Source organism: Corynebacterium sp. ACRPZ (assembly GCF_022346205.1).
Lineage (GTDB): Bacteria > Actinomycetota > Actinomycetes > Mycobacteriales > Mycobacteriaceae > Corynebacterium > Corynebacterium lehmanniae.
Genome location: NZ_JAKRMR010000009.1, coordinates 57071 through 114741, shown reverse-complemented (window position 1 = coordinate 114741; position 57671 = coordinate 57071). Strand labels below are relative to the sequence as shown.

Genomic DNA, 57671 nt, shown 5'->3' with positions numbered 1-57671 from the left:
GGGGAGCGACCGCCGTGAGCGCGGTCAGGGAGAACGGGGCGCCGCCCTGCATGACAAGGCCCAGGCCGAACGCAGCGACGCCGCCGATGAGCGCGCCGATGCCCAAAATCACCGCGGCCTGGCCGAGGGCGTCCTTGAGCAGATACTTATTGGACGCGCCGATGGCCTTCAGGATGGCCAGGTCGCGGGTGCGCTGCATCGTCCACACGGTGAGGAAGGCGATGATCACCAGCGCGGCGATGGCGTAGAGGAAGCCCTGGATGAGCTTCAGCGAGCCCTGCTCCGAGGAGTACGCCGGCAGGCCGTCAAAGGCCTCCTTCAGGCTCACTCGGCCGTCGACGTCGTGGTCCGCCAGCAGCACCGAGCCGTCAGCGTCGGTGTGCATCGCCGCCTGCCAGAACTCCGTGGGCACCCACAGGACGGGGGAGTGGGAGAACGCGAGGTCCTCGCCAATCGCGCCGACGGTGATGTCGTTGCCGGCGACGGTCACGGTCTCGCCCTCGCCGACGTCGAGGGAGGGTGCGGCCACGGCTTCGTCGGAAAGCGTCTGGCCCCCTGGAAGTTCGGTGCCCTTAGGCAGCGACAGGATGGCCACGGCCGCGTCCTCGCCGTTGCCCTTGGTCATGAGCATCTGGCTGGCGCCGAGCGGGGTGAGCCCGTCGCGCGCCTCGACGCGGGAGGTGGTGAACGAGATGTCCTCCGGGTCCTGGAAGACCACAGACTTCGGGTCCAGCGCCTCCAGCGCGGACGTGTTCTGCTTGCCCAAGCCGGCGGTCAGGCCAGTGAGCACGACCACCAGCAGCGTAATCAGCGCCACGGTGCCTGCGATCAGCCCGAAGCGCCCCTTGGCTGACGTGATTTCTCTGATTCCTACGAACATGGTGTAAATCCTGCCGTTGACCTGCACCTTGATACATCGCGCTGGCGGTTGAAATCCCGCTCAACCGATCGGTTGATCTACGCTCAGACGCATGTTGTCCACCACCCGCCTGCTCGATTTTCTGCGCGTGAGCCTGCACGTGCTCGTCGCCGTGCTGCTCGCGGTGGGGCTCGTGGGGCAATTGCGTAGCGACGCCCCCGTGACCGCCCTCGCCCTGCCCCTGGCGTTCGCCTGCGTGTACATGGCCGGCACCGTCTGGCACTTCCACGGCAAGGACTACCCGGCGTGGGCGCCCTACGCGTGGCTCGCGGTCGTGGCGGCGCTGTGGGTGGGGCTGGTGCAGATGTCCGAAGAGTTCGTCTGGCTGGAGTTCCCGCTGGTCATGCTGGCCTGCGTGCTGCTGCCCGCGTGGTGGGAGCTCGCGGCCGCGGCGGCGTTTCTGGCCGTGGCGCTTTCCGCCACCGCCCCCGGCGGCGGGCCCGGCGCGGTCATCGGCCCCACCATCGGCACCGTGCTGGCGGTGATCATCGTGCACGCCTACCAGGCGCTGCGCGCGGAGGCGGACCACTACCGGCAGATGGCCGAGGACCTCAAGGCCGCCCAGCGCGAGGCCGCGAAGGCCGAGCACGCGGCGGGCGTGGCGGAGGAGCGGGCGCGTCTGGCGCGCGAGGTGCACGACACCATGGCGCAGGGCTTGAGCTCCATCGTGTTGCTGGGCCGGGCGATGGACAAGCAGCTCGATGAGGGCGACCCGGCGCGCGAGACGCTGGACGTGATCCGCTCCACCGCCTCCGACAACCTGGCGGAGGCGCGCCGTTTCGTCGCGGAGAACTCCGCGAACACGCAGGCCCCGGCGCGCGAGACACTGCCGGTGCGCTTGGAGCGCCTGGCGCGTCACGCCCAGGACCGCCAGCGCGCGCTCGGCGAGCAGCTCGGGGTCCGCGTCCAGGCCGTTGACCTGCCGGAACCGTGCGCGTCGGTGGCGGAGCGCGTTGTGCGGGAGGGCCTGAGCAACATCGTGCGCCACGCGGGTGCCTCGTCGGCGGTGGTGACCGTCGATAGGCTTGGTGCGACCGCAACCATCGACGTCTTCGACAACGGCCGCGGCATCACCGGCCCCGAGGGCTACGGCCTGCAGGGCCTGCGGGCGCGTGTGGAGGAGGCCGGCGGCGAGCTCACGGTGGAGGGCAACGTCCTCGCCGCAACCCTGCCTGTGGAGGAGAAATGACGCTGAACGTCATGCTTATCGACGACCATCCGGTTGTCCGCGCCGGCCTGCGCGCCGTGCTCAATTCCTTCGACGGCGTGGAAGTCGTCGCCGAGGCCGCCGACGGCGACGCCGAGGTGCCCGAGGGGGTGGACGTGGTGGTCTCCGACATCCAGATGCCCGGCGCGGACGGCATCGCGCTGACGCGCCGCCTGGTCGCCGCCGGCGGGCCGCCGGTGTTGATCCTGACCACCTACGACACCCAGGCGGACGTGGTCGCCGCGGTGGAGGCAGGCGCCATGGGCTACCTGCTCAAGGACGCGCCGGAAGATGAGCTGTACGAGGCGGTACGGAGCGCGTCGCAAGGCAAAAGGGTGCTCTCCCCGCAGGTGGCCAACGTGCTGGCGGACCGGCTGGTCAACCCGGCCGAGGCGCTCTCGGCGCGCGAGATTGAGCTGCTGCGCGCGGTGCAGACCGGCGCCTCCAACAAGGAAATCGCCCAGCAACTGTTCATCTCGCAGGCGACCGTGAAGACGCACCTGATCCACATTTATTCCAAACTCGGGGTGGACAACCGCACCGCCGCCGTGGAGGAAGCCCGGCAGCGCCGGATCATATAAGCTTGCCGCCATGAGCTTCATTGAGCTGAACGCGGGCCCCTGGCGCGGGGTCGCATTCCTCAGGGGCCTCGGCGGCCCCGACGACACCCCCGCAGGCTGCAAATCCTTCGCATGGCGGCACGACGGCACCGCGCGCCTCGGCGGCGTGCTCGAGCGCGCGCAGGTGCAAGTGCTTATCGACGCTGAAGCGGTCCCCGACAAGATCCAACGCGCCCAGCCGGACGCGTTCGGCCTGCGCAGCGTGACCACCGAGTCCGCTGGCGAGGCCTTCGTATTCGCCGGGCGCATGTTCGGCCGCTCCGGTGCGGTGGAAACCGACGAGCCCTGCGTGGCAGCGCAGCTGACCATCGCGCCGGAGACCGAACTGGCGGTCACGGTCTACGAGGAGTTCGAGTACGCCGTGGTCGCCCCCGACGGGGACATCACCGTGAACAACACCCCGGTGCCGCCGCACTCCGCCGGCATGCTGGACGCCGGCCACCGCACCCTGGGGCTGAAGAACCGCTCCGAGAACATCGCTCACGTGCTCATCCTGGGCGGGCAGCCGGCTTAGCGTTTGCGGCGGGTTTTCGCCGAGAGATTTGCCACACCTTACGCATTCGCCCAGCGGGGTGTGGTTTCGCACTGCATAATCGCAGCGTGCTTTGTATTTTCTTTGCCATTCTCGCCGTCATTGCCGTCGGCTACTTCATTGCCAAGAAGGTCCACGCGGCCTCCTCCATTTTCGCTGTCGGCGTGCTGCTGCTGATGATCGCCGCAGCCACCGGGCGCATTGACCACTCCACCGCGGACATCGAGTCCTCCGGCAACGCGTTCTACGACGAGCTGCTGATCATCGAGTCCCTGTTCAAGTCCCGCTTCGCCGGCACCGGCATGGCGATCATGGTGCTGTTCGGCTTCGTCGGCTACATGCGCCACATCGGCGCCGACGCCAAGACGGTGGTGGCGCTGTCCAGCCCGCTGCGCCGCTTCCACGGCTCCTACTGGCTCGTGCCCATCGGGTTTGCCGTCGCTACGCTGTTGTCCTTCGTCGTGCCTTCTGCCAGTGCGTTGTCGCTGCTGCTCGTGGCCACGCTGATGCCGGCGCTGATCGCCGCGGGGCTGACGCCGCTGACCGTCGGCGCGATCGTGGCCACCGCCTCCACCATCGCGCCGTCGCCGCTGGAGGCCGGCCTGATCCAGGGCGCGGAGCTGACCGGCATGACCGTCACCGAGTTCACCTTCGGCAACGTGGCCAAAGCCACCATCCCCGCGCTGGTGGTCATCGCGTTTGTGCACATGTGGTGGCAGCGCCACTGCGACAAGAAAGACCTGGTCAAGTCCGGTGCCGGCGCGTCGGACGCCGAGCTTGAGGCGGCCAAGGACAGCGAGTCCGAGCGCCGCATCCGCGAAGCCGTCGAGCGCGCCGAGGGCCTGCCCGGCTTCTACGCCATCCTGCCGCTTCTGCCGCTGCTGTTGATCATCGTCTCCGCCGCCCTGAACCGCCTGGGCGTGGTTTCCTTCGAGGCCGGCATCCTGCCGGTGACCGTGGTCTCGCTGATGGTGACCATGATCATCGAGGCCATCCGCCTGCGCGACGTCAACTACGCCACCGACTCCCTGCAGGAGTTCTTCAAGGGCCTGGGCGAGGGTGCCGCCGGCGTGGTCTCCCTGATCGTCGCCGCCGCCATCCTGGTGGAGGGCATCACGCAGATGGGCGTGATCGAGGCCCTGACCAACCTGGCCCAGGCCTCCTCCGGCGCCGCCGTGCTGATGGTGCTGGTGTTCGTGCTCGCCACCGCCGCGATGGCGCTGCTCACCGGCTCCGGCGTGGCGCCCTACTTCGCGTTCTCCGAGATGGTGCCCGGCATCGCCGCCGATTCCGCCGTGTCCGCCCCGCAGATGCTCACCTCCATATGGGCCGCCTCCAACACCATGCGCCAGGCCTCCCCGGTTAACGCGGCGGTGCTCATCGTCGCCGGTGCGCTGCAGGTCAACCCGATCGATGTGGTCCGCCGCACCGCCGTGCCGCTGACCGCGGGCGCGGTGACTGCCGTCGTGTGTGCCTTCCTGTTCGTGGTTTAGGCCGTAAGGTTGCCGGTATGACCGTTTCAGTGCTCATGATCGTGGAAGGCACCTCGCCCGAAATTTCCCGCTGCGTCAACGTCGAGGAAACGATGACGCTCGGCGAACTCTCCCAGATCATCGACGCATCCCTCGGTTTCACCGGCGCCGCCACCCACCTCTACGTCAGCCAGGAGGGCACGCAGCGCTCCGTCTTTACTGCCGTGCCCGGCCCCGGCGAGCACCAGGAAAACGAGCTCACAGTCGCCGAGATGCGGCCCATGACCTACGTCTACGACCCAGCCGCCAACTGGAACATCCACGTCGAGGTCCTCGGCCCCTCCAACATCGAGGGGCCTACGCCCATGCTTATCGACGCCGCCGGGCCCGACGTCGTCGAAGCCTGCTCGGGACCAGAGCTGATGACCACCTTCCGCAACCAAGCCCGCCTGCTGGCCGCCGGCATCGAGCCGGACTTAGAGACCATCACCCTGATGTTCTCCTACCTGCCCGTCATGCCGCCGGAGCGGATGCTCGACCGCATGACGCAGGCCGACCCGGTGTCCGTGGCCACCCGCATCGGCAACGTCGCCGAGGAGATGTTCTTCGACGAGGTCGCCGCCGCCGACGAGCACGGCGACGGCCCCGGCCTGGCCCAGCACTTCGACGACTTCCTCCAGTCCCGCCCCGACCTGCTCCAGATCATCGACATGGACCCGCACCCGGAGCGCAACCCCACCATGATCAACGCCGTGACCGAGTTCTTCGGCGACATGCTTGGCGGGCCGGACGGGGTAGAGGTGCCGGGCTCCTTCGACGATTTGCCCCCGCTCACCCTCACCGGTGTAGTCGAGCAGCTCGTGGAGCTGTTCGCCGACGGCGTCACGCTGAAAAGGGGACTCCTGCCGCTTGAGACTGCGCGCGGGATCGTCGCGATCACCGAGCTACGGGACCCCGACGAGGTCTCGGACGTGCTCGTGGAATCCGGGCTGCTGAAAAAGCGCAAGGGCGTCATCACCCTCACCAAGGCGGGCGAACAGTTCCTGGCTGACGATTCCACCCACAGGTTCTACGTCGAGCACTCGCTCCGCCTGTTCGAAGCACTGGTGGGGTGGGAGCTTTGGGAAGCCACCATCGAATGGTTCATCGGCGACGGCGGCGCCACGCCACCCGAGTCAATGGACTTCCTCATCCCCTGGCTCTACGCCTTCAACGTCGTGGAGGAAACCTCCCCCGGACACTCCCACCTTTCCGACCAGGGCCGCGCGATGATGCGCGTCCACCGCAATAACTACCAGCAGACAAAACGCTTCCGTAACGGCTAACCGCGCGGCCCGCCCCTCACCCCACCACCAGGTACAGCCCCAGCCCGCCGGTGCCGAGCATCATCGCGGTCAGCAAAAACACGGCGGCGGCGTTGGGGGCGCTGCGCTCGTCGGCAAGCGCGGAGGCTTCGAAGCGGTACGCGCGCCGGTTCAGCGCCACGATCACCAGCGCGCCCGCCGCCAGCACCACCGACGCCACCACGATCAGCGCCGGGTAAGCACCGGCCCACCGCAGCAGCGTGGCCGCGCAGACGAGCATGGCCAGCGCGGTGCGCGTCCAGCTCATGGCGGTGCGCTCCGGCTGCAGGCCGGGGTCGGCGACGGCGATCATGCGAGCAGGCTCACCGCCACAACCATCGCCGCGACGAACACCACCACGCACAAGACGGGGATGATGGCGGGGGCGGGCAGCGGCTCGTCGTGACGCAAGGCCCGCTCGATGCGCACCCACCGCACCGCCGCACCTGCGGAAATGGCCATGGCGATCAGAATGACCGCAGCGGCCGCGACCTTGCGCACGCCGGGTTCGATGCCGGGCAGCTCAAACGCCTCGAGCGCGATCCCGCCCGCGAGAAACGCCAGCGCGGTGCGGGTCCAGGCGAGGAAGGTGCGCTCGTTGGCCAGGGTGAAGCGCGGGTCGGGCTCCCCGCCGTCGGGGAAGACCCGCCTGGTAAACCATCCGCGCTCACTCATGCGCTCAACCCTAGCGCCGCCCACACAACCAGCACGACCGCACCGGCCGCGGCGATGCACCACAGCACCGTTGCGCGATTGCCTCTCGACGTCCCTCCGGCCGCCCCCGCCCCCAGCCACGCACCCACGACGTTGCAGAGCACGTCGTCAGTGTCGCTGTAGCCCCACGAGAACACGTACTGGGCAACCTCGATGCCGAGGCTGCACACCAGGCCGAACAGTACCGCCCGCCCCACCGACCCCCGGTACGCGACGAAGCCGACCGGCAGAAACAGCGCAATGTTGCCGAACAGGTTCAACCACGGGCCCCACCACACGCGCGCGTACTCGAAGGTCTCCAGCGGGTTCAGGCGGATCTGGCTGACCTGGTGCGACTCCGCCGACCACAACCCTGGGATGGACACGAACGCCTTGCCCACCGTGAACGCGAGCACGACCAGCGCGGTCACCACCGCCGCGACGTGGGTAGCGGCGTCGTTGGTTTTGCTCGTTGATTTCACCCGGCCCACCGTAGGCGCAGATTCTGCTTGCGGCTTGGATGGTGCATATGAAGTGGATAACCGTGGGGTCGCACTTCCCGCCGGCCCGCAGTTACAGTTATTACAGATGAACGATGGAAGGAGGACCCCATGTCCAACGCACTGCTTGGTCAGTTGGAGGGGAATTCGCTCGGCGAGGCGGAACTTGAGCGTCTGCGCGAATTCATACGCAAGGAACAAGATTCCCCGCTGGGTGTCCTTCTTCAGCGGGTCGCGGAGGCAAACGAAGACGGCATCACCGTGAACTTGCTTGCCGACGATGCGGAGCTCTCCCCGAACCAGGCTGCAAAGCTCATGAAAATGAGCCGCCCGCACCTGCTAAAGTTTATGAGGGACGGTGACCTTCCCTTCCACCTCGTGGGCAGCCACCAGCGCCTAAAGATGTCCGATCTCCGCGATTTCATGGCGACTCGTGAGGCTGGGGCGGAGTTCGTCGCCAACGCGTTGCACGACACCCATGATTCTGCGCATTCCAAATACTCGGGCGATGCCCTGTCGGAGCTGGAGGACCTCTAGGTGTACTGACCGAAGACGTTGGTCGAAAACTGGCGGCCTTGGGTGCGTTGGGTCTCAGGTCTAGTCTTCTAGCAGTGCCACCGGAGCGGGAACACCGCTGCGCCTGTCAACCAGTCAAGGCAGTCTTCGCGTTTGCAGCAGTTCGAAGACGGTTCGGGCGAAGTGTCAGACGGAGCTGATAAGCATGGCTCGTCCGGGACGCTCTGGCCGCAGGGAAAGGAAGGCGCTCGGGAATCATGGCTAAGTCCGTCTTCTACTCGTTCCACTATCTCCGCGACGTTCACCGCGTCCAGTTGGTGCGCAACATCAACGCCTTGGAGGGGCAGCCACTGCTGAACGCTCAGGGATGGGAATCAGTTCGCCGTCAGGGCGATCAGGCGATCAAGAACTGGATCCAGAAGGAGATGGCATACAAGAAGGCAGTGATCGTGCTCATCGGTCAAGAGACAGCCAGTCGCCCCTGGGTCAAGTACGAGATCAAGAAGGCATGGGCCGACAGGAAACCCCTTCTTGGCGTCCATATCCACGGACTGTCCTCGATGGGAAGCGTGGATTCCCTGGGGCGGAGTCCCTTCAATCCCGCTGCTGGCATCCCGGTCTTCGATCCGACCGTCCTGAGTTGGACCGGTGGCATCGATTCGAAGGCCACGTACGGCAAGTTGGTCGACAACTTGGAACGGTGGTCTGCGCAGGGGGTTGTGCGGCCATGATCGACGTTCAAGAGTGTCCCTTCTGCGAGATCGTGCAGCGGGAGGATCCGGATGCGCGGGAGGTGTATCGAGACGAACACGTAGTTGCCTTCTTCCCGCTGGAGCCTGCCACACTGGGGCACACCTTGGTGGTTCCCCGGCACCATATCTCGGACATCTGGAGTCTCGACGACGAGCTCGCGCGGCACCTAGGCGTTGCGACCACCCGATTGTCTCAAGTGGTCAAGCACGTGCTGCGTCCTGAGGGCCTCAACGTCATCCAGTCGAATGGGAGAGCTGCCACGCAAACTGTGTTCCACCTCCACGTTCACATCGTCCCTCGATGGAGCAACGACTCCGTTGGTCGCATCTGGCCGCCAATAACGAACTACACCGAGGAGCAGAAGGACGCTGCATGGGAGAAGCTGCGAATCGCTTGTCGACAGGTGCCGCCCTCATGACGGCCGCCGAAGGTGGTTCTGCGAAGGCCGAGGACGTGCGCAAGCACCTCGACTTCATCCAGGCGGTGGTCACCAGGATGTCAGCCGCCTCCGCGAATGCCAAGGCGTGGCTTCTCCCTATTGTGACTGCGACATATGGCTACGCGTTGACTCAACATGCAGGAACTGTCGCGCTCTTGGGGGTATTGGCGGCTGGACTATTCGGCTTCCTCGACGCGAACTACCTCCGGCAGGAGCAGGCGTATCGCGCGCTCTACGACGCGGTGGCAAATGGAACTCGCGATGTACCGCTCTTCTCCTTGGATGTTGCGCACGCTTCCGATCCGACTCCTGAGCCCGTTACCCGATGGGAACGCACCTTGGCGCGGCTCCACTGCTGGATCCCTCGCGGGCGCGTGTGGGCTTCATGGTCGATTGCACCCTTCTACGGGGTCCTTCTCCTGGTCGGCATGGCGATCTTCATGGCTGCCTAGCAGTTGACTTGGCCTCAATGCCCGTCAATCGTGAGAAGGGTGGCTGGTTGCCGCAGGCGGTGTGGGGGCGGTGGTGGTTGTAGTAGTGGAGCCAGCCGTCGAGCTCTCCGCGGCGCTCGGCCTCGGAGGTGTAGCAGCGTGCGTAGGCCCAGCCATCGGCCAGGGTGCGGTGGAAGCGTTCGATCTTCCCGTTGGTCTGGGGTCTGTAGGGCCGGGTCCGCTTGTGTTTGATGTTCTTCACCAGCCCAACCCGGTCAGCGTGTCGCAACCCGGCTACCACACTTGGTGAGGAAGAGCTGCTAAAGTGGTTCGGCGATGGCCCGAGCACGTCCTTGTTCCTAACCGTCGTGCGCTGGGGTCCGCGTGGACCGAGGGTGTCAGGAAGTTTGTGTGTGAGGCTCTGATCTAGAAGGAGTTTCACCGATAATGACTACGGTGTCACCGAAGAAAAACCATGACCCGGCAAAGGTCAATGAGATCAGCGAGAAGCTGATGGAAAATCCTGAGCTCGCCAGCTTGATCAGCGAGCTGTCGACCTCCGCTGATGATGCAAGCGAGCTGGTCAAAGGCCTGCTGCAGGCATCGATCAACGCTGGTCTGCAGGCGGAGATGGATGCGCATTTGGGCTATAGCCATTCTGACCGCAAGACGAAAGCCCAAGTCGAATCCGCACAGGGCAACAATCACCGCAATGGGTCGTACACCAAGACCGTCAATTCTGGCTACGGCGCGGTGGACGTGACCGTGCCCAGGGATCGTGCCGGCACGTTTGCGCCAAAGATGGTGCCCAAGGGTGCACGCCGACTGACTGAGCTCGATGACATGATCGTCTCGCTGTACGCCGGCGGGATGACGGTGCGTGATATTCAGCACCATCTGGCAACCACGCTCGGGGTGGATATGAGCCCGGATACGATCAGCACCATTACCGATGCGGTGTTAGACGAGGTCATGATCTGGCAAAACCGCCAGCTCGACGAGTTTTACCCGGTGATCTTCCTCGACGCGCTACGCGTCAAGATCCGTGACGGCCACCGCGTGGTCAACAAGTCCTGCTACATGGCGGTTGGTGTCGACATGGACGGCATCAAGCACATCCTGGGATTGTGGATCGCTGAAAATGAAGGTGCCGCATTCTGGGCATCGGTGTGCGCGGATCTGGCCAACCGCGGTGTCCAGGACGTGTTCATTGTCTGCTGCGACGGGCTCAAAGGCTTGCCGGAAGCCGTGGAAGCCACCTGGCCGAATTCCATGGTGCAGACCTGTATCGTGCACCTGATTCGGGCTGCGAACCGGTGGGTGTCGTATCAGGACCGCAAAGGTGTCTCCCGGGCGCTGCGTGAGGTCTACACGGCCACAAACGAGGACACCGCCCGTGCCGCCTTGGATGCGTTCGAGGCCAGTGAACTGGGCCGGAAATACCCGCAGTCGGTCAAAGTTTGGCGCGACGCTTGGGAGCGGTTCGTGCCGTTTTTACAGTTTCCGCCGGCGGCACGCCGGGTGCTCTACACCACGAATTCGATCGAGTCGCTGAATGCTGAACTGCGGAAAGCTACCCGTAACCGCGGGCAATTCCCGAACGATACCGCGGCGCTGAAGACGCTTTGGTTGATGATCTGCAACATCGAAGACAAGCGCGCTGCGCAGCGAGCCAAGAAAGCGAAGCGCGACGTTGAGTGCAACGGCTATATTGAAGGAGCGAAAGCCACCGGGTGGAAACAAGCCATCAACCAACTAGCCGTGGCTTACCCCGACCGATTCGCGGACTACTTGTAAACCAAACCCCCGCACACAAAGAATCGGACACCCTCCGTGGACCGCTCGGCCAGCGTCCATCCAGTCAGGAGGCAGTCAGCAGATGTTCGACGACAACGGCTCATTCCTACTCGCCATGTTCGAGTTCTTCATCTTCTTCGCATGGCTCATGTCCCTGTGGTGGATCTTCGGAGATCTCTTCCGCAGCAAGGACCTCGGCGGCTTCGCGAAGGCGCTGTGGGTGGTGTTCATCATCGTGCTGCCGTTCATCGGAATGCTCGCGTACCTGCTTGTTCGAGGTCGGGGGATGACCGACCGCGCGGTCGAGGCGCGCCAGGAGCTCCAGCAGCGGCAGGATGAGTACATCAAGTCCGTCGCCGGCGGCTCCGCCGGATCGAGCCCGACCGATGAGATCGCCTCGGCGAAGGCCCTTCTCGACTCGGGAGCGATTACCCAGCAGGAGTTCGACCAGATCAAGGCAAGGGCGCTCTCCTCGGTCTGACCCTGGTCCGCTCCCTCGCCAGCCGCAGCGTCGCGGTCCGAGGGCGACCATCCGGCGCGGCCTTGTCGCGGGGCGAATTCGCGGTTCGCCGGACGCTGGCCAGCTTGGCTCCTAGGCTCCGGGTGCCGCGCCGCCATCGAGGGGGCGCCACCTGACCTTGGGGGTCACTCGATGGCTCTGGTTGTGCACCGGTTCACAGCGTAAGGTCGCGCCCGCCACCCGCGGCGCCGCTTGGTCCAAGTGTGCCGGCCCGCCGCATACCTTGCAATGCAGCTTTCACTTCCGAGTGGAAGTGGTCGTGGATTGCCACATAGACAAGCCAGGCATACTCGCCTCCCGCGTGCACTACAGCGCCGCGCCAGCTGGCCGCGCCGTGTCGCGCGACTCGAAGATGGGATCCGCGAAACTGCGGTGCCGTTCGAAGATGCCCTGGTCGAATCTCTTCTGAATGTAGGTGGCTAATGCGAGCTCCTCTTGGGCGTGTGAAACCGCCTCCCGCAGGTAGTTGACCTGCGTATCTGGATCGTCGACTCGCGTTGCACATCGGTACGCCGCGGCAGTTCGCGGGGGAAGTTTGTCAGATCCGTTGAGCGTCTTCAGCACCCTAGTCGTCGGCCGCACGGAAACCATGACACCAGATTAAACTGTCCGCAGACATCAGCCTGTGCGCCTATGCTGGCGGCCATGAATCGCAGCTTGATTGTCACTGAAAATGGACCGGAGATCATAGAGCCGCAAGCGGCGTTCGCGGGTGAGGGCGACACCCTGATCAACGTGAGCCACTCGTCGGTGAACTACAAGGACGCGATGGCGCTGTCCGGCAACCGCGGCATCCTGCGCGAACTGCCGACGGTGCCGGGCATCGACGCGGTGGGCACCCTCGAGGACGGCACGCTGGTCACCGTCAACGGCCGCGGCATCGGTGAGCGCCGCCACGGCGGCTACACCCCGCAGATGCGTATCGACGCTAAAGACATCACCCGCGTGCCCGAGCGCTTCTCCGCGTTCGAGGCGGCCGCGATCGGCACCGCGGGCTACACCGCAGCACTTTCGGTCGCAGGTCTGGAGCGCGTCGCGCTTTCGCCTCTCGACGGCCCCGTGCTCGTCACCGGCGCCACCGGCGGCGTCGGATCTATCGCGGTGCAGCTCCTGGCGGCGCGGGGGTATGAGGTGTGGGCGTTGACGGGGCGCGTCGATAAGCATGGCGCCTGGCTGAAGGAGCTCGGCGCCGCTGAGGTTGTGGACCGCGCCGAGTTCGCCGAGGCCGGCAAGCCGCTGCAGAAGGCTCGCCTGGCCGGCGTGGTGGACACCGTCGGCTCCACCGTTTTGGCCAACGCGCTGTCGCAGCTGCAGTGGGGCGGCGTGGCCACCGCCTGCGGCATGGCCGCCGGCAACGACCTGCCCGCCAGCGTCCTGCCGTTCATCCTGCGCGGGGTGCAGCTGGTGGGCATCAACTCCGTCGACGCGCCGAACAAGCTTCGCGACGAGGCGTGGTCGCTCCTCGACGAATCCGTAGACACCAACGCCATCCGCACCGAAGAAGTCGGATTGGACGGCGTTAAAGAAGTTGGGCGTTCGCTGCTCGATGGTGGGTGGAGCGGACGCGCCGTCGTTACGCTGTAGCTTCCTTGGGCACCGGACCGCCGGAGATCTGGCGGTACGCGTGCGCCGCGGCGAGCATGGTGCCGGGCATCGTGACAATCAGGCCGACGAAGAACAGCGCCGCACCAACGATGTTGATCAACCCGGCGAGCACCACGAAGCCCAGGATCTTCAGGTAATTCGACGCGCCAGCCTTGAAACCGGCGGAAATAGCGTTGCCGAACGAGCCGTTATTATCCGCCGCGTACCACGCCTGGAACGTGAAAAACGGCAGCACCAGCAGGCCAATCACACCCGTGACGGCCAACGCGCCCAGAATCGGGCGGACGATGTTCCACATCTCCTCCGGGGTGAGGTTTTCCAGGTTATCCGGCAGCGTGGACGGGTCGATGGTGGTCAGCGCGCCGAACGCGAGCACCATGAGCAGGATCATGGAGACGATCATCGCTACAACGCCGAGCAACGCCGTCACGCCCAGCGTCTTGCCGTACGCCGGCGCCTTCGCCTCGTTGTACGTGAACTGCTTCACCAGCGTCTGCTGCAACGCCACGCCAACCATCCACGGCGCGAGCAGCAGCATGCCGATCGAGCCGATGGCTGCACCCGGGCCCGGCAAAAACAGGCCCAGCACCGCGAGCACCGTGTAGGCCACGCCCAGCGGGATCCACAGCTTGGCGTTGGCGAACAGCGCCTTGCCGCCCCAGCTCAGCGCCTCCATGACCTCGAGCTTGCCGGTGCCCTTCACGTGGAACCAGCCGTTCGACGCCGGGTCGTTGATCGGGTGCGGCGAAGCGCCGTCGCCGGGGACGTTGTCGGTGAGCTGCTGGCCGTGGAAGCGCAACGCGGAGGCGCCGGCCATCGACGCCGCCGAGTTCACCTCGAACGCGTCGTAGGTGCTTTCGGTGTTCGGGCTGCTGTAGGCCGGGTAGTCGCCGGCCCGGTCGCCGGTGTCGCCGGTGCCGTTTTCCGGGTGGCTGCCTTCCGGGTGCTCCGGGTACGGCTCGTACCCGCCGCCGTTATAAGGGGTGGACATGCACTCATCCTTCGTGATCGTGGGTTCCGTTCACTTGGGACTTTATCAGTCACACCAGTCACAGACCCGGGCGGCAGGCGGGGCCGGGCCGGCCGGGCTCCTGACACATCACGGCAGCCGTTTGCGCCGACCTGGGGGTTTGCGGGCCGCCTGACAGATTCGGCCGCGATGTGTCGGGAGGGGTCGCGGGGCAGGGCCCGGCCCGCCCGACTTTCGCCGCCCGGGCAAATTCATTCACCGCGCGATGAATAGATCACTCTCGTGGGCGTAGCGACCTGGGGAAAATGAACAATTCAACCACTCAAAAAGGGATTTGTTCACCGAGGAGGCCCCGGCGGGTGAATAAATTGGGGTCGGGCGGGCCGGGGCCGGGCGGCCCCCGCCCCAAAGCCCAAGTCCCCTACTTCACCACCAGGTTGACCATGCGGCCCGGGATGGCGATGACCTTGACCACGTTCTTCCCGGCGATGAGGCTGGCCACGCGGTCGTCGGCAAGTGCTGCGGCCTCGAGGTCGTCCTTGGAGGCGTCGGTGGCGACGTCGATGCGCGCCTTGACCTTGCCGTTGATTTGGACGGGCACTTCCACGGTGTCGTCGACAAGCCATTGCTCCGAGAACTCCGGGAACGGCTCGAACGTGATGGTTTCAGAGTGGCCCAGCACCGACCAGAGCTCTTCGGCGATGTGGGGCGCGAGCGGCGAGACCATCTGCACCAGCGGCTCGACGGCGGCGCGCGGCGCGCCGTTCGGGTAGGTCTTGGTCAGGTAGTTGACGTATTCGATGAGCTTGGCGGCGACGGTGTTGTCGCGCAGGTGCTCGTAGTCGTCGCGCACGCCGGCGATGGTGCGGTGCAGGGCCTTGGAGTCCTCGTCGGTGAGCGCGGTGTCCACGACCGACGTCTCACCGGTCGCCTCGTCCACAACCAGGCGCCAGAGGCGCTGCAGGAAGCGGTGCGCGCCGACGACGTCCTTGGTCGCCCACGGGCGGGAGGTGTCCAAAGGCCCCATGGACATCTCGTAGACGCGCAGCGTGTCGGCGCCGTACTCTTCCACCACATCATCGGGCGCGACGGAGTTCTTCAGGGACTTGCCCATCTTGCCGTACTCGCGGTTGACCTCTTCGCCCTGGTAGAAGAACTTGCCGTCCTTTTCCTCCACCTCGGCGGCCGGCACGTACACGCCGCGCGAGTCGGTGTAGGCGTAGGCCTGGATGTAGCCCTGGTTGAACAGGCGGCGGTACGGCTCCTGGGAGGTGACAAAGCCCAGGTCAAACAGCACCTTGTGCCAGAAGCGGGCGTAGAGCAGGTGCAGCACCGCGTGCTCCACGCCGCCGACGTAGAGGTCCACGCCGCCCGGGTCGCCTTCGCCGTGCGCGTCGGGGCGCGGGCCCGTCCAGTAGCGCTCGTTCTCGATGTCCACCAGCGCGTCGGCGTTGGTCGGGTCGATGTAGCGCAGCTGGTACCAGGAGGAACCGGCCCACTGCGGCATCACATTCGTGTCGCGCCAGTACTTCTGCTTGCCGTGGCCCAGGTCCAGCTCCACCTCGACCCAGTCGGTGGCCTTAGCCAGCGGCGGGGCGGGCTCGGAGTCGGCGTCGTCGGGGTCGAAGGCGACGGGGTTGTAATCCTCCACCTCCGGCAGCTCCACCGGCAGCATGTCCTCGGGCAGCCCGTGCGCCTGGCCGTTCTCGTCGTACACAATCGGGAACGGCTCGCCCCAGTAGCGCTGGCGCGCGAACAGCCAGTCGCGCAGCTTGTACTGGATCTTCTCGGAGCCCCTCTGCCTATCGACGAGCCAAAGGATCGCCCGCTCAATAGCCTCACCCTTGCCCAGGCCGTTGAGATCCAGGCCGTCCTCGTTCGCGGAGTTGATGTGCTCCGCGTCGCCGGTGAACGCAGCCTCGGTGACGTCGCCGTCCAGCACCGGGGTGATGGGCAGGCCGAAGACGGTGGCGAACTCGAAGTCGCGCTCGTCGTGCGCCGGCACCGCCATGATGGCGCCGGTGCCGTAGCCGGTGAGCACGTAGTCGGCGATGAAGATCGGGACCTCTTCGCCGCTGACCGGGTTCACGGCATACGAGCCGAGGAACACGCCGGTCTTTTCCTTGTTCTCCTGGCGCTCCACGTCAGACTTCGCGGCGATCGAGCGCAGGTAGGCATCGACTGCCTCGCGCGGGGTGTCGGTGCCGCCGGTCCAGCGGCTGTCTACGTCGGAAGGGTAGGAGGCGGTGACCAGCTCGTCGACAAGCGGATGCTCCGGCGCAAGCACCACGTAGGACGCGCCGAACAGCGTGTCCGGGCGGGTGGTGAAGACCGTGATGTCGCCGGCGGGGGAGGCGAAATGCACGTCCGCGCCGCGGGAACGACCGATCCAGTTGCGCTGCATGCTCTTGACCTTTTCCGGCCATTCGAGCAGGTCAAGGTCGTCGAGCAGGCGGTCCGAGTAGTCGGTGATGCGCATCATCCACTGGCGCAGGCGCTTGCGGAAGACCGGGTAGTTGCCGCGCTCGGAGCGGCCCTCGGCGGTAACCTCCTCGTTGGCCAGCACCGTGCCCAGGCCCGGGCACCAGTTGACCATGGAGTCGGAGAGGTAGACCAGGCGGAACTCGTCGATAGCCTTGTGCTTCTCCGCGGTGGTCAGGTCGCGGAAGTTGCGGCCGTCCTTGGTGGTGCGGGCGCCGGACATGAGGTCCTTGACCAGGTCCTCGATCGGGCGGGCCTTCTGCAGATCCTCATCGAACCAGGCGTTGTAAATCTGCAGGAAGATCCACTGCGTCCACTTGTAAAACTCCGGGTCCGTGGTGGCCACGGAACGGCGCGGGTCGTGGCCGAGGCCCAGCATGGCCAGCTGGCGGCGCATGTTCGCGATGTTCGCCTCGGTGGTCACGCGCGGGTGCGTGCCCGTCTGGATGGCGTACTGCTCCGCGGGGAGGCCGAAGGCGTCGTAGCCCAGCGTGTGCAGCACGTTCTTGCCCAGCATGCGGTTGTAGCGCGCGAACACGTCCGTGGCGATGTAGCTCAGCGGGTGGCCCACGTGCAGCCCCACGCCCGAGGGGTAGGGGAACATGTCCTGGACGTTGAGCTTGTCTGTGGGCAGCTCCTCGCCGGTGGCAAGGTCGCCGACCGGGTTCGGGGCATAAAACGTCTGGTTGTCGCGCCAGTACGCCTGCCACTTCTGCTCAATGGTGTTGGCCAGCTCGGCCGTATAGCGGTGCGGGGTCGCCTCAGTCATGGTTATGCAGTGTAGTTAAGGGCATTTGGATGCAGGCGCCCGGCGCGGGGTCCGGGGCGGAGCAGGTTCTGGGTGGGCTCTCGGTGGGGGCGGGTTCTAGGTGGTTTTGTACGAATCGACAATTCAGACGAGCGTCCAGATTTAACACTGCAGGTAGAGAGCTTATGCACTGTTTCGCATGTAAACTTTTACAAAATCACAGTTCCTGCCGCTCGAGTTCCGACAGTCTCGACCCACTTTTCGTTGGCAATTACCAATAGTTGGTCCACCCGAAATTGTCCGCAATGCGGAGTCCGCAACCGCGCCAACGTACCGCGAGCCACACCGCTATGGTCGCAAATATGCAGCTCTACACCATCGGCTACAGCAAGAAGACCGCGGAGGAGTTCTTCAACATCCTCCGGGACAACGGCGTAAAGCAGATCGTGGATATCCGGCGGCACAACACGAACCAGCTCGCCGGCTTTACCAAGAAGTCCGATCTGCCCTGGTTCCTCGACACCATCGCGGGCATCGGTTACTCCCACGAGCTGTCGCTCGCACCCAGCGAGGAACTCATGCGCGCGTACCGCAAGGAGGGCCTACCGTTCGACACGTTTGCGAAGCGGTTGCGCGCCGAGTTCGCGGAGCGCACAATGCCAAAGCTTATCGACGGCTCCGCCCTCCTCTGTTCAGAACCCGACCCCGCCGTGTGCCACCGATCCGTGGCGGCGGATTACCTGGTCGAGCACGGCGACTTCGAGGTCGTGCACCTCTAGGCGTTAACCGGCGAACATCTGCCAGATGGCGACACCCATGATGACCACGCCGAGCACGAACACGAACCAGGTTTCCGGCTTGTTGGCGTAGCGCTGGTAGTCCTTGGCGTAGCGGAATAGCAGCATCGGCACGATGTACACCAGGAAGGTGATGAACACGCCGCCGACCACGGAGATCAGGTCCAGGATCGACGGGTTGAGGATGCCGGCGATCACCGTGGTGACAAAAATGAAGACGTAGATGCCCCAGCGCAGCTTCTTCGGATCCATGCGCTCAGCGACGCCAGGGGCCACGGCACGTACCAGGTACGTGGTGCCTTCCTCGGCGCCCATGACGTGGCCGAAGTAGGACGACGCAATCGCGCAGAGGGCAACGATCGGGGAGAGGATCGCTAGGAACGGCGTGTGGGTCTCGTTGGCCAGGTAGGACAGCACGGGGATGTTCTGCTCGCGGGCGGCGTCCATGCCGTCGGCGCCCAGCGCCAGGGTGCAGGACCACACGAAAAACATGGTGAACACCACCAGCAGCGCGGTGGTGATGAGCTCGGTCTTCGCCACGGCCTTCTTGGTGGACTCCAGGTCATCCGGGTACTTCTTCTGCACGTCCAGAGCGAACTGGGACATCGCCGGCATGTGGTTGAAGGAGAACACGAACACCGGCAGGATCAGCAGCATCGCTTTCCAGAACGGCACGTCGGACTCGTAGGAGCGGAAGCTGGCCAGGTCCCACTGGGGGATGAGGTAGAACGACACCGCGGCCAGCGCGATGATCAGGGGGTAGACCAGCAGGTTGGCAAACGCCAGGGTGGCCTTCTTGCCCAGCGCGTAGGCGCCGGTGAGCACGCCGACGCACAGGATGGCCATGAGCCAGCGCGGCACCTCAGGCCCGCCGAGCTGATTGACCACGAAGCTGTCCATCGTGTTGGTGATACTCACGCCGTAGATGAGCACGATGGGGTAGATGGAAAGCCAGTACATCAGGCCCGTCATCAGGCCGCGGTTGCGGCCGGCGAGCGCGGTGACCACCTGCAGCACGTCCAGGCCCTTGACCGGGGAAGCGGCCACGATGCGGGCGTAGGTGCGGTGCGAGAAGAACACCATCGGGCCGATGAACAGGGTGATCAGCAGTAGGGGGACGAAGCCGAAACTGCCGGCGTCGATAGGGAGGAACAGGATGCCGGCGCCGACAGCGGTGCCGAACAGGGTGATAGCCCAGGACAGGGTGCCGCCGTCGGGGACGGCGCCGGACCGGTTTTCCTCTACCTGCCGTTTGTCGGCGACGGTGAGGTGGTCCAAATTGAACTCTTTGCCCGCTGTGGTCAAAGGTACTCCTTAAGATGTGAGTGGTTTAAGCCACACGGAATCATAAAACACCACGACTCGCAGCAATAACTGGGGAGACCACGGGTGTACACCACGGCCTCTTGCGGACAGCCGTCTCGGCGCAGGATATATTGACTATTGTTGTTTCCCGCCCCTGAACAGGAGTTTCCCATGAAGAAGTTCACCGCCGCTGCGGTTGCCGCCACGATGGCCGTTTCCCTGGCGGCCGGCCCCGCAGACGCCGCGTCCAACACCATGGCCGGCAGCAAGAACACTCCGGTGTGCAAGCTTGAGCTCGACGGCATCGGCTCCAAGAGCGTCACCCAGGAAATCGTGGCGGAGAAGGGGATCGAGGGCGTGGAGCTGAACAAGCTCACCGGCATCCAGCGCACCGCCGCGGCCGTCGGCGAGGCATTCGGTTCCACCGACACCGCGGCGCAGCAGAAGGCGAACAACGCCCAGGCTGTACAGGCGTGCCTGGACGGCGAGGACTACAAGTCCGAGCCGCTGGAGGCGGGCATCAAGGGCGGCATCATCGCCACTGTTGTGCTCGCGGTGCTCGGCCTAATCGCGAACTTCGCGCTGCAGTCCGGCGCAATCCAGCTGCCGAAGCTCGGCCGCTAATACGTGGTGTAGAAGACGCTGGTCATAGCGCTATTTTACGGCAGGAACGGGCGAACAGCAGGCTGTCTTACGTGCTAACAGGCAGTCCCGCGCGCCGCCATGCGGTAAGGAACTGATCAGTCTCTGCCTCGTCGGTAATGCTCACGCGCGCTCCCGAATCTGGGTAGCTGCGGATGATGATGCCCTCGGCACTGATCTTCTGCTCAATCTCAGCGCCGTTCACGCCTGGAATCCAGACGAAGTTTCCGTGAGAACGCTGTACGCCGAGCTCCTCAGAGACCCGGTCGCGCTGGGCTTGAGTCTCTTTAACTCGCACCATGAGTTCATCATGCGCCTCCAGCGACGCGACGGCTGCAAGCTCCGAAAGTTCGGTGACAGTGAGCGGAAGCGCAACTAGACCGAGCGAGCGAATCAGCTCCGGGTTGCCGAAGCCGTAGCCGACACGCAACCCCGCCAAACCGTAGGCCTTAGAGAAGGTACGCGCACCGATAAGGTTTGGATACTTCGCGATTTCCTCGACGCCGTCCGGAGTGTCCTTGGCATCGTTGAACTCGTAATACGCCTCATCCAACACCACCACGATGTCTTCCGGAACCCGCCGCATGAATTCAGTGAACTCGTCTTTGGTGATGGTCAGGCCGGTGGGGTTATTCGGGTTGCAAATGATGATGAGGCGGGTGCGGTCTGTGATTGCGTCTGCAACCGCATCCAAATCAATCGCCTCATCCTCGCCGAGTGGGACCTGGACCGGGGTGGCCCCGCCGACGCGAGCGTAGAGCGGGTATGCCTCGAAGCTGCGCCAGGGAAAGAGGACCTCATCGCCTGCCGCACACGTCATCAGTACGGCCTGCTGGATCACCGCCGACGCCCCGGGCGCGACCGCAACCTGCTCTTCCGATAGACCTAGGCGATCAGCCAACGCCTTTCGCAACACCGGCGAGCCGGAGATGGGGTACCGGTTCGCCCGCAACGCCGATTCACGGATCGCTTCTAGCGCGGTAGGCAGGGGCCCGAAGTTCGCCTCGTTGGCGGACAGCTTCAATTTTGTTTCGTCGGACTTTCCGGGCTTGTAGTCCGGGAAGAGGGAAAGATCTGCACGAAGCACAAGCGGTCCTTTCTTAGAACATTTGCCAGATAGTCACGCCCATGATGATCAATCCCATGATGAGGACGAAAATCGTGTCTGGACGGCGAGCGTAATGCTTGAACGCGGTGGCCTTGTTAAACAGCAGGTTGGGCACGATGTAGACGAGGAAGGCGACGAAGATGCCGCCGACCGCGGAAATCAGCGTCAGAATCGACGGGTTGAGCACTGCCACCAGAACCGTAGTCACGAACACGAAGACGTAGATGCACCAGCGCAACGCCTGCGGGTTAATCCTGTCCGCTACGCTCGGAGCCGCCACGCGGATGAGGTAGGACGTTCCTTCCTCGGTGCCCAGCATGTGGCCGAAGTAGGAAGATGCGATCGCGCAGATGGCGATCACCGGGCTGATCACCGCCATGAACGGGGTGTTGGTGACATTGGCGAAGTAGGACAGGATCGGGATGTTCTGCGCGCGGGCCTCATCCATGCCCTCCGCACCGAGGGTGAGCGAGCAGGACCACACGAAGAACATGGTGAAGAACACGAGCATGATCGCGGTGATCAGCTCAATCTTGGACACTTCGCGCTCGGTGGCCGCGACGTCGCCCTTCTTCTTCTTTTGCACGTCGAGGGCGAACTGGGACAGCGCCGCCATGTGGCTGAAGGAGAACACCATCACCGGCAGAAGCAGCAGCATGGACTTCCACAGCGGAGTGCCAGATTCGTACTCCATGAAGCCGGCGAGGTCCCATTTAGGAATGAGGTAGATGGACACCGCGGCGAGGGCGATGATGAGGGGGTAGACAAGGATGTTGGCCAGCCACAGGGTTGCTTTCTTGCCCAGGGCGAACGCACCCGTCATCAGGCCCACGCAAATCGTGGCGAGCACGACACGGTTCACGTGCGGCCCGTTGAGTTGGTTGACGATCATGCTGTCCACCGTGTTGGTGATGGAGATGCCGTAGATCAGCACCGTCGGGTAGATGGCGAGCCAGTAGAGGATGGCTGTAGCCAGGCCGCGCTTGCGCCCGGTTAAGGCTGTGACGACCTGCAAGACATCCAGCCCTTTTTCCGGGGACGCGGACACAATGCGCGCATACGTGCGGTGGGAGAAAAACACGAGCGGCAGCACGAGGAACGTGGCAATGAGTAGCGGCCAGAATCCGAAACTTCCGGCATCAATGGGCAAGAACAGAATGCCGGCGCCGACAGCGGTGCCGAACAGCGTGATGGCCCAGGACAAGAAGTTGCCGTCGGGAACGTCTCCAGCCCGGTTTTCCTTGATCACCTCAGCATCAGCCGCCGAGAGCTGGTCCATCTGAAACTCGGCTCGGGACTGCGCGATGTGTTCGTCGCTGTGCAGCTCAGGCAGACCGCCATGTATCTTTTCGCCGGAAGAAGACCGGCTAAACGTAGTGGACATAAGTGTGGATCCTTTTCGTAGGGGCTATTGCCATCTGAATTGGTTGGTTTGAATCAGGTGAGCATCAGCGTTCATCGGGTGCGAGCTTGCCAACCGCCAACTCTTCGACCACCCGGGTAAGCAAAGCCAGTCCGGTGAGGCAGTCTTCATCCGTGGTGTACTCGGCCTCGTTGTGGGAAATGCCGTCGACGCTGGGGATGAACAGCATGACGGTGGGGTAGTGCTCCTTCATGTTCGTTGAGTCGTGGCCCGCCACCGTGAAGATCTCTTGGTGGGACAGTCCGAGTTCCTCTGCGCACGTGCGCGCCAGCTCTACGCCGGCCTCGGGGTAGGGGTTGAGCGCCCATTCGTGTGTGAGCTCGAGGTCGACATCGACCTTTGCCTCGTCGGAGGCGGCGGCAACGATCTCGTCCACACGCGCCCGCGCCTTCTCCAGCACCTGCGCGGAAGGGGAGCGCAGGTCGACGTTGAAGCGGACCTCGCGCGCGATGGTCACCGGCGAGTTGGGCTCCAGCGTGAGCTGCGAGACCGACGCCTGCAGCTGCCCTTCCTCAAACTCTTCTGTCAGGCGGCGCACGCCGGCAATCACCAACGAGGCGCCGAACAGGGCATCGCGGCGGTCCCGCATCATGGTGGATCCAGTGTGGCCCTGCTCGCCGCGAACTGTGGCGGCGAACTTGCTTGCGCCCCAGGTGGCGGTGACCAGGCCGATTTGGTTGCCGTTATCTTCCAGCTCCCGGCCTTGCTCGACGTGGATTTCGGCGTAGGTGGCTACCTTTGGGGCGTCGATAAGCGGCGCCCACTTCGCCGCATCAATGGCCTCGCCCGCTGTAACTCCCTGCAGGTCTGTGGCTTCACGCGCCACCCCGAGGTCGAGGAAGCCGGTGAAGACTGAGCTGCCCATCATCGACGGGGCGAAGCGGGAGCCTTCCTCGTTGAACCAATTCACCACCGCGAGGTTGAACCGGGGTGTCAGCTCGCCGCTTTTCGCTTTCGCGGCCACACGCGCGGCGGCGTGGGCACCGGCGAGCACGCCGTACGCGCCATCGAAGCGTCCTGCGAGTGGCTGCGAATCCAGGTGCGAGCCAACAGCGACGTAAGGGGCGCCCGGCACCAGCTCAAACAGGCCGTACTGGTTGCCAATCTCGTCGAAGCCGACTTCCGCGCCGAAACCCTCGAGCACGCCGGTGAACCAGGCGCGGTTTTTCACGTCGCCCTCGCTTGCGGCCTGGCGCTCCACGCCGCCGCCGGGGGTTGCGCCGTTCTTGCTCATCGCCGCGAAATCCGAGAGGAACCGCTCATCTGTTGGCTGAATGGTCTGCATTGTGTTCAAGTCCTTCCTAAAAGCTGCCGTGGACGAGTTGCCCGCCCAGCACAGTGGCCTCAACGGGGATGTCGCCGATCTGGCTGGCCGGCACTTCGGCTGGATCGGCTCCCAGGACCACAAGATCTGCGAGCTGGCCAGGCGCAATCTGCCCCTTTTTCCCAGCCCAGCCTGTCGCCGCGGCGGATCCCGCGGTGTAGGCGTACAGCGCCTCGTCGACGGTGATCCGGTCCTCCGGCCCGTACTCTTTGCCCGCGGCCGTGGTGCGTTCGACAAAGCTCTGCACCACGGCGAGCGGGGTGCCCGTGGCCACTGGCCTGTCGGAGCTGCCCGGCAGCACCACGCCGCGCTGGAGCAGCCGCTTCGCCGGGTAGGAAAGTGCTGCCCGTTCGGCGCCGATCGCCTCTGCCATCGCGTCTCCGAATTCCGCGATGAAGCGCGGCTGTGGCACGAGCACGACTCCGGTCTTGGCCATGCGCTCGATTTGGTCGTTCCGCACCACTCCGCCGTGCTCGATGCGGTGCGGGACCGTGCGGGGCCCATGCTTATCGACGGCTTCGCTGATCACGTCCAGCGCAAAATCCACCGCTTTGTCTCCGATCGCGTGCAATGCCAGCGACCACCCGCCGGCCGCTGCCGCGAGCGCACGCGAACGCATCGTTTCGGTGTCGCCTTGGAAGTACCCGGCGTGGCAGCAGCAGGCGTAGTCCTCGGTCATGGCCGCTGTCTTTCCCAGCAAGGATCCGTCGGTGAAAACCTTCACTGGCCCGATCTGCAGCAGATCGTCTCCAAGTCCAGTGCGGATGCCGGCGTCGAGGCCGTGCACCTCCGGGTCGCCCTCGTGGCCGTCGATGCCGTGCAGCGCGTCGAGAGTGATCATCGCCTGCGTACGCACGTGGAGCTTTCCCATCTCGCGCGCCCGCTGGTAGAAGCCGAACTCCTGGGGGCTGTGTCCGATCCAGCCGCCTGCGACGCCTGCGTCCGTCACCGAGGTGATGCCCTCGCCGAGGTAGTGCCGCCCGGCGCGGTCAAGCGCGTCGGTGATGTTGCTTTCGCTTTCCGGCTGCAGCACATCGTTGATCGGGCGCATGGCGTTTTCGTCCAGCAACCCAGTGGCGTTGCCGGTGTCGTCCACGACCACTTCTCCGCCTTCTATCTGCGGCGGGTTCGCCGGATCGATTCCGGCTCGGCGCAGCGCCTCGCTGTTGACCATGTATGCGTGCCCGGAATTGTGCTTGATCAACAGCGGTTTGCCCGCGGTTGCGTGATCGAAGTCGGCGATCGGCACCGGCCCGTCTGTGAGCAGGTTCGGATTGAATCCGCTGGCTACGACCCAGTCGCCAGTGCTTCCCGTCCGCAGTGCCGCCAGCACGTCGCCACGCGTGCGCGCGCCACCGAGGTTGATTTCCCGCAGTGTCTGGCCGAACCACACGCTGTGCGCGTGGGCGTCGTTGAACCCCGGGATGACGGTGCGGCCGCGTGCATCGATCACCGTGTCGCCGGGCGCTGGCTCGCTGTCCACCTCCAGGATGCGGCCGAAGCCCATGCGTATCGACGTCGCGGTGCCGCCCGCCCCGTCCATAGTTTTTGCGCGCGCGTTGATGATGGTGGTTGCGTTCATAAGCCCGCCTCCTCCGTGCAGCTCTAAATTGTGTCCCCTGACACTATTGGGTAACCGCCGTGATCGGCACCTCTTTGCGGACATCTGGCACATCTCATAACCCGCGCTTGTAACGTTGTGCACATGCACACTGATTCGACGGACGGCTGGAACGACATTGTCCAGCAGGTTCGTGAGGACTTACCCGAGCTCGTCGATGCTTTCCTCGAGCAGTTCCACGACTTGGGCTACTACCGCGAGGACATCGTGGACGACGCCGAGCTCCGCTCGACAGCCTCCAGCATCCTGGGGCTTTTCCTGGTGCAGCTCGAATACGGGATGGATGAAGACTCACTCGCAGCGCACGCCCGCCAGCTGGGCACCAAACGAGCGCACCAGGGCGTGCGCCTGTCCGCGCTGGTAGATGCCATCCAGATCGACTTCACTGTGTTGTGGGACCACTTCCGCGCAACGGTTTCCCCGGAACAGCTGCCTGTGCTGGTGGAGCACGTGGCGGACATTCAGAAGCTGGTGTCGCGCTACACGGTGCATATCCGCGGCGCGTATGCGGCCGAGCAGGCGCGGGCGCGGCACGACGCCCGTTTCGCCCACGCCCGCCACATTGAGCGGCTCTTTTCCGCCGAGCATTTGGGGGAGCAGGCCATGGAGGCCATCTCCAGGGCACTGGGGATTGCGGAGGGCACCGCCATCGACCTCGTGGTGTTCCACCCCAGCGAGTGGGCCCCGGCCCAAACCGTGCTGGAGCCTCTCGCCGCCCGCGGGGAAATCTTCGGCCACGGATACCACGGCCTGTACGCGGCCTTCTTTCCCGCCAGCACACAAGCCCAGGATTTCATCCGGGATCACACAGACCACCTCGGTGCGGTGACGTTCAACCAGCTCCCAAACTTGGCGGCGGTGCGAGCCGCTGTGCGTGCGAGCGTGAGCATGTTCGACGCCGCGGAAAACCCCGGCCGCCTCATCCCTGTGCAGGACGTGGCCTGGGCGTTAGCGGCGCAGCAGATCCGCCCGTTGCTTCCTGTGCAGCTTCACGCTGCGCACGCCGGGGTGGTGGAGCTGCGCAAGAGTGCGCCGGATGTGGTGGATACCGTGGAGGCGTACCTGAAAAGTGGATCCACCAAAGATGTGGCAGCGCTGCTGCACTGCCACCGGAACACGGTGGTCAACCGCCTGCAGTCCTTCAAGGCGCACACCGGCCTGGACGTCACCGTCCCGTCGCAGGCGGCGCTCGCGCTGGCCTCGCTACCGTGGAAGGGCGCTATTCCGGCAGCCCCAGCTCCTGCGCCACAATCACATTGACGATGGCGGGCACGCGCTCCTCGCGCACCTTCCGCAGTGCCCGCTCGATGGCACCGGCGGCCTGGTCGTCTGCAGTGACCAGCTCGCCATGGCCGCCAAACGCTTTCGCCACCTCCGCAAAATCCGGATTGACCATCTGGGTTCCGCTCACCCTGCCCGGGAAGTACTTCTCCTGGTGCCCGCGGATAGTGGAGTACTGGCCGTTGGTCACCGTCACCGCCAGGAACGCGGTGCCCTCCTGCACTGCGGTGGCGAACTCCTGGCCGTTCATCAGGTATTCGCCGTCGCCGGCGATCGTAACAACGGTGCGTTCCGGGAACTCCAGCGCGGCGGCAACCGCCGCAGGCACCGAGTACCCCATGGAGCCGTTGCGCATGCCCAGCTGGGAGGGGAACTGCTCGGTGCGCAGGAAACGCTGGGCCCAGATGCAGTGGTCGCCGGCGCCGAAGGTGTAGATCCCGTCGTTGCCAACCTGCTCCTGAAGCTGCCGGAACACCTCCTCCAGGTGGGCGGTGCCTTCAGGTGCTTTACGCCAGGTATCCGGCTGGCTGATCGCGGCAAAGTCGAGGTGCGCCTGGTGCGCGGCGGCGTAGCGCTGCTCGTCCGCCACCGGCACGTCCAATGTGGCCAGCGCGTCCACGAACTCCGCTGGCGAGGCCACGATGTGTTCGGTCACCGCGCCGGAGTGGCCGCGCAGCGCTGTGTCCATCAGTGCGATGATGTTCACCGCGTCCGGGCTTTGGCGCAGGGTGTAACCGTCCGTCGGGACGTCGGTAAGCGCCGCGCCTACCTGCACCAACACATCGGCGTCGTCCAACAGGCGCGCGACGTTCTCGTCGCGGCCGTAGCCCAGCCAACCGGCGTTGGCGGCAGCGGAAAACGCGATGCGGTCCGTTGCGCGCCAGTCGTGCACCACCGGAATGTTGTGGGCGTCCGCGAACTCGGCGAGTTTGCGCGAGGTCTCCTGGTCCCACCCGGGGCCACCTGCGTAGATCAGCGGCCGTTTCGCGGAAGCAAGCTGCTTTTCGACGGCGTCCCGTTGCCCCTGCGACGCCCCTCCCCGCGACACCGGGCGGGGAGGATACACAGTGCCTTCGAACTCTTCGTAGAGCACATCTTCCGGCAGACCGACCACTACCGGTCCGGGGCGGCCGGTGGAAGCCTGGAAGAACGCGTCGGCCACGACGCGGGATGCGGAAGACGGGTCGTCCAAAACGAACACCTGCTTGGCCTGCGTCCCAAACCACGCCTTCGGGTCGAACTCCTGGAAGGACTCGCGGTCCCGGTCCGAAAACGGGATCAGTCCGACAAACAGCACCATCGGGGTGCAGTCCTGCCATGCCGCATGAATGGCCACGAAAGCGTTGGACGCACCCGGGCCGCGGGTGACCATGGCAACGCCGGGCTTGCCCGTCGCCTTGCCCTGGGCTTCCGCCATGTAGGCGGCGCCGCCTTCCTGCCGGCAAACCACTGTGTCGATGGAAGAATCGTGCAGCCCGTCCAGCACCGGGAGGAAGCTTTCCCCAGGGACGATGAACGTGCGCTCGACGCCCTGCGCCTCCAGCGCGTTCACGATTTCCTTGCCGACATGGACCATGCGGGTGCCACCTTTCTCAATCGGTTATGCCTCCTCGGGAGCGTTTCCCCGAGCGTATTTGAGACGCCGCAGCCAAAAATGTGGTTGCGGAGATCCCGTGCGAAACGTCAACGGCTATGTCAGGAGCGTATGCAAATGCACACTCACCCAGCACCGCCGTCTACTCGGCCACGTAGTAGAGCTGCTTGTTCACAAACTCATCCATGCCCACCGGGCCGAGTTCGCGGCCGTAGCCCGATTGCTTCACGCCGCCGAAGGGCAACTCAACCCCCTCGCCGGCGGGAGTGTTCACGTTGGCCATGCCAACCTCCAGACGGTCCGCGACCGCCTTCGCCCTGTTCTCGTCCGTAGAGAACACCGCGCCGCCGAGCCCGTAGAGCGAGTCGTTGGCGAGTTCGACGGCTTCCTCGTCGGACGAAACCTTGTACACCTCTGCCACCGGGCCGAAGAACTCCGCGTAGTACGAGTCGGAACCACGGGGGATGTCCGTGATCACCGCGGGCGAGACGTACGCGCCGGTGTCCGCGAGCTCGCCTCCGGCGCGCAGGTTCGCACCCGCCGCGACCGCCTGTTCGAGCTGGCTGCACAGGTTTTCCGCCGCGCCGCGCGACGACAGGGGACAGTACATGCCAGCGGTGTACGCGTCCCAGGTCGTCGGCTTCATGACCTCCGCTAACTTCACCAGCTCAGCAACGAATTCGTCGTAGATGTCCTCCATCACGATCATGCGCTTGTTGGAGTTGCACGCTTGGCCGGTGTTGACCATGCGGGTTGTAAACGCCAGTTTCGCTGCCGCGGCAACATCGTCCGTATCCAGCAGAATGTAAGGATCGGTGCCTCCAAGTTCCAACACGACTTTCTTCAGCTTCTCTCCGGCCTGGGCCGCCACGGCCGCGCCGGCGCGCTCGGAGCCGGTCAGAGAGATCCCCTGAATACGCCGATCCGCGATGATGTCTGAGACTTGCTCGTGCGTGGCAAACACGTTGGTATAGACGCCTGCCGGAATGCTCGCCTCGCGGGTGAGCTCCTCAAAGCGCAGCGCACTTCTGGGGCAGATCTCCGCGTGCTTCAGGATGATGGTGTTGCCCAGCATCAGGTTCGGCCCGGCAAAACGCGCCACCTGGTAGTAAGGGAAGTTCCACGGCATGATGCCCAGCAGCGGCCCGATGGGCAGGCGTCGCAGTACCGCGTTGCCACCCTGGGTCGGGATCTGCTGTTCCGTCGCAAGTTTCTCGCCGTTGTCTGCGTAGTACTCGATGATCTCGGCGGAAAACTCCACCTCCTCCACCATCTCTGGCAGGGGCTTGCCCATCTCTATGCATGACGCTTCTGCGAGTTCGCGGCTGCGCTCGCGCAGCAGCTGCGCCAGCTTCTTCAGCCGCTCGGCGCGGTAGCTGAAAGTCTGCGCGGACCAATCGGCGTAGGCCTCTTTGCTAGCGGCAATCGCGTCCTGGATCTGCTGGTCTGTGGCGCCGTCGAAGGTCTCCACCACTTCACCGGTCGCCGGGTTGGTTACTGCGTATTGGGACATGGTTGTGATTCCTTTCTTTTACAGCGCCAGGTACTTCACGTCGAGGTACTCTTCGATGCCCTCGGCACCGCCCTCACGGCCAAAGCCGGACTGCTTGATGCCACCGAACGGGGCGGCGGCATCCGAGATCGCGCCACGGTTGATGCCGACCATGCCGGCTTTGAGTTTTTCAGCTAGGCGGCGGCAGGTATGGACGTTTTCGCTGAACCCGTACGCAGCCAAGCCGAATTCGGTGTCGTTGGCTGCTGCAATGCCTTCTTCCAAAGTGGCAAAAGTGGTCACGGTGACCACCGGGCCGAAGATTTCCTCGCGCAGAATGCGGGCGTCCGAAGGGACGTCGCCAAGCACAGTGGCCGGGTAGAAGTAGCCCTTGCCCTGCGGCACCTCGCCGCCGAGGTGCACGGTGGCACCGGCGCCGCGGGCGTCGTCCACAAGTGCCGCGATGCTGTCGCGCTGCTTCGCGGTGATCATCGGGCCGAGCGTGACGCCGTCGTCAAGACCGTTTCCCATTGTCACCTCCGACATGCGCTGGGTGAGGCGCTCAGTGAACTCCCCGGCTAGAGATTCGTGCACGATAAAGCGGTTCGCCGCAATGCAGGCCTCTCCGCCGTTGCGCATCTTCGCCTGCATGGCGCACTCCAAGACGAGATCCAGGTCCGCGTCCTCGCAGACGAGAAACGGCGCGTTGCCGCCGAGCTCCATCGAGGTGCGCAGCAGGTTGTCCGCAGACTGCTTGACCAGGATCTTGCCCACAGCGGTGGAGCCGGTGAACGTGATTTTGCGCAGGCGCGGGTCCGCCATCAGCGTTTCCGACAGGCCGGCGGAGTCGGTGGTGGTGAGGATCTGCACCAGATCCTGTGGGCCGCCCGCCTCTTTGAGCGCCTCCGCGATGATGTCTGCCACCAGCAGCATCGTCAACGGTGTTTCTGCGGCAGGTTTCACCAGCACCGGGCAACCGGCCGTCATCGCCGGGGCGATCTTGCGGGTGGCCATGGCCAGCGGGAAGTTCCAGGGCGTAATCGCCAGCACAGGGCCGACAGGAACGCGGGTAACCGCGATGTCGCCGTTTCCTGCGGGGGCGCGGCCGACGCGGCCGGGGATGCGCACCGCCTCTTCGGCAAACCATCGGAAGTACTCGGCGCCGTAGGCGACCTCGCCCTTGGCCTCCGCCAGCGGTTTGCCCATCTCTTCGGTCATGGTGCGCGCGAACTCGTCTGTGCGCGCGGTGATCTTCTCGTAGACGGCGCGCAGCACCTCAGCGCGTCCTCGCGGCGAGAACTCCACCCACGCCCGCTGCGCCTCCACAGCGCGGCCGAGGGCGGCAAGCCATTCATCCTTGCCGGTGTCCGGCACCTGGGCGATGACTTCTTCGGTGGCGGGGTTGAGAACGTCGAACTGCTTCGCCATTTACGCCACGCGCTCCTTGATTGCGCCTGCGAGGATCTCCAGCCCCTCCACAAGCAGGTTCTCTGGGATCACCAGCGAGGGCAGCAGCCTAATGACGTTGCCGTCCATGCCACAGGTGAGAATCAACACGCCCTGGTTCTTGCACGCGGCGGCGACGTCTGCGGTCGCGGCACCGTCCTCAAGCTCCAGCGCAATCATTGCGCCGCGGCCGCGCAGCTCCCGCACACCGTCGAGCTCTACCAGGGGTTCCAAGTGGGTGCGCACGAGCTTCTCAATCTCACGGGCGCGACCCGGCAGGTCGTTGGCCTCCATCTCCTCGATGGCGGCCAAGGCCGCGGCGCAGGCAACGGGGTTGCCGCCATAGGTACCGCCGAGCGCGCCGGGAATTGGGGCATCGATGATTTCAGACCGGCCGGTGACACCGGACAGCGGCAGGCCTCCCGCGATGCCCTTGGCGGTGGTAATCACGTCCGGCACCACGCCCTCGTGGTTGACGGAGAACCACTCGCCAGTGCGCGCGAATCCGGCCTGGATCTCGTCGGCGACGAAGACGACGTCGTTGTCGCGGCACCACTGCGCGATCGCCGGCAAGAAGCCTTCCGCGGGGACGATGAAGCCGCCCTCGCCCTGGATGGGTTCGATGACCACGCAGGCGAGGTTTTCTGCGCCGACCTCCTGCTCGATGGTTTTGATTGCGCGGTCGGCGGCTTCTTGGCCGGTCAGGCCGTCGTGAAGCGGGTAGGAGCCCGGCACCCGGTAAACGTCGGAGGCGAACGGACCGAACTTGGTCTTGTACGGCTTGTTCTTCGCCGTCATGGCCATGGTGAGGTTGGTGCGGCCGTGGTAGCCGCGGTCGAACACCACCACCGCTGGCTTGCCGGTGTAGGAGCGCGCCACCTTCACTGCGTTTTCCACCGCCTCCGCACCGGAGTTGAGCAGGAAGGACTTCTTGGCAAAGTCGCCCGGGGTGAGTTCGTTGAGCTTTTCGCACACGGCGACGTAGGACTCGTACGGCGAAACCATGAACGAGGTGTGGGTGAACTTCGCCGCCGCTTCCGCAACCGCCGCAGCAACCTTCTCGTTGGACGCGCCGACGGAGGTCACGGCGATGCCGGAAGCGAAGTCGATGAACGAGTTGCCGTCCGCGTCCACGAGCACGCCGCCGTCGCCTTCGACCACGTAGCCGGGCAGCCCAGGGGAGAGGGCGCGCGCCACGGCGCTCTGGCGGCGGGCATCGAGCCCCTTGCTCTTCGGGCCCATTCCGTCCGTGTTCACTCGGCGTTCTTGGGGGAGGTGGTACTTCAGGTCCTGCATGCTGTACTCCTTACAACCATCGTTTGAACGTGTTGCAGATCAGTATGGGGACGTGATGTGACTGGCGCCATGTACAGTGTGGCGATATTGCACTGGCTTCTTGTACGGAATGGAGCCCAATGGATCTGACCTTCACCTGGCTTACGCACAAACCAGAGCTGGCGTTGCGGCAAGTTGTTGCCCCCTCCACCAGCGGCTTCGCGCTTGCGCAGACGAATGAGCTCGAGGACGCCACCGAGTTCATCCAACCCGATTCGCTTGTGCTCACCGTGGGCATTGCCTTCAAGGACAACCAATCGGACCTGGGCCGCTACGTCGACCACCTGGCGGATGCCGGGGCCGTGGCGATCGGGTTCGGCACCGGTCTGACCTTCACCAGCATCCCCGAGCAGGTGGTCACCACGGCCCGGCGGCGAGGCATAGGACTGTTCGAGGTGCCGCGCCACATTCCGTTCATTTCCATCCTGACTGCGATCCACCAGGAGCAACGCCGCCGTGCCCAGCTTGAGCAGCAGCGCCTCATCGACGACCAAGAACGCCTCACTCGCGCCGCCATCCCAGGCTCGTTGGACATGCTGGTCAGCGCGGCTGCGGACCTGCTGGACGCCAGCGTGCGCATCAACGGGCCCGGCGCGGCACCGGTCGCAGCCGCCGAATCCGCCGGGCACACACGCGCCGTGGAAGAAGGCAAGCGCCTGCGCACCTCGACGCACCGCCTGGTGTCGGGACCACAGCGCCCGTACTCGCTGGTGGTCACCGCGGCACAGCGTCCCCCTGCCGCGCTGCTGCGCCACTGCGCGGGCCTGGCCGACATGCTGCTGGCACGCCCCGCGGAGCTGCGCGCCGCGCGTAACGAGCTCAACGCATTCGCGCTTTCAGCACGCTTCGGCCTCGGCGACGAGGCAGCATTACTGCCCCGAGGCTTTGACACGCCTATCGACGACTCCGGGCTGACCCGCCCCGCTGTCATCACTGCCGATAGAAGGCGTGCCCTCGAACAGGCGCGCAACGCGTTAGACACCGCGGCCGACGCGCAAGGGCACTTCCTGTACGCGGCACCCCTCGACCGGCTGAGCATGGTGGTGCTGGTCCACCCCGACCAAGATGGTGCCGAGCTTCTCGCCGCTCTCGGCCCGACCGCCCAGCGTGTGCGCGTGGCCGTCAGCCGCCCGCTGCCTGCCGCGGACCTCGATGCAGCCCACATCCGCGCGCTGAAATCGCGGTGCGGGGTGCTCGCACTCGGCGACAGCGCTCTTCCCGGTTCTTCGCGCGCCAGCTGGTTGACCGAACCCGCGGTGGCGGAGGCTCTGCGAGCACAACGCAAGGAGCTGTTCGGCGTGCTCGAAACAGAGGACGCCGAGCGCCACACCGACTACGCCCGAACTCTGACCGTGTTCTTGCAGCACGGCGGGCAACTGGCCCAGACCGCAGAGGCCCTAGGTATCCACCGGCACACCGCCCGCTCCCGCATCGCACGGATCCAGGAGCTATGCGGCATTGACCTTGCAGACCCGGCCACCTTCGCGGAGGCGTTCTTCGCCGCAACCAGCGAGGTCTAGGCCGAGACTTGTTCCGGCTACGGCAGGAACGGGCGCACCTGGTCCAGAATCCACTGGAGCGTTCCGCCGGCGCCGGCGAGCACCGCAACGAGCAGGCCGAGCACGCCCACCAGCACGCCGCCGGCGAAGGCGCCGACGCTGCTGCCGACACGAGAAGAGCTGTCGTCGGCGGGCTGCGGCTCAGCGGTGACGGTGGTCGGGACCGCCACGGTCGTAGTCGCGGTGGTCGGCGTGCCGGATACGGTGCTGGTCACGGTGGTCGGGACCGCCACGGTGGTGGTCACCGGAGCAGCCGGCGCAGACGGCGCAGCGGAAGAAGGAGCTGTCGTCGGCGCCGGGGCCTTGCCGCGGGCGGTCAGCCACTGGTCCGGGCCGATCGGGTGGTCCACCATGCGGATCTCGCCGATGTTGCCGAACCAGCCGTCGACCTTGTCGTTGTCCCAGGCGGAGGTGCCCAGCAGCCACTTGTCGCCGTTGCCGCCCATGCCCAGCGGGCCGTAGCCGTCGCGCAGGATCGGGGAGCCGTCGACGTACATGGTCACGGACTTGTCGGCCGGGTCGTTGACCACGGCGATGTGCATCCACTTGCCCTTGGGCACCTCGTGGGTCCAGTTGGAAAAGCCCTCGCCGTTTTCGCCGTAGGAGTACCAGCGCAGCTCGCGCAGGCTGGACACGCCGAGCATCTGGATCGGGTCGCCGTCCTCGTCCTCGGGGTGGGTGATGGTGCCGGAGGCGTCGCGGATCAGGGCGTTGGACCACTTGTTGTTGTCGGCGTTCCAGTCCTCGTCGAGCTTGAGGAAGGCCTCCATGGTGTAGCCGTTTTCAAACTCCTCCGAGTTGATGTCGGCGCCGGTGGCGGTTTCGAACCAGGCGGTGGAGTGCTTGAACTTCGGGTCCTTCCAGCGCAGCGAGCCGCGGTCCGCGGACAGCGGGTGCTTGTCGTCGGAGAAGGTCACCGCGTCGGCGCCTGCCGCGATGCGGTGGCGCACGCGGGTCATGTCGTCGCCGTTTGCCACGTCGGGGATGACGGCGCCGGCGGGGGCAGCTTCGCCGTCGTTAAGCAAAGTGCCCTCGACCTTCGTCTGGCCGGGGCGCCAGTGCACGACGGTGCCGTCCACGTACGCGTAGTCCTGCTCGTCTTTCGGCTTGTCCTTTTCGGTGACCTCGTAGGCCTTGTAGCCGTCGGTGATGGTCTGCTTCAGCGTCTCGTTGTAGTCCGGGTCGTTGGCGTCGCCGGCTTTGAAGCCCGGCGCGAACGCCTTGAAGCGCTCCGCGAAGTCCAGATCGATGGTGTAGGAATCGCCCTCGCCCTCCATGATCAGGTGGTCGAAGGAGGTGAGCTGCTCGTACTTCTTGGACTTCACCCACGGCGAGTACGCGAGCATCTCGAGCTGGTTGTTGGTCAGGTCGAACTGCAGCTGACCCATCAGGCCGTTGCCGCCCAGGTAGGCCATCTGGTAGTCCTGCAGGATGTTGATCACGTCGTGACCAGCGTCGTTTTTCTCCACGTGGTAGCCCGCACCGTGGTGGTGGCCGGCGATGGTGAGGAAGATCTGGTCGTTTTTACGGATCAGCTTGTCCCAGAGGTGCTCGCCGTACTCCTTGGTGAAGTAGGTGGAGCCATCACCGTTGATACCCGAGATCTCGTGCGTGGTGAGGATCACGGGCAGCTCCGGGTGCTTATCGATGACCTGCTGCGCCCACTCCAGCGTTTCATCGTTGGCGCGGAAACCGAGCGCGAGCACCAGGTACTTCTGCCCCTCGGCTTCGAAGATGTGGTACTCCGAGTCGACGCTCTGGCCCGGGAAGGCGTAGCCGTCGCCGCCGTTGTGGATCTCCGTGGAGGCGGTGCGGCCCATGTAGGTGGAGTTCTTCTTCGCGCGCTCCTCCGGGAAGTACTCGGTGAACGCGGATTTCCCGTCGAACATGGTCAGGTCGTGGTTGCCCGGCAGCACGGAGTAGTTCACTCCGGCGTCCTCGAGCTTTTTCATCGCGCGGTCCGCGATGTCCCAGCTGGCGCGGTCTTCCGGCTGGTCCACCACGTCGCCCAGGTGGGTGACAAACTGTGTGCCGAGCTTCTTGTGGTTTTCCGCCAGGAACTCGGTCTGCACATCGAACGGGTTGGTGCCGTAGCGGTCGCCGAAGATGTCGCCGGCGGCCTCGGTGCCGTAACGGGCGTAGAACTGGGTGTCCGGCATGACGCCGAGGGTGAAGCGGGAGGCGAGATCCTCCGCGTTAGCAACGGGAACTGGGGTGAGCAGGGCAAGGGCAGTAATCGCGGCGATGTGCTTGCGCATGAGGGTCCTTCGTGTCCGAGGGTTGGTAGGCAGTTGGAAACGTAGCGCCCTAAGGTTTCGCTGAGGTGAAGTTCAGGTGAAACTTATGCTTATCGACGCCCACGCGTCGCCCTTGCCCCGTTTCACCAGGGAATTCTTTTTGGACCGATTTTTCGGCTCCGAAAGATATAGGAAAGATATAGCGTGCAGAATGCGGGCCGGAATTCACCATTTCCCCTGTTAAGCGAATTGTTTCGATATCTCTCTATATCTTTCACGCCCGAATCCAGCGGGTGCCACGCCCCCGCGGAGGGCCTTCTGGATCAATTTTTGCGCGCCCAAGACTGCGGAGGTGGCGGAGAATCCGCCCCGCCTCGGCGACGCTGACTCCGGTTTGATCTGCGATATCTGCGGACCGGAGCGATTCGCCGTCGAGAAGCCTCGCTTCTATCCACTCTTGGATGCTCACCGTCGCCAGGTCGCCTGCCTGCCCACGGCCGAGCAGCTTTCGCGCCTCGCCGCTGAGCGTCCACTCGCTCGCGTCCGCTACAGAGTCGAGTATTCCAAGCTCAACCAGCACACCCATAAGCTCTTCCACCTCGAGGGCAGTGAGTTGCGTTTTGTGGGCTGCCGTTGCCGCAGTGATCAAAGGAGCGGAATTGAGGTGCCAAAGCACAATGAGCGTTGCGACGCTGCCAATAACCGCTTCGCCGTAGCGCTCCGACAGCTTCCTGAGCCCCTTAATAAAAGTCGTGTCGGGCTGCTGCGCGGCCAGGACCACCTGGACATGAGACTCAGTAGCAAAGACCTCCGGGACGTCTCGGCCAGTGCGGATCATCGTGGCCCACATGCGGTCGAATCCGCGGGAGCTTTCCTCCGCCAGACCGAGCGTGCGCATCGCCGCCATGAGCCGGTTGTTCCGCGGAACCGAAGTGGTGGTCAACAATTTGTCCACCGTCACCCCCGGCGGCAGGGGACCAGGCGAGGTGACCTTCAGCGTGCGGTAGGTCTGCTCAACCACAACCGGGCCAGGCAGCCGCCAATCGCGGTGAATGAAGGCGTTGGACACCACCTCATCCACAGCTTGTTCGGGGAAGCGGCTGATGGCGACCTCTTCACCGTCTTCGAACTGGACCCGTTCGATCTCCCGGTCCCCGTTTTCCGCAATCAGGCGGCGCAGGCGGGGCAACGCCAGCAAAACCGGGTCCGAAATCAGCGTGGCCTTCGGGTCTTCCCCCGGGATACTGCGCCACAGGTGCCGGACTACAACGTCTGTCGGCTCGGGTTCGGCAAAGAGAATTTCTGCCGCGCGCTTAAGCTGGCCGTCATCACGCACCAGGCCAAGTTCGCGCAGCAGCCCCGTCGTTGTTTGCGGGACCCCGGCCTCGGAGCCGCGCGCCCTCCTGTGCTCGCGAAGCATCCTTCGCGCTTCTTCGACCACCGCCAATGGCAGCTCGTCTACGGAAGTGTCCGCGGGGCCGTTCGAATAATCGGGATTGCGCCGGGCTTCGTCGATCGAACGGCGCATTTCCTCAGTCATCGGCTGGCAGGAGAACTGGGCATCTGCGGTACGACGTTTCGCAGCGCCGTCACCACGGGTGTAGAGCGCCCGCGCCTCCGGCACATGGATCACCAGAAGTCTCGCTCCCCACGCACGAACGGGCGCGATCTGCACATTCATGTTCGGCTTCGTGCCGTTGAAAATCTGCTGGGCGAGCTTTTCCTCGTCCATCTGCGTGCCGGTGAACGCGGCCTCGCCAGCGACCTTATCCGCCACTCCCACAACAATGTGGCCGGTCGCAGCTTCACTGTTAGCCATGCAGATGGCTTCATTCAACAGCTTCTCGACGAGCTTCGCTTTCGCCCCCTTTTCCCCCTCCCGGGAGGCAGGATCCTCCTTGAACTCCAGGATGAGCGACTCCTGCGAGTCCGCCGTCGCCCCACCATGGATCGCCTCGAGAGCATCGCGGACGTGAGGGGCAAGATCATCCCAGGCAGACTCCGTAACCATGCCGCTGATTATACATTTCCCCAGGGAATTCTTTTTGGGACCATTTTTCAACCACGAAAGATATAGGAAAGATATCGCGCGGTGGATACAGGTCAAAATCTACCGTTTCCGCTGTTCAGCGAATTGTTCCGATATCTTTTCTATATCTTTCCGCGCGCGAAAAACCCGGGCCCGCCCCACAAAAGGGGATCGGGCCCGGGCTGTCGCGACGCTGCTTTAGGAACGCGCGTCGACGTGCGGGAGCACGGCCAGCGGTGAGAGATCCGTCAGAGACGCGATGCCACGCTCCTCGTCGCGGAACCATGCGCGGACGTTGTTGATGAAGCCCTTCATGGCTCACCTCCTTTCGTTACCAGGGGAAGGTTGTTAACCTCCCGTTCATGTTGCGGTAACTCTAGGTTCGCGTAAATAGTTTGTCAACACCAACGATTGGCGCGCGTCCACGAAAAAGGGCCCTGGCACGTGCCAGGGCCCTTCGGAAACTAGGGATGAGCTAGAGGAACGGGTACGGATCCCACCCGGTGAAGTACTCGATGCGCTCGCGGGCGATGAGCAGGATCGCGGCGATAACGGCAACGAACACGATGGCCAGGAAGATCCACCCCAGCACGCGGCGGCCGCCTTGCGGAGCGGAGCCGTCGCTGGCGGGAGAGAGGAAGTGGATGCTCAGGGCGTACAGGGCCGGCAGTCCGGCGCCGAGCAGGATGCCGACGGCGACAACGGAAAAAAGCGATTTCAGCAGTTCAAGCATGCGGGTTGTCCTTTCCGGCTAGCCGCGCGGGTGGTGGTCGTGGGTGGCTGCGGTGGACCCCGGCGCGCGCAGGCCGACGGAGGTGTCCACGAAGTCTGCGGGCTCGCCAGAGTCGCGGTGCGGCAGTTCGCTTTCAGACGCCCCTCCGGTGGTCTGCGCCGGCGAGTTGGAGTCGCCGTCCCAGTCGTCGTTGACGTTGTCCTTGTGCACCGGCTTCTGCGACGCCTGCCAGAACATGTAGCCGCCGCCGATGAGGATGATCAGCGCCAGGGCGACGCCGCCCCACACGAGGTCGCCGCCGAGCTCAGCGGCCCAGTGGCCGATCCACCAGGTGATGAAGGACACCAGCGCCGCAATGGGCAGGGTGGTGATCCAGGCCAGGGCCATACGGCCGGCCACGCCCCAGCGGACCTCGCCCTTCGGGCCGGTCAGGCCGGAGCCGAGGATGGAGCCAGTGGCCACGTGGGTGGTGGACAGCGCCATGCCCAGGTGGGAGGAGGTGAGGATGATCGCGGCGGAAGACGTCTCAGCGGCCATGCCCTGCGGCGGGTGGATCTCCACCAGGCCCTTACCCAGGGTGCGGATCACGCGGAAGCCGCCGGAGTAGGTGCCGATGGCAATCGCCAGGGCGCACGCCAGCTGGATCCAGAACGGCATGGGGTGGTCGGAGCCGAACTGGCCGGCGGCCACCATGGCCAGGAAGATCACGCCCATGGTCTTCTGCGCGTCGGAGGTGCCGTGCGCCAGCGCCACCAGGGAGGCGGTGCCGATCTGGCCCCAGCGGAAGTAGTTGTCGCGGTGGTCCTTTTCCGCATTGGCGGTGAGTTTGTAGACCAGCCAGGTACCGATCGCGGCGATGAGGCCAGCAACAAACGGGGCAAACAGGGCGGGGACGATGATTTTGTCCAGCACGCCCTGCCATACCACGCCGTCGAAGCCGATGGCAGCGATGGCCGCGCCGATCAGGCCGCCGAACAGCGCGTGCGAGGAGGAGGAGGGGATGCCGAACAGCCAGGTAAACAAGTTCCACATGATGCCGCCGGCCAGGCCGGCGAACACCACGAGGAGGAGGCGCTCGGAGTCGAGGGTGTCGTTGAGGTCGAACAGATCGAGTTTCACGATGCCGCCCGCGACCGTCTTCGCCACAGCGACGGAGAGGAAGGCACCGATCAGGTTGAGGACGCCGGCGAGCGCCACAGCCACCTTGGGCTTGAGCGCGCCGGTGGCGATGGAGGTGGCCATCGCGTTGGCAGTGTCATGGAAACCGTTAGTGAAGTCGAAGAACAAAGCGACGACAATGATTAATACGAGGAGGATTGTGATGCTCACGCGGGAGATTATGCGCCTGACTGAGAACAACCGAAACGTCCGGAAGCCAATGTTCGCGCAAAGTTCACCTGCGCGTCACCGTCCTAGCCCGCGATGATGTTGCGCACCGCCACGCCCATAATCACCAGGCCCACCACCAGCACAAAGATGGTGTCCGGGCGGCGGGCGTAGTGCTTGAACGCCGTGGCCTTGTGAAACAGCAGCGCCGGCATGATGTACACCAAAAACGCCACGAACACGCCGCCGACCACGGAGATCATGTCCAGGATCGAGGGGTTCAACACGGCGACGATCACTGCGGTGACAAACACGAAGATGTTGACTGTGAGGCGAAGCGTGGACGTCGAAAAGCGAGCCGCGAAGTTCGGCGCCACACTGCGCAGCAGGTACCCAGTGCCTTCCTCCGTGCCGAGCAGGTGGCCGAAGTAGGAGGTGATGATCGCGCAGATGGCGATGATGGGGCTGATCCACGCCATAAACGGCGCGTGCGTCTCGTTGGCCAGGTACGACAGCACCGGCACGTTCTGCTCGCGCGCGACGTCCATGCCGTCCGCTCCCAGGGACAGCGCGCACGACCACACGAAGAACATGGTGAAGGTGACCAGCATCGCGGCGGTGACCAGCTCCACCTTGGACACCTCGCGCTCCGTGGCAGCGACGTCGCCGTCCGTCTTCTTCTGCACGTCCAGCGCGAACTGGCTCAGCGCCGCCATGTGGCTGAAGGAAAACACCAGCACCGGCAGGATCAGCAGCAGGCCCTGCCACACCGGGTAGGACGACTCGTACGAGCGGAAGCTGGCGAAATCCCAGCTCGGGATCAGGTACAGCGACACCGCCGCCAGCGCGATGATCAGCGGATACACCAGCACGTTGGCCAGCCACAGGGTGAGTTTCTTGCCGAAGGCGTACGCGCCCGTCATCAACCCCGCCGACGCCGTAGCCAGCACCCAGCGGCTCACCTCCGGCCCGCCGAGCTGGTTCACGATGAAGCTGTCCAGCGTGTTGGTGATGGAAATGGCGTAGATCAGCACCGTGGGATAGATGCCCAGCCAGTACACCAGCGCCGAGGCGAACCCGCGCTTGCGGCCGGTCAGCGCCGTGATCACCTGCAGCACGTCCAGCCCCTTCACCGGGGAGGCGGAGACGATGCGCGCGTAGGTGCGGTGGGAGAAAAACACCATCGGGCCGATCAAAAGCGTGGCAATCACCAGCGGCCAAAACCCGAAACTGCCTGCGTTGATGGGCAGGAACAGAATGCCAGCGCCCACGCCGGTGCCGAACAGCGTGATCACCCAGCGCATGAACGAACCGTCGGGTTCGTCGCCCTCGCGCTGCTCCTTGATCTGCTCGATGTCCGCGTCCGAGAGGTTCTCGCGGTCGAACTCTTGGCGCGAGAGCTCGAGGTGCTCGTCGCTGTGTTGCTCAGGTAGCTGGGCGTTAGTCATGGTGATCTAGATTACTCGCGGTGCCTTTGGGGCCGGTGTTTTGCATTCGCTTATCGACGACCCTCCGGTTGACCTACCCCCACCGAACATCCAGTTGTTTGCCAGGTTGTGGTGATCTAGATTTTTAAAACGTCACCGTTTGACCTGTGCCCCGAAGGATCGCACCACCATGTCCCGCTCCCGCATCGCAACTGCCACGCTCGCCTGCGCGCTCGCCGTTAGCACTGTTCACGTCCCCGTCGCTGAGGCGCAGTCGTCAGGAAGTTCTATCACCACCGTCGACCAGCAAGGCTTCGACGCGGCCACCGCGAAGTGGCAGCAGCGTTACGACGACGCATCCGCCTCCCTCCAACAAGCCAAGGACGACGCCAAATCGGCGCAGGCGCAACGCGACTCCGCAAACGCCGCCGTACGCGACGCCAACGCAGAGGTGGAGGCCGCGGAGGCTGCGCTGAAGAAGGCCGAGAAGGACCTCGCACGGGCAGATGTGGAGAAGCGGAAGGCAGAGCTGGACGCCGCCGCGGAGGTGCTGAAGGAGGCGGAGCGGGAGCTCGTCGCAAAGCAAAAAGAGCTCGACGCGGCGGAGGAAGACACCGCCGCCTTCGCCGAGGACGTCACCTTTGCGGAGGAAACGGCCGCCACGGCAAAGGAGGCGGCAACCGCCGCTGCGGACGAGAAGGCCGACATGCAGCAGGCCGCGGATTCCGCGCAGGCCAAACTCGCCGACGCCCAGGCCCGCGAGGCCGCCGGCGCCGACTACACCCAAGAGGACTGGGAGCGCCTGGTCGCGGACGCGATCGTGGAGATCACCAACGAATACCGCCAGCGTCACGGCATGCACCCTCTGGTCAGCCACGATGTGTTCAACGGCAACGCCCGGGATTGGAGCGGCGTGATGTCCGCCGACATGCAGCGCGGCGCCAGCGGCGACGACTACTTCCGCCACGCCGAGTTCGAGGACTACGGGCACAGTGGGGAGAACATCGCCTACAACTGGCTCGGCTGGCCAGATGCCTCCCCGGCTACCGCAGACCGCACGCAGTGGGCAGAACTTCCCGAGGCGCTGTTCACCCAGTGGCGCAACTCCACCTCGGGGCACAACGAAGGCATGCTGAATTCGAGCCAGACCGGCATCGGTGTCGGCGTGCGGGTCGCGCCCAACGGCCAGGCGTTCGCCACGATGCAGCTCTACAAACTGTCCCACCCGACAACGTCCTACACCTTCGGCCCGGACGGCGGCTCCCAAAAGGCCAACGAGAGCGGTACGCCGTACTACGTCTCCACCGGCGCACGCGAGGCGCTGCGCACCCCCGACCTCACGGTGGACTTAGACGACCGCAGGCAAGCGAACCCGAACTACGACGGGCTGAAGCGCGACGAGATCCGGGCCATCCAAGCCCGCACGACCCGCAAGCTGGGCGTGGCGGTCTCGCACGACTACGCCGCCGAGCTTTCCGCCGACGAGGCCGAGCTTTCCGCCGCGCAGACGGACCTCGCCGCCGCCGAGCAGCACGACGCCGACGCGCAGGACGCGTTGGCGCAGGCCACGGGCGTGCTGGAGGACGCTGAGAGACGGTTGCGGAGTGCCGTCGATAGGCAAGAGCGCCTGGAAGGCGAGCGGGATGAACTCGCGCGCGCCGAGGAGAAGGCCAGGGGTGCGAAGGATGCCGCAGAGGCCGAGCTCGCGTGGGCGAAGGCCGCGGACCAGGACGCGCTGGCCGCGGCGGTGGAGGCCGCGCAGGAACGTCTGGCGGAAGCGGAGCAGGGCGTCGAGGACGCGTACGAGCTTTCCGCCGCCGAGCAGATGACCCTTGACGAGGCCGAGGACGACGTCGCCGAAGCTGAAGCAGAGCTGGCGCAGGTCAACGCGCAGCGCCCGACGCTGGCGCAGTTCACCACCACCGAAACCAACACCGTGGCGGTCGTGCTGGGTGTGCTGGCCGCGCTGGCGGTCGTGGGCATCGGCGTGGTGGCGCTGGCGCCGCGCCTCGGTATCGAGCTGCCCTGGCAGTAGCGGCTCAGCCGCGGCGGCAACAGCCAAACTTACGCCGATATCTTTGGTGGTTGCCCGCGAACACCAAACTTATCGACGGCTAAAGTTGTTCCTAGTGCGCCTATCCCCCCGGCTACAGAAAAGGACCCAACTATGCGTAACAAACTGATTGGCGCGGCAACCGTGACCGCCCTATCGCTGAACCTGCTTGCCGTCGCGACTCCCGCGAAAGCGGAGCCGAGGTACGAGTTAGTCCAGCCCGTGGCGGTTACAACGTGGACAGAGGAAGTCCCGGTTCCCGTCACCGCTGAACGGGCGGCCCCGCCGAAGCAGGCGGCGGCACCGAAGCAGGCACCAGACACCAAGGATGAAAGCCTGAGCAGCAAAGTCGGCAGCTTCATCGGCATGCTGGCACTGATTATCCTTTTCCTTGGCTGGTACGGGTGGAACAGCGTGTACAACCCGAACGGCCGCCACGCTGACATGCACCGCCAGTAGGCCGCGCTACGCCGGCCGCACGCGCGCCCGCTCCAACCGGTGCGCCTGCACAACCTTCTCCACGGCGTAAACGATCTCCCGCAGCGCGCCGAACCCGGAACGCTTCGTGCTCAGATCCACCGTCACTTGCACGCTGCCGACCCACATCTCCAGCACCACGTCCGGCTCCGCCTTGTTGGGCCCGAACAGCGGCAGCGGGAAGTAGATGGTGCTGGGGTCGGGCACGATCTCGACGCCGCTGACCTCTTCGCACTCGAAATCCATGCGCATGTCCGCAAGACCCGGGCGCTTCGGGCCTCCAAGTATCGGAAGCGTCACTTCACTGATTTCGACCCGCATTGCATGGGCAACAGCGCCAAGACGCACCGGCTGGGGCAGAGCCCACGAGATGCTGGTGCACAGCACCGGCATGAATTCCATGATCCCCTGTTCAGCCTGTTCACGAGCCGTGACCGCAAGGGAGTAAATTGCAGCGAACCTCGGCTCAAGCGCCATCGCATCCCTACATATCTCCGCGAGCATCCCCGCGGCACGCGCCGCCCTGTTCGCCGTCATCGCGTCGCGCAGCATCATCAACGGGACGCCCGCCATCACGGTGTAGCTGACCAGCTCCTCGGCGCGCTCACCAGTGACCGGCTGCCTATCGTCCACAGGCCGCCACTGCTTCGCCGTGCGGTTCACCGCATCCACGATTTCCTGTCCGAGCGCCCGCACAGCCACGTTCAGCTCGCGCCCCGGATCCTCAACAATTACCCGGCCCCCAACGTGCGTTCCCGCCGCCTTGGCCCCAATTTTCCAAGTTTTCATCCCCATGTCCGGCAGCCTACGTCGCACCCCGCGTGAGCACAGCCCCTCACGTGCTCATTTCAGTGGACATCCGCCTATCGACGCACCGAAGGTTGCCAACCCCAAACAGTTGGTGCGGACCCAATTGTCCGCAATGCGGAATCCGCAAGATTTAACTGGAGACAGTCACCCAATCGAGGTCACCGAACCTCGCAAAACCTTTGTCATCGCTCACTAGAGTTGCCTCCTCTGCAATGACGTTCGCAGCAATCCATGCATCGGGAATATCAGCAGCGTGAAAGTGGTAGCTGCGCGTGAGCTCCGAAAAGATCTCCCAACTCAAGCTTGACCCATGAATCAAGACGGCGCTAGAAGACCGCATGATCGTCTCGATGGCTACAATCGCCTGGTCAGTCGATAGAGGTTTCTTGATCATCGAGAACCTTCCACAGAACATTCTTGTCATCGAGATCGATCAATGGCGCCCCACCGCAATCGAACGCTGGTAGCTCAACGGGAGCACTAGCCTGCGTTGACTCCCCAGCCCTCCCTAGCGCATGACGGACGGCTTGTTCGACATACGCGTCTAATGTGAGGTCGCTCTTTTTCAGCCGCCACCTTGGCTGCCTCGAGAATATTCGAGGAGAGATTGATGGAGGTGCTCATGCCGAAGATCATACGACGCACCAAAGGTCAGCCCCACAACTTCCTCCGTCGATCCAGCACCCTCCTGAGGTCACGCGCCCGGCGCGGATCGAAATCGGCCGCGGCCACGATCCGCTCCGCGGCACCATCGGTTACCCGCAGGGCTTGGGCCATAACGCGCTCGGTTGCGTTCACCGTCAATCCGATCTCCGTGCAGAATGCCCGGAACGCCTTGCCGCTGATGTTGTCCTTGCGCCCCTGCACGGACAGCGCCATCGTGGAATCCCCGTAGGGCACCGTTGATGGAATGTCGTAGATAGGGGACATCTCGGCCCTGCGGCCCCTCCAGATCAACGACAAATTCTTCGCGTGGAGGTCGCCGTTTCCGGTCAGCCAGGCAAGGGCGACTTGGAAGGCGATTGATCGGGCAGTCAAGCTTGGCGACGCACTCACGCCCATCAACGCCTCCGCCACCTCCTCCATTGCTGGGCTGTACTTCGCGCTCGGGTACAGGCCCATGACCTGCGCAGCGTCTTCGACGTGGAGCCGGGTACCGTCTAACCGGTCGAAGCGGGTGATGAGGAGTCCGGGGCGACCGGAGGCGTCGATAAGCAATTGCGTTTCAGCGAGCGGGTACTTGGCGGCGGCTGCGATGGCGAAGCACTCGGCCTCATTCTCCACAAGCTTCGGGTACTCGGGCGGGGACACCTTGAGAATGCATTCGGTGCTGCGGCCGCGAACTGGGGCCGCAATGGTGCGTGCCGATGCCTTGTCCTGCACGCCGGGAACGGCAATGGGATCCGCGATTCCGGCGTCGGTGATGGCCGCCGAGAAATCGAGCGGGCCAGACAAATCGATCACGGCGGGGGAGGGCGCGAGCGGCTTGCCGTGCGCAACGACGCTGACATCGCCGACCGTGTCGGAACCGACAGCGACGAGGAGGGCTAGCTCATCGTCGAACGACGCCTTGACCGAACGCTTCAACGTGGAGAGCCGCCTGCCCTCAGGCAGCAGGTTGGCGAAAAACGGCGGGAGCGCACCTGCCGAGGTGACATAGGGCGCGCCACTGATCGGCAGCGTTGAGGCCACAGCCTTCGTGGCGCCCTCCACGTAGTCGAACTCCGTGCGGCCATCGGCATGGGTGGTGAAGTGGCCGGCCAGTTCCTCGCCCACGTACACGTCTGCTGCAACAACCGGGGACGTCACAGCAGATCACCCTTGTGCACAACAGGTTCGAGGTCGTAACCGAGAACCGCAAGCACCTCGATCACCTTGCCGATCTCCGCCGTCGGCTTGCCATGCTCCAGCTCCCGGAGGAACCGATCCGACACGTCCGCAAGCTCCGCGACCTCCAGTTGGGTCAGCCTCCGCTCCTTGCGCTGAGCGCGCACAAAACTGCCGAGTGCCTCAATGTCCACGCGCCACGCCTCCTCGCCGATCGTATTACGGAACGTTCGCACCGAATCTGTTCCAATAGGACGTGAGTTTAGCGCAAAACAGTGCATTTCGGTGCGTTCGATCCGAATTGGACGCACGCACCCTCAGTTTTGCGATGTTTCACATCAGATCGGCGCGTTCGTTCCGCCGAGGGCAAGCTCGCAGGGTGGTCGCGGTCGCACACGCACAGCCATCCGCCTATCTACGCACCAAAGGTTACCAACCGCAAACAGTTGGTGCGCACCCAATTGTCCGCAATGCGGAGTCCGCAAGGAAGTTTTCAAGCGACTCCCTTGCGCACGAGTCGAGACTTCCCCGTCTAGAACGGCAGTGTATTTGCCAGCTGGGGAGGGAGACCGCCTGACAATGCAAAAGCTCCGGCCCCTAGAGCCGCAAGCAGGCCGAGCACGATTGCGATGACTCCACCGGTGCCCAGAGACGATCCATTGTCGGCGGAGGCCGTCTTCGTCACAGTCTCGGTTACCTTCGCCTCCTTTGTCTCGGTCACCTTTACCGTCGTAGTGGCCGTAGCGGTGACAGCCTTAGGCGTCGCAGTAACCGTCGCCACCTTCGTGATCGGCGCAGCAACTTCAGTCACAGTGACCGGTGCTGCGACCGCTGTAGTGGTAACAGTTACCGGCTCAGCTGGCGCTTGCACAGCTTCAGTCAGGGTCTCGATAACCGTCTCCGTCTCGGTGACGGTCTCGGTTTCATAGACCGGGTACGGGTCTGGGTACGGCTCCGGGAAATATTCCGTGGATGTAGTCGTCACCCTTGATGTTTCGGTCTTCGTGACCGTTGCAGTCTCGGTTTCGTAAACCGGGTACGGTTCCGGGTAGTACTCGGTCTCAGTCTCCGTAACCGTTGCAGTCTCGGTTTCATAGACTGGGTACGGTTCAGGGTACGGCTCTGGGAAGTACTCCGTGGACGTGGTTGTCTCAGTCACGGTGACACTGACAGTGGCGCGCGGGGTAGTTGTAGGCTTCTTTGGTTCTGCGGGCTCACCAGCGACAAGCGACTTAAGTGGATGAACCGTAAAGAACCCTTCGACGTATTCGCTGGAACCGTCATCGTAGTGAACGGTCACGCCAGTTAGGACATCGAACTGCTCGGGGTAAATCTTTCCACCCTCAAGACGCAGCTTGATCACGTCAGGAGAAACATACGGAGAAGTGTCTCGCTCCATCTTCAAACCGGGATAAGGAGACTCGAACAAGTTGAGATCGATCGAAACCAACCGTCCGCCGTCGCCATAAACCAAGTAGGTCCTTTTTTCGTCCGGACCGAGGTTGTACACATTGCCGATCGTCGGCTCATACAGTTCGGCGGCAGTCATTTCCTTCGCATCGGCATTACCGACAGCAACAACGGAGCCGGCAGCGATCGCGATCGCGATCGCCATTGCGGGCGCCAAGACACGTTTATTCATTTGAGAAACCTCCACGGGAGCTTAAGAACGACTGTCAAAACTTTAGACCGTGGGCGCCCCTCAGGATGTTTAACATTCAACAACGATTAAGCGGGGCTGCTCGCCTCGCTCAACCTGCATGACCCGCCAAGGTCACTCGTCGAACGATCTCCGGTTTCGTTCCATCATCCGCCGAGCTTGCGCCTCCATTCTCGCGAGGTCATTTCTGCTGAACTCTTCAGAAGGGAGGCGGTCTTCTTGCGCCTTATTCCGCCTAAGCTGCCGCTGTGATTGCGTTCGCCGAAAGTTCTTCTGCCTGCGCGGATTAGCCATATTTCGATTCTCCTACCCCGCCGGCAGCAGCTCCGACCGCTCGCCGACCGTGGTCACCACCAGCGCGTCGCGGGCACGCGAGGCCGCTACGTACAGCAGCGAACGCTCGCGCTGCAGAGCGGCGCGGGCGTCTTCCTCGGACAGGTTCTTCAGGCGGAAGCGCAGCGGCATAATCTCCTTGCCCACGCCCATGAGGATCACGTGGGTGAACTCCATGCCCTTGGCGCCGTGCATGGTCATCACGGAAACCTGCTCGTGGGAGGCTAACTCGGCGTTTTTGGTCTGGACGGCGTCGATGCCGTGGTCCGCAAGACCGGAGACCACGCGGGAGAGCTGTCCGCGGGTGCGGCACATCACGCCGACGCGCACTTCCCTACGCAGCCCCTCTTCGGCCGCACGCTCGGCTTCCTCCAGCCAGCCGTCAATCAACGCCGCCGCAACCGCGAACTCCTCGTCCTCCGACGCCGCGGTCACAATCATCGGCGCTGGTCCAGTGCGCACGGAGCGGTACCCGCCAACAGAGTCGACTTCGCCCTCGCCGTCAAGGAACTCCATGTCGCCGCCGACCAGGATGCGAAGCGCGTAATCCAGGTTCGTGTCGAGGGGAGCACGTGCGAGCGACGAAACCGAGCTTCAATGCGTGGACGGGGAGGGAAGACACCGTGGCGACGCTATCGGCCGTGAAGTTATACGCTGAGCGCGAGACGCTCACGTGGAGCTGGATTTGCCACGCTAGATCGGCAGGAAAAACCACGTCACCCCGAAATCTGTTCGCAACGTGATTTTAGACCTCTTAGGTTCAGTCCGTGTTGTTGCAAGGACAATAGCTACGGAAGGAAACTTGCTCCGCTTCCAGGTAGTCCGTTCTGAAGTGCGAATGCGCCAGCACCAAGTACAGCAAGAAGCGCAAAAATAATGCCAGTGATAGCCCCAGCGCTCATGCTGGAGCCGTTCTCTGGATTAGCTGCAGCACTGACGGTTTTGGTTTCTGTGACCTTCACGGTCTCCGGAGCAGCATTCACCGTGGTAGTCACCGGAGGCTCGGTGACAGTTACAGTCGTGGAATTCGCTGGGGTACCCGCCTTTGTTACTGTCTGTGTCTTGGTGACGGTCGTCGCAGCCGGGGTAGAGGTAACAGTCACCGTCGACGCATCGCCAGACGGCTCGAGCTTTTTTGTTACCGTCTGTGACTTGGTGACAGTCGCCGCAGCCGGGGTAGAGGTAACAGTCACCGTCGACGTGCCACCAGGCACCTCAACGCTCTTCGTCAAAGTCGCCGTTTCCGTCACAGTACGTGCGGGTGCAGTTGCGGTCACAGTCTTGGTAACGGCTCGGGTTGGCTTAGCCGAGGTGGCAGGGGCGATCGGCGCACCTGACACTAGCGTCGCAAGTGGCTTGATCGGCAAAGCACCCACGACAATCTCCGAGGTTCCATCGTTATAGGTAACCCGGATTTTGATCGGCACTTCAAAATGCGCCGGATAGATCTTCTTCGGCTGGAGCCTCACATCAATGGTGTGGCGAAATCCCTCGATAGTTTCCTTTTCATACTCGACGGGGTACGGCGGGTTGAACTCCAAAATCTGCATATCATAAAACTCAGGGCCCTGGCCAGAGAGCACAAAGCAGAACGAGTCTGCGGGGCCAGCGTCGAGGCAACCCATGTTCGAGATTTTCGGCGAGTAAAGCTCAGCGTGGGTGAGGTCTGCCGCGTTCGCCGGGGTGGCAATTGAGGCAGAGGTCACCATGACCATCAATGCAGCTAGGGGTGCCAGCCGTTTCATATGAATCTCCTAGATCAAACTAAAGGACTTTTAAAGATAACCACAATTGGTCCGCACGGCGTATTTTTTTTGAAATTAGTTTCACGGCTGAAGTCGTGGCCCTTTCAACTGCATCAATCAAGATCACGAGGGTTGCGTGTTTAGACCACGTGTTTAGTAACGGTGTGGTGAGTTTCGGGTAACGCCCGGGTGAGTATCGAGTAACACCCGGGCGTTTAGGTTGGTAGCGGGGGTTATTGGGTCAGTCGCATGTTGGTGCCTTCGAGTGTGATGATTTCGGCGCCGGCGACGAGTCGGTTGAGTATTGACTCGGCGATGACGGCGTCGGGGATGGATTTGTACCACTCGTCGGGTGTGAACTGGGATGTCACGATGGTCGATCCGCGGGGTTCGCGTTCTGCGAGGATATTGAGCAGTTGGTGTGCGGTGGCGGCATCGATTGGGGTGGTGAGGAAGTCGTCGAGGACTAACACGTCTGTGTTGTGTAGGTCTTCGAGGAACGTGATGCGGGCTGGGTCGTCGTGTTTGAGCACGGCGAGGTGGTTGGCGAGTGTGTCGGTGCGGAAGAAGCGTGCGGAGTAGTCATTTCTGCACGCCGCGGTGAGTAGTGCTTGGGCGAGGTAGGTTTTGCCGACGGAGGATTTGCCCAGGATGACAATGTTTTGTGCGCTTTGGCACCATTGGCAGTGAGCGAGTCGGGTGATTTGCTCTTTGTTAATGGTGCGGCCGGGCGTGTAGGTGATGTCTTCGATACAAGCATCGGGATTTGGCGATCGGGATGCTTTGAGCAGTTTGTTGACTCGCCTCTCACGCTTGGCCGCTACCTCTTTATCGAGTGCGTAGAGCACTTTGTCGGAGAAGCTCCAGTCGTCGAATGCGGGATCGGCGGCGATGTCGATGACGCTTTGTCCGAAGGCGGTCATGCGTAGATCGGTAAAGATCGGCAGGACTGATTCGTCGAGGAAGCGGGCGGATGATGATGCTGGTTGCGGGTGGGGCATGGGTTATGCAGATCCTTTCTTGGTGAGGTTTTCGGGGCTGAACTGGGCAGCACCACCGAGGTAGGCGCCGCGGGTGTCACGCGCTGTCGGGGCAGGCGCACCGTCAGCGGGTCTGCCGGTTAATTGATCGATTGGCAGGTCAGCACCTGTAGGTCGTGTGGAGGTGTCTTTGCGCACGGCGGCCATCATGTTTTTCACCGCGGTATACGACACAGCACGCCTTCTGCCGTCGGTGGACACCAAACGTCTGCAGGCTTCTTCGAGGATTGGCTTGTTGGCGTGTTTGCCCATGTTGAGCACGTTGCGGCACGCTTGGTACGCCTGGGCAGGGATCGCTTTAGCTTCGATGAGCTCGGCAATTACCTGGCGGGTGGCCGGCCCGATCTTGGAGGCTTCGCGCAGGAAGTACTCACTTGTCCACAACCCACGGGTATCACCCAGGTTCGCCGGTATGTGGTCGGTGTCGGTGACATACACCCCGCGGGCACGCGCGAGTTGGTGTCTGGCCACACGCTGCCCGGCGTCGAAGACGGCGAGACTGTCACCGGTGATGCGCACATCCACGGTGCGGCCCACCAGCTGGTGCGGTACCGAGTAATGCGCGTTGTGCACTCTGATGTGGAAATTGGGTGCGACTTTGGCGCGTTTCCATTCGGTGCGCTGCCACGGTGTTGCAGGCAGCGCGGTGAGCACGTCGCGTTCGAACTGATCAAACAATGCGCGTCTGCTCGTCGCATTGCCGCGAAACGGCGTGGCAGCGTTGATCCCATCGACCAGGGCGGTGATTTTCGCGTTGAGCTCGTCTATCCCGACGCACTGGTGGCCATCGAGTGCGTGGATGACGTTTTGGGTGACGATCTTGACTGCGGCTTCGACGCTGGCCTTGTCTTTGGGTCGTTTCGCCCGAGCCGGCAATGCGGCGGTGTTGTAGTGCTCCAAAAACTCCTCGTAGGTGGAGTTGACCCGACGATTTTTGTCCGCGGCACTAATCGCGTTCGAGGCTGTCGAGGCGTTATCTGGCACGATGACCTCGGCAACCCCGCCGAAGTACTCAAACGCGCGGATATGAGCTGCAAGCCATGCGTCCTGGCGCTCATCCGCGCACGCGCAGGCGAACACCATGCCTGAATACGGCAGCGAGGCGACAAAGATACTGACCTTCGATCCTTGCCCGCCGGTGGGGTCACACAGCCGCATCTTTGTGCCTGCCCAGTCCACCTGCATCGTATGGCCTGGGGCATGGGTGATCCTGGCGGTCAGCCCAGCTGCATCAACGTGTTGGGCCACAAGCTGGCGAAACCGCTCGTAGCTGTAATACCGCTGGCCTGGGTCCGCAGGCTGTGCGGTGTAGCGGCCCCACAGTACCTGCAGGGTCACCTTGTTGCGCCCGGTGCGTGCCTTGGCGACAGCGTCGAAATCGATCGGGACGAAATCGCCCTGAGCATGGCTGCGCCCGTCGACGAACCAGTCCACCAGCTCATGATCCGCAACCCCACGAAGTTGCTCACGGGTTGTGATGTTGTGTTCCACCAGCGCATCGCGTGCTTTTTGCACCGTGGTGTGCGAGCACCGCAGACTCGAACAGATTTGGCGGACAGACCAGCCTTTGAGCACTTGATCCATTACCGCCCGGTAGTCAGTCACAATCAGACTCCTCTGGTAACGCCGCGTGCCCTGAAGTCACGCGGTCACCAGAATCCTCCCCCGGACTGTTACTGGATGCTCACCAATGCGTTACTCGATACTCACCACGGTGTTACTAGATACGACCGCGTAACAGGTTGCGTCCCCTAGCATGGTGTAACGCTTGCTTATGGTGGGCTCTGCCAGAAAGTAGACAGGCCAATGTAAGCGATACGAATAGAGATGATCTTCCCTAATCGTCAGTTAGCTCAGCTTGCCGGTTGGTACATAGAGCTTTTGTTCACCTACTCCGCTGCTGAAGTTCGTTGCGCCCCCAACAACGCCTCCCGTAGCTGCTCATCCACCGCGTAGATAAACATGCCCTTGGTGCCGCGGGTCATCAGCACGTTGAGCTCGTTCTGCAGCAGAGTCTCACCAAAGGATTCGCGTGAACCGTCCGCGAGCACGCGGTTTTGCACCGCCTTCTTGTGTGCGGACTCGGACGGGTCGAACACGACGCGCCCGTCGCGGTACTTCACAGAAGGCCCGAGAATAACTCCCGCGTAGTTCAAGTCGAAGCCCTGGATTGTGTAGGTGGAGCCGATCTCGCCGATCGTGGACGGGGTTTCGGACCACGCCTTGCGGTAAGCGATGCGCCGTTCCTTGCGCTCTTCGCGCAGTTGGAGGTTCCACGGCCGACGCAGGTTGCCGGTCTCGTGGTCCACGTTGACGTACCACCAACCGTCGGCGTCCGCCTCGTTCTTCTTCGCCGCGCTGTACGGCCAGTCGTAGGTGGCAATAAGGCGGGAGAGGTTGTTCTCAACCGCGGAGTCCTTCTCCCGGATCGCTTCATCCAAACTGCGTGGGTTATCGAAAATGCGCAGGTCATAACCCTTTGAATCCGTGTGGACCGGCAGGATCACGCCGTCGTCCACGAAGGCGCGGATCCAGTCGATAGTCTGTGTGTCCGCGTTCAGACGCATCTGGTTGGTCAGCCGGATCGGTGGCTGGGCCATGCGGTCGGCGAAGTAGTCCTCGACCGGCGTCTCCCAATGCTGCGGCGTCTCCAGGGTTTGCTTCGGGTCGTACACCGCGACGACCACCTTCGCTCGGTCCAGGATCGCCTCAATCTGCGGCTGGTCGTGGAAGTATCCAAGGGCTTTCTGCGTGAGCAGAAGGTGGGCTTCGTCGATGAGCACAACGTCCGCTGGGTCGTCGGGAGAGAAGCGGTTGATGAACTGGGTGGGGCTGTACACCCGCTCGCGGTCGCCGCGTTTGCGGGAGTCGGGGATACCCGCCTTCTTGATGATCTCCTTGTACACCGCCAGCTGACCGCCGTCATTCTTGTGCCCGGAAACCAAGTACCCGTCGATGCCCGTGCCGTCCAGATCGAGACCGGCAGCCAGGGCACGGAAGCGTTCGTCCTCGTCTTCCACACCCATCATGATGCCGTTGAAGATGCTGCTGATCAGCACAGTTTTTCCGGAGCCGGCCTCGCCGGAAACCAGAATCAGCTTATGATCCAGCGGGTCGTCGCCGACACCGCCCTCCAGCGCGTTGTTGACCGCCTCGAAGATCTGATTCTGCGCGTTGAGCTGCTCCTCGTTCAGCTTCTGGAACGGGGACGCCTTGAAAATCGCGGAGGACGTGATCGCCTCCTTCGACTCGAAGAGGTCGGGCTCGACTCGGTGCAGCTCCTGCCACACCTCGTCGAAAAGCCGGTCCAGGTGCTCGAAGGTGAAGTAGTCCCGCTGCTCATTGGTGCGCCGGTTGTTGCGGCGTTCCACGGACTTGCACGATTCCAGGTAGTGCAAGAACCGGTTTTCCACGTCGAGGGTGAGGGACTTGTTGAAGTACGGATGTCCGATCACGTACATCTCCACGTCGGAGGCACCGAGGAACTCACGCCAGTCTTCACGCGTCTTGGGGTCCTGATAGAGGTGCTGGCGGGTGCGCTTCTTGATGTCGTTGGTTTCACCGACGTACACCTTGTACCGGAAACCATGCTCGAACTCGCGGCGGCTGCGCACCACGTAGACGGTGGGGTAGTTCAGCTGGTGGGTGATCCAGTCTGCGCGCTCGTCTTCGGCGCGCTCACCGTAGGCCGTCTCTAAGCTGACAGCGAATTGGTCGTCGTACCGGACTCGTTGGATAAACGGCTTGGGAAAAGCGTCCACGGGGCATGCCTCATCTGCGTAACGCGGGGTGAGGACATGTCCGGCGGGAAGTCCGTTGGGCCCGAAAGGGAACTAGTTCAACAGGGCGCGCAGGGCCTCGCGGGTCTGCGCGTCCGGAGAATACAAAATGGTACCGATCATCCCGCGTGTTAGCAGCACTTTGTACACGTGGCGCACCAGAAGATCGAAATCCTCGTCCGGCACCGTCTTTGGGTTGCGGAAGTGCGGGTCCTTGTTTGCAGAGCGGACAGTTTCGAAACGCCCGTCTCTCCACACCAGGTCCGGACCGATGATCACGCCCGCCCAATCAAATTCGAAGCCCTGGGCGGTGTACACGCAGCCAACCTGGTCGAAGCCGCCCTCTTGCGTCGCCCACAACGCCGACGGGGGAGCGGTGCCGACACGGCGGTCTTCCTTGTTGTTCCACGGCCGGGCCCAGTCGCCGATCACCACGTCGTCGACCAACCCGTCCCGTTTTGCGTCGGACCATTGCCAGCAGTAGCCGGCGGAGATGCGGGCTGTATAGCCATTGTCGTTGCGCTCTCGCAGGCAGCGCTCCAGCTCCCACGGCGAATCGACGACCTCCACCACCAACGGGTCGTCGTCTGGGAGTGCGGCTTCAAACGGAACGCCGTCGTTAAGCCCGAGTATCTGCTCCACCCAGTCCACATACGCCGCGGACCCGCCGCACCGAAACTGCTCGTCCAGTTCAATACGCACGACCTCGAGACCTTGCGCGCGGGCGAACGCTTCGATCTCGCGGACGGAGCCGAGCTCGCCTTTGCGCACGACCTGGTGGTCGTCGAGAAGAAAAACTGGCACGCGGGCGGCGGAGATGAGCTCGTCGATCTGCAGGCGGTCGCTTCGGTCCGCGGCCCTGGTGAAGCGGTTGTTCGAGGTCTGCCGAATGCGGTGCGCCTCGTCCGCGATCAGTACGTCGATCTCATCCGGCAGCGCTTTGGTGAAGGAATTGAAGTACTTGAACAGGCTCTGCGTGTCCCTACTCCGGTGTCCCGCGACTTTGCGCATGGTCTGCGTGAACGACCTAGACCCGGTCGCATGCAGCACCGTTTTGCCTTCCCTGGCCAGCTCGCCCAGCGCGGATAGCGCGATCGCGGACTTGCCGCTGCCCGGGCCGCCGGACACCACGATGACCCGCTTCTTGGTGCCCGCCCGGTGTACTTCGTGCCTGATCATGTCCACCGCGAGCTGCTGGTCGCCCAGCAAGATGAACTGCTCGCGGTCGCGCACCTCGTCCGCGGCGACCTGCATGAGCTTTGTCGACGGCCGCACAGCCGACCCCAGCAGCACCTCCGCACTGCCGCCACCGCTCAGCCGTTCCTTCAAGTAGGAGCGCAATGCTTCTCGACGTCCTCCGGTAAACACCGGCACATCCCCACCCCTGAGAATCCCGACCAGCCCCTGGTCGCTTTCCGCACCGTGCAGGTACGCCACCGCGTCGACCCAGTCCTCGTGGTCGTGAAGGTTGACCAGGTAGTTGGTGAGGTAGCGCCGGTACCCGTCCACCTGACGCGCGGGGTGGAGCACCGGTTCTGGAAGACCCGTCACGGAAACGAGCGCGTCGTCGCCCTCGAAGGGTTCTGCCGCGGTCCACTGCTTCAGCTCTACGACGACGAAGGACGGATTCCCTGTTTCCGGGTGAGTGCCGGCCAGGATGACGTCGGCGCGCTGCGACGTGAGTGGAAGCGCGTACTCCAGCAGGACATCGACCGCGTCTAG

50 protein-coding genes and 1 pseudogene (2 of these 51 running past the window's edge) are annotated in these 57671 nt (G+C 63.8%); 18 read left to right on the top strand and 33 right to left on the bottom strand.

The window, feature by feature from the left end; all coding sequences use genetic code 11:
* On the bottom strand, window positions 1-880 hold the 5' portion of the coding sequence (locus MHX64_RS07770) for an ABC transporter permease (RefSeq protein ID WP_239356502.1). Its footprint begins 98 nt before the window's first position; 880 of the gene's 978 nt are visible here — the first part of the coding sequence; it begins with the start codon at window positions 878-880; its stop codon lies off the left edge, out of view.
* A gap of 91 nt (window positions 881-971) precedes the next feature.
* Here MHX64_RS07770 and MHX64_RS07765 point away from each other — a divergent pair, with 91 nt between their 5' ends.
* The 5 genes from MHX64_RS07765 (at window position 972) to MHX64_RS07745 (ending at window position 6075) form a co-directional block, all read left to right on the top strand.
* Window positions 972-2108: a sensor histidine kinase gene (locus MHX64_RS07765; protein ID WP_239356504.1), complete on the top strand. Its 1137-nt coding sequence runs from the start codon at window positions 972-974 to the stop codon at window positions 2106-2108.
* Complete coding sequence (locus MHX64_RS07760) at window positions 2105-2707, top strand: response regulator transcription factor (protein WP_239356505.1); 603 nt, start codon at window positions 2105-2107, stop codon at window positions 2705-2707. Before MHX64_RS07765 ends, MHX64_RS07760 begins: the two co-directional genes overlap by 4 nt.
* A gap of 10 nt (window positions 2708-2717) precedes the next feature.
* On the top strand, window positions 2718-3260 hold the full coding sequence (locus tag MHX64_RS07755) for a pirin-like C-terminal cupin domain-containing protein (protein ID WP_239356506.1): 543 nt from the start codon (window positions 2718-2720) through the stop codon (window positions 3258-3260).
* Between the two features lie 86 nt (window positions 3261-3346).
* Window positions 3347-4771, top strand: a complete 1425-nt coding sequence (gene dcuC / locus MHX64_RS07750) for a C4-dicarboxylate transporter DcuC (RefSeq protein WP_239356507.1) — start codon at window positions 3347-3349, stop codon at window positions 4769-4771.
* A 17-nt stretch (window positions 4772-4788) separates the two neighbouring features.
* Window positions 4789-6075 carry a plasmid pRiA4b ORF-3 family protein gene (locus MHX64_RS07745; protein ID WP_239356508.1) on the top strand — a complete coding sequence of 429 codons (1287 nt, stop codon included), beginning with the start codon at window positions 4789-4791 and terminating at the stop codon, window positions 6073-6075.
* 16 nt (window positions 6076-6091) lie between these two features.
* Here the strand turns inward: MHX64_RS07745 and MHX64_RS07740 are convergent, their stop codons facing one another.
* From MHX64_RS07740 to MHX64_RS07730, 3 genes are read right to left on the bottom strand one after another with little or no spacing between them, the layout of a single operon-like run.
* Window positions 6092-6406: a DUF202 domain-containing protein gene (locus tag MHX64_RS07740; RefSeq protein ID WP_181889330.1), complete on the bottom strand. Its 315-nt coding sequence runs from the start codon at window positions 6404-6406 to the stop codon at window positions 6092-6094.
* Complete coding sequence (locus tag MHX64_RS07735) at window positions 6403-6768, bottom strand: YidH family protein (protein ID WP_181889331.1); 366 nt, start codon at window positions 6766-6768, stop codon at window positions 6403-6405. Before MHX64_RS07735 ends, MHX64_RS07740 begins: the two co-directional genes overlap by 4 nt.
* Window positions 6765-7268 carry a VanZ family protein gene (locus tag MHX64_RS07730; RefSeq protein WP_181889332.1) on the bottom strand — a complete coding sequence of 168 codons (504 nt, stop codon included), beginning with the start codon at window positions 7266-7268 and terminating at the stop codon, window positions 6765-6767. Before MHX64_RS07730 ends, MHX64_RS07735 begins: the two co-directional genes overlap by 4 nt.
* A 129-nt stretch (window positions 7269-7397) precedes the next feature.
* On the opposite strand from MHX64_RS07730, the gene MHX64_RS07725 reads away from it, so the two are divergent.
* The 4 genes from MHX64_RS07725 (at window position 7398) to MHX64_RS07710 (ending at window position 9446) form a co-directional block, all read left to right on the top strand.
* Complete coding sequence (locus MHX64_RS07725; RefSeq protein ID WP_070472254.1) at window positions 7398-7823, top strand: excisionase family DNA-binding protein; 426 nt, start codon at window positions 7398-7400, stop codon at window positions 7821-7823.
* 236 nt (window positions 7824-8059) lie between these two features.
* Entirely contained in the window at window positions 8060-8533 is a 474-nt protein-coding gene (locus MHX64_RS07720; protein ID WP_181889333.1) for a TIR domain-containing protein, read from the top strand.
* On the top strand, window positions 8530-8973 hold the full coding sequence (locus MHX64_RS07715; RefSeq protein ID WP_141741251.1) for an HIT family protein: 444 nt from the start codon (window positions 8530-8532) through the stop codon (window positions 8971-8973). The genes MHX64_RS07720 and MHX64_RS07715 overlap by 4 nt, the downstream gene beginning before the upstream one ends.
* Window positions 8970-9446 carry a hypothetical protein gene (locus tag MHX64_RS07710; protein ID WP_202032106.1) on the top strand — a complete coding sequence of 159 codons (477 nt, stop codon included), beginning with the start codon at window positions 8970-8972 and terminating at the stop codon, window positions 9444-9446. Before MHX64_RS07715 ends, MHX64_RS07710 begins: the two co-directional genes overlap by 4 nt.
* Here MHX64_RS07710 and MHX64_RS07705 read toward each other — a convergent pair.
* Window positions 9433-9681 (bottom strand): annotated as a pseudogene (locus tag MHX64_RS07705) (integrase core domain-containing protein); the annotation flags it as partial. The gene MHX64_RS07710 and the pseudogene MHX64_RS07705 sit on opposite strands and share 14 nt — an antisense overlap.
* 191 nt (window positions 9682-9872) lie before the next feature.
* Between MHX64_RS07705 and MHX64_RS07700 the strand changes: the two are divergent.
* Together MHX64_RS07700 and MHX64_RS07695 are read left to right on the top strand one after the other, a co-directional pair.
* Window positions 9873-11222: an IS256 family transposase gene (locus MHX64_RS07700; protein ID WP_239356509.1), complete on the top strand. Its 1350-nt coding sequence runs from the start codon at window positions 9873-9875 to the stop codon at window positions 11220-11222.
* An 82-nt stretch (window positions 11223-11304) separates the two neighbouring features.
* Window positions 11305-11703 carry an SHOCT domain-containing protein gene (locus MHX64_RS07695; protein WP_181889334.1) on the top strand — a complete coding sequence of 133 codons (399 nt, stop codon included), beginning with the start codon at window positions 11305-11307 and terminating at the stop codon, window positions 11701-11703.
* A gap of 345 nt (window positions 11704-12048) precedes the next feature.
* Here the strand turns inward: MHX64_RS07695 and MHX64_RS07690 are convergent, their stop codons facing one another.
* Window positions 12049-12333, bottom strand: a complete 285-nt coding sequence (locus MHX64_RS07690; protein ID WP_070472274.1) for a hypothetical protein — start codon at window positions 12331-12333, stop codon at window positions 12049-12051.
* Window positions 12334-12387: 54 nt separating this feature from the next.
* Between MHX64_RS07690 and MHX64_RS07685 the strand changes: the two genes are divergently transcribed.
* Window positions 12388-13326, top strand: coding sequence for an acryloyl-CoA reductase (locus MHX64_RS07685; protein WP_239356510.1), 939 nt, complete (start codon window positions 12388-12390; stop codon window positions 13324-13326).
* On the opposite strand, the gene MHX64_RS07680 is transcribed toward MHX64_RS07685, so the two are convergent.
* Together MHX64_RS07680 and leuS are read right to left on the bottom strand one after the other, a co-directional pair.
* Window positions 13316-14338, bottom strand: coding sequence for a hypothetical protein (locus tag MHX64_RS07680; RefSeq protein ID WP_239356511.1), 1023 nt, complete (start codon window positions 14336-14338; stop codon window positions 13316-13318). The two genes, MHX64_RS07685 and MHX64_RS07680, sit on opposite strands and share 11 nt — an antisense overlap.
* A 400-nt stretch (window positions 14339-14738) precedes the next feature.
* Entirely contained in the window at window positions 14739-17567 is a 2829-nt protein-coding gene (gene leuS / locus MHX64_RS07675; protein WP_239356512.1) for a leucine--tRNA ligase, read from the bottom strand.
* Between the two features lie 341 nt (window positions 17568-17908).
* Here leuS and MHX64_RS07670 point away from each other — a divergent pair, with 341 nt between their 5' ends.
* Window positions 17909-18325, top strand: coding sequence for a DUF488 family protein (locus MHX64_RS07670; RefSeq protein ID WP_239356513.1), 417 nt, complete (start codon window positions 17909-17911; stop codon window positions 18323-18325).
* A gap of 3 nt (window positions 18326-18328) precedes the next feature.
* Here MHX64_RS07670 and MHX64_RS07665 read toward each other — a convergent pair whose 3' ends face one another.
* On the bottom strand, window positions 18329-19648 hold the full coding sequence (locus MHX64_RS07665; protein WP_239356514.1) for an amino acid permease: 1320 nt from the start codon (window positions 19646-19648) through the stop codon (window positions 18329-18331).
* 171 nt (window positions 19649-19819) lie between these two features.
* Here MHX64_RS07665 and MHX64_RS07660 point away from each other — a divergent pair, with 171 nt between their 5' ends.
* Window positions 19820-20272 (top strand): hypothetical protein, encoded by a 453-nt coding sequence (locus MHX64_RS07660; protein ID WP_181889340.1) that lies wholly within the window; start codon window positions 19820-19822, stop codon window positions 20270-20272.
* A 67-nt stretch (window positions 20273-20339) separates the two neighbouring features.
* On the opposite strand, the gene MHX64_RS07655 is transcribed toward MHX64_RS07660, so the two are convergent.
* From MHX64_RS07655 to MHX64_RS07640, 4 genes are all read right to left on the bottom strand, one after another.
* The gene (locus MHX64_RS07655; protein WP_181889341.1) at window positions 20340-21377 is read right to left on the bottom strand and encodes a histidinol-phosphate transaminase; all 1038 of its coding nucleotides are present in this window, start codon (window positions 21375-21377) and stop codon (window positions 20340-20342) included.
* 13 nt (window positions 21378-21390) lie between these two features.
* Entirely contained in the window at window positions 21391-22782 is a 1392-nt protein-coding gene (locus MHX64_RS07650) for an aromatic amino acid transport family protein (RefSeq protein ID WP_239356515.1), read from the bottom strand.
* Between the two features lie 64 nt (window positions 22783-22846).
* Window positions 22847-24106, bottom strand: a complete 1260-nt coding sequence (locus tag MHX64_RS07645) for a M20 family metallo-hydrolase (protein ID WP_181889343.1) — start codon at window positions 24104-24106, stop codon at window positions 22847-22849.
* A 16-nt stretch (window positions 24107-24122) separates the two neighbouring features.
* Window positions 24123-25727 carry an amidohydrolase gene (locus MHX64_RS07640; protein WP_239356516.1) on the bottom strand — a complete coding sequence of 535 codons (1605 nt, stop codon included), beginning with the start codon at window positions 25725-25727 and terminating at the stop codon, window positions 24123-24125.
* 123 nt (window positions 25728-25850) lie between these two features.
* On the opposite strand from MHX64_RS07640, the gene MHX64_RS07635 reads away from it, so the two are divergent.
* The gene (locus MHX64_RS07635) at window positions 25851-27026 is read left to right on the top strand and encodes a helix-turn-helix domain-containing protein (RefSeq protein WP_239356517.1); all 1176 of its coding nucleotides are present in this window, start codon (window positions 25851-25853) and stop codon (window positions 27024-27026) included.
* On the opposite strand, the gene MHX64_RS07630 is transcribed toward MHX64_RS07635, so the two are convergent.
* From MHX64_RS07630 to gabT, 4 genes are all read right to left on the bottom strand, one after another.
* Complete coding sequence (locus tag MHX64_RS07630; RefSeq protein ID WP_181889346.1) at window positions 26986-28623, bottom strand: thiamine pyrophosphate-dependent enzyme; 1638 nt, start codon at window positions 28621-28623, stop codon at window positions 26986-26988. The two genes, MHX64_RS07635 and MHX64_RS07630, sit on opposite strands and share 41 nt — an antisense overlap.
* 160 nt (window positions 28624-28783) lie before the next feature.
* Window positions 28784-30154, bottom strand: a complete 1371-nt coding sequence (locus MHX64_RS07625; RefSeq protein ID WP_239356518.1) for an aldehyde dehydrogenase family protein — start codon at window positions 30152-30154, stop codon at window positions 28784-28786.
* 18 nt (window positions 30155-30172) lie between these two features.
* Window positions 30173-31561: an NAD-dependent succinate-semialdehyde dehydrogenase gene (locus tag MHX64_RS07620; RefSeq protein WP_239356519.1), complete on the bottom strand. Its 1389-nt coding sequence runs from the start codon at window positions 31559-31561 to the stop codon at window positions 30173-30175.
* A complete protein-coding gene (gene gabT, locus MHX64_RS07615) occupies window positions 31562-32875 on the bottom strand; it encodes a 4-aminobutyrate--2-oxoglutarate transaminase (protein WP_239356520.1) in 1314 nt (437 codons plus the stop codon). It lies immediately after the preceding gene.
* 119 nt (window positions 32876-32994) lie between these two features.
* Here gabT and MHX64_RS07610 point away from each other — a divergent pair, with 119 nt between their 5' ends.
* A complete protein-coding gene (locus MHX64_RS07610) occupies window positions 32995-34434 on the top strand; it encodes a PucR family transcriptional regulator (RefSeq protein WP_239356521.1) in 1440 nt (479 codons plus the stop codon).
* Between the two features lie 17 nt (window positions 34435-34451).
* Here MHX64_RS07610 and MHX64_RS07605 read toward each other — a convergent pair whose 3' ends face one another.
* From MHX64_RS07605 to MHX64_RS07585, 5 genes are all read right to left on the bottom strand, one after another.
* Window positions 34452-36731 (bottom strand): LamG-like jellyroll fold domain-containing protein, encoded by a 2280-nt coding sequence (locus tag MHX64_RS07605; RefSeq protein ID WP_239356522.1) that lies wholly within the window; start codon window positions 36729-36731, stop codon window positions 34452-34454.
* Window positions 36732-36984: 253 nt separating this feature from the next.
* The gene (locus tag MHX64_RS07600; RefSeq protein ID WP_239356523.1) at window positions 36985-38721 is read right to left on the bottom strand and encodes an RNA-binding domain-containing protein; all 1737 of its coding nucleotides are present in this window, start codon (window positions 38719-38721) and stop codon (window positions 36985-36987) included.
* A gap of 493 nt (window positions 38722-39214) precedes the next feature.
* Entirely contained in the window at window positions 39215-39472 is a 258-nt protein-coding gene (locus MHX64_RS07595) for a hypothetical protein (RefSeq protein WP_181889353.1), read from the bottom strand.
* Window positions 39473-39490: 18 nt separating this feature from the next.
* Window positions 39491-40801: an inorganic phosphate transporter gene (locus MHX64_RS07590; protein WP_239356524.1), complete on the bottom strand. Its 1311-nt coding sequence runs from the start codon at window positions 40799-40801 to the stop codon at window positions 39491-39493.
* Between the two features lie 83 nt (window positions 40802-40884).
* Window positions 40885-42246 carry an amino acid permease gene (locus tag MHX64_RS07585; protein ID WP_239356525.1) on the bottom strand — a complete coding sequence of 454 codons (1362 nt, stop codon included), beginning with the start codon at window positions 42244-42246 and terminating at the stop codon, window positions 40885-40887.
* Between the two features lie 169 nt (window positions 42247-42415).
* On the opposite strand from MHX64_RS07585, the gene MHX64_RS07580 reads away from it, so the two are divergent.
* Together MHX64_RS07580 and MHX64_RS07575 are read left to right on the top strand one after the other, a co-directional pair.
* Window positions 42416-44260 (top strand): CAP domain-containing protein, encoded by a 1845-nt coding sequence (locus tag MHX64_RS07580; protein ID WP_239356526.1) that lies wholly within the window; start codon window positions 42416-42418, stop codon window positions 44258-44260.
* Window positions 44261-44392: 132 nt separating this feature from the next.
* Window positions 44393-44737 carry a hypothetical protein gene (locus MHX64_RS07575; protein WP_239356527.1) on the top strand — a complete coding sequence of 115 codons (345 nt, stop codon included), beginning with the start codon at window positions 44393-44395 and terminating at the stop codon, window positions 44735-44737.
* A gap of 6 nt (window positions 44738-44743) precedes the next feature.
* Here MHX64_RS07575 and MHX64_RS07570 read toward each other — a convergent pair whose 3' ends face one another.
* The 11 genes from MHX64_RS07570 to MHX64_RS07520 all read right to left on the bottom strand — a co-directional run.
* A complete protein-coding gene (locus tag MHX64_RS07570) occupies window positions 44744-45550 on the bottom strand; it encodes a hypothetical protein (RefSeq protein WP_239356528.1) in 807 nt (268 codons plus the stop codon).
* Between the two features lie 145 nt (window positions 45551-45695).
* On the bottom strand, window positions 45696-45959 hold the full coding sequence (locus tag MHX64_RS07565) for a hypothetical protein (protein ID WP_239356530.1): 264 nt from the start codon (window positions 45957-45959) through the stop codon (window positions 45696-45698).
* 257 nt (window positions 45960-46216) lie between these two features.
* Entirely contained in the window at window positions 46217-47374 is a 1158-nt protein-coding gene (locus tag MHX64_RS07560; RefSeq protein WP_239356532.1) for a HipA domain-containing protein, read from the bottom strand.
* Window positions 47371-47628 (bottom strand): helix-turn-helix transcriptional regulator, encoded by a 258-nt coding sequence (locus MHX64_RS07555; protein ID WP_239356533.1) that lies wholly within the window; start codon window positions 47626-47628, stop codon window positions 47371-47373. Before MHX64_RS07555 ends, MHX64_RS07560 begins: the two co-directional genes overlap by 4 nt.
* Window positions 47629-47924: 296 nt before the next feature.
* Complete coding sequence (locus tag MHX64_RS07550) at window positions 47925-49007, bottom strand: hypothetical protein (RefSeq protein ID WP_239356534.1); 1083 nt, start codon at window positions 49005-49007, stop codon at window positions 47925-47927.
* Between the two features lie 351 nt (window positions 49008-49358).
* Complete coding sequence (locus MHX64_RS07545; RefSeq protein ID WP_239356535.1) at window positions 49359-49901, bottom strand: 3'-5' exonuclease; 543 nt, start codon at window positions 49899-49901, stop codon at window positions 49359-49361.
* Between the two features lie 272 nt (window positions 49902-50173).
* Window positions 50174-51130 (bottom strand): hypothetical protein, encoded by a 957-nt coding sequence (locus MHX64_RS07540; RefSeq protein ID WP_239356536.1) that lies wholly within the window; start codon window positions 51128-51130, stop codon window positions 50174-50176.
* 233 nt (window positions 51131-51363) lie between these two features.
* Window positions 51364-52131 carry an ATP-binding protein gene (locus MHX64_RS07535; protein ID WP_070771239.1) on the bottom strand — a complete coding sequence of 256 codons (768 nt, stop codon included), beginning with the start codon at window positions 52129-52131 and terminating at the stop codon, window positions 51364-51366.
* Between the two features lie 3 nt (window positions 52132-52134).
* A complete protein-coding gene (gene istA / locus MHX64_RS07530; RefSeq protein WP_239356537.1) occupies window positions 52135-53775 on the bottom strand; it encodes an IS21 family transposase in 1641 nt (546 codons plus the stop codon).
* Between the two features lie 284 nt (window positions 53776-54059).
* Window positions 54060-55931, bottom strand: coding sequence for a DNA/RNA helicase domain-containing protein (locus tag MHX64_RS07525; RefSeq protein WP_239356538.1), 1872 nt, complete (start codon window positions 55929-55931; stop codon window positions 54060-54062).
* Window positions 55932-56003: 72 nt separating this feature from the next.
* Window positions 56004-57671, bottom strand: partial view of a DUF2075 domain-containing protein gene (locus tag MHX64_RS07520; protein WP_239356539.1) — the 3' portion only. The gene runs 180 nt beyond the window's last position; only the last 1668 of its 1848 coding nucleotides appear in the window; its start codon lies off the right edge, out of view — the gene reads right to left on this strand; the stop codon is at window positions 56004-56006.

Excerpts from the sequence above, each read along its gene's own strand:
- MHX64_RS07640 (WP_239356516.1), bottom strand. The coding sequence starts at position 25,727 with ATGAACGCAACCACCATCATCAACGCGCGCGCAAAAACTATGGACGGG.
- MHX64_RS07540 (WP_239356536.1), bottom strand. The coding sequence starts at position 51,130 with ATGAAACGGCTGGCACCCCTAGCTGCATTGATGGTCATGGTGACCTCT.
- MHX64_RS07620 (WP_239356519.1), bottom strand. The coding sequence starts at position 31,561 with ATGGCGAAGCAGTTCGACGTTCTCAACCCCGCCACCGAAGAAGTCATC.
- MHX64_RS07765 (WP_239356504.1), top strand. The coding sequence starts at position 972 with ATGTTGTCCACCACCCGCCTGCTCGATTTTCTGCGCGTGAGCCTGCAC.
- MHX64_RS07600 (WP_239356523.1), bottom strand. The coding sequence starts at position 38,721 with ATGGTTACGGAGTCTGCCTGGGATGATCTTGCCCCTCACGTCCGCGAT.
- MHX64_RS07670 (WP_239356513.1), top strand. The coding sequence starts at position 17,909 with ATGCAGCTCTACACCATCGGCTACAGCAAGAAGACCGCGGAGGAGTTC.
- MHX64_RS07760 (WP_239356505.1), top strand. The coding sequence starts at position 2,105 with ATGACGCTGAACGTCATGCTTATCGACGACCATCCGGTTGTCCGCGCC.
- MHX64_RS07725 (WP_070472254.1), top strand. The coding sequence starts at position 7,398 with ATGTCCAACGCACTGCTTGGTCAGTTGGAGGGGAATTCGCTCGGCGAG.
- MHX64_RS07690 (WP_070472274.1), bottom strand. The coding sequence starts at position 12,333 with ATGGTTTCCGTGCGGCCGACGACTAGGGTGCTGAAGACGCTCAACGGA.
- MHX64_RS07575 (WP_239356527.1), top strand. The coding sequence starts at position 44,393 with ATGCGTAACAAACTGATTGGCGCGGCAACCGTGACCGCCCTATCGCTG.
- MHX64_RS07580 (WP_239356526.1), top strand. The coding sequence starts at position 42,416 with ATGTCCCGCTCCCGCATCGCAACTGCCACGCTCGCCTGCGCGCTCGCC.
- MHX64_RS07535 (WP_070771239.1), bottom strand. The coding sequence starts at position 52,131 with ATGCCCCACCCGCAACCAGCATCATCATCCGCCCGCTTCCTCGACGAA.
- MHX64_RS07610 (WP_239356521.1), top strand. The coding sequence starts at position 32,995 with ATGGATCTGACCTTCACCTGGCTTACGCACAAACCAGAGCTGGCGTTG.
- MHX64_RS07635 (WP_239356517.1), top strand. The coding sequence starts at position 25,851 with ATGCACACTGATTCGACGGACGGCTGGAACGACATTGTCCAGCAGGTT.
- MHX64_RS07565 (WP_239356530.1), bottom strand. The coding sequence starts at position 45,959 with ATGATCAAGAAACCTCTATCGACTGACCAGGCGATTGTAGCCATCGAG.
- MHX64_RS07680 (WP_239356511.1), bottom strand. The coding sequence starts at position 14,338 with ATGTCCACCCCTTATAACGGCGGCGGGTACGAGCCGTACCCGGAGCAC.
- MHX64_RS07755 (WP_239356506.1), top strand. The coding sequence starts at position 2,718 with ATGAGCTTCATTGAGCTGAACGCGGGCCCCTGGCGCGGGGTCGCATTC.
- MHX64_RS07695 (WP_181889334.1), top strand. The coding sequence starts at position 11,305 with ATGTTCGACGACAACGGCTCATTCCTACTCGCCATGTTCGAGTTCTTC.
- MHX64_RS07685 (WP_239356510.1), top strand. The coding sequence starts at position 12,388 with ATGAATCGCAGCTTGATTGTCACTGAAAATGGACCGGAGATCATAGAG.
- MHX64_RS07605 (WP_239356522.1), bottom strand. The coding sequence starts at position 36,731 with ATGCGCAAGCACATCGCCGCGATTACTGCCCTTGCCCTGCTCACCCCA.
- MHX64_RS07650 (WP_239356515.1), bottom strand. The coding sequence starts at position 22,782 with ATGTCCACTACGTTTAGCCGGTCTTCTTCCGGCGAAAAGATACATGGC.
- MHX64_RS07545 (WP_239356535.1), bottom strand. The coding sequence starts at position 49,901 with ATGGAGTTCCTTGACGGCGAGGGCGAAGTCGACTCTGTTGGCGGGTAC.
- MHX64_RS07720 (WP_181889333.1), top strand. The coding sequence starts at position 8,060 with ATGGCTAAGTCCGTCTTCTACTCGTTCCACTATCTCCGCGACGTTCAC.
- MHX64_RS07745 (WP_239356508.1), top strand. The coding sequence starts at position 4,789 with ATGACCGTTTCAGTGCTCATGATCGTGGAAGGCACCTCGCCCGAAATT.
- gabT (WP_239356520.1), bottom strand. The coding sequence starts at position 32,875 with ATGCAGGACCTGAAGTACCACCTCCCCCAAGAACGCCGAGTGAACACG.
- MHX64_RS07645 (WP_181889343.1), bottom strand. The coding sequence starts at position 24,106 with ATGCAGACCATTCAGCCAACAGATGAGCGGTTCCTCTCGGATTTCGCG.
- MHX64_RS07550 (WP_239356534.1), bottom strand. The coding sequence starts at position 49,007 with ATGGCGATCGCGATCGCGATCGCTGCCGGCTCCGTTGTTGCTGTCGGT.
- MHX64_RS07710 (WP_202032106.1), top strand. The coding sequence starts at position 8,970 with ATGACGGCCGCCGAAGGTGGTTCTGCGAAGGCCGAGGACGTGCGCAAG.
- MHX64_RS07740 (WP_181889330.1), bottom strand. The coding sequence starts at position 6,406 with ATGATCGCCGTCGCCGACCCCGGCCTGCAGCCGGAGCGCACCGCCATG.
- MHX64_RS07570 (WP_239356528.1), bottom strand. The coding sequence starts at position 45,550 with ATGGGGATGAAAACTTGGAAAATTGGGGCCAAGGCGGCGGGAACGCAC.
- leuS (WP_239356512.1), bottom strand. The coding sequence starts at position 17,567 with ATGACTGAGGCGACCCCGCACCGCTATACGGCCGAGCTGGCCAACACC.
- MHX64_RS07715 (WP_141741251.1), top strand. The coding sequence starts at position 8,530 with ATGATCGACGTTCAAGAGTGTCCCTTCTGCGAGATCGTGCAGCGGGAG.
- MHX64_RS07735 (WP_181889331.1), bottom strand. The coding sequence starts at position 6,768 with ATGAGTGAGCGCGGATGGTTTACCAGGCGGGTCTTCCCCGACGGCGGG.
- MHX64_RS07625 (WP_239356518.1), bottom strand. The coding sequence starts at position 30,154 with ATGTCCCAATACGCAGTAACCAACCCGGCGACCGGTGAAGTGGTGGAG.
- MHX64_RS07595 (WP_181889353.1), bottom strand. The coding sequence starts at position 39,472 with ATGCTTGAACTGCTGAAATCGCTTTTTTCCGTTGTCGCCGTCGGCATC.
- MHX64_RS07585 (WP_239356525.1), bottom strand. The coding sequence starts at position 42,246 with ATGACTAACGCCCAGCTACCTGAGCAACACAGCGACGAGCACCTCGAG.
- MHX64_RS07630 (WP_181889346.1), bottom strand. The coding sequence starts at position 28,623 with ATGGTCCATGTCGGCAAGGAAATCGTGAACGCGCTGGAGGCGCAGGGC.
- MHX64_RS07660 (WP_181889340.1), top strand. The coding sequence starts at position 19,820 with ATGAAGAAGTTCACCGCCGCTGCGGTTGCCGCCACGATGGCCGTTTCC.
- MHX64_RS07700 (WP_239356509.1), top strand. The coding sequence starts at position 9,873 with ATGACTACGGTGTCACCGAAGAAAAACCATGACCCGGCAAAGGTCAAT.